Consider the following 42,792-nt stretch of genomic DNA (forward strand, 5'->3'; position numbering starts at 1 on the left):
CTATGATTTACATTGCTTGCATGTTTATTTGATGTAAAGCCAAATGAGGACACGCCCTAGGATGTGGGATTTTAAATTCAACTAAAAAACCTTTATGGCTTTGAGCATAATGAGACCACATAAGCATATTTAATAGATCTCTTGCGAAAGTATCGTTTTACCTAATTTTTGAATTGGCTAAAACCTTATAAAATGTAGCTTTGGGCTGTTTAAATTTTGACTAACGCAAGAAGTCTAATGGATTATTATTAAAACAAGTTACACTCAGTTTTACTTTTATAACTGTAGAGAAATGTTGATGTAGAATTTCTTTAACATCATTCGGCGCATTATTGAATTCAATAGATGCCATACAATCATATGGATCATTAAAATTATCAGGATGGGTAAACTTTAATTGAAGTTTTTTAAATAAATTTAACACTTGAAGCTTTGGATAAAAGCTTAAATGCTTATAGAGATAATAATACTGATCATCACATTTAATATTTTCAAATTGCCTTAAATAATCTGGTCTTGAGACTTCTTGCATAAGTACATGTAAAATTTTTTCTAAGTTCATAATAAAATCATTTTTTTAGTCTTGATAAATTAACACTAAAGATTAAATTATATAACTCAAATATACTTTGAAAAAAATCCCTCTTTTGAGAGGGATTTTAGAAGCAATTAAAACAAAAAGTACCGCTGCGCCATCGGCAACACTTCTGCTGGCTCACAGGTCAGATGCACACCATCGGCACGAACTTCATAAGTTTCTGGATGCACCTCCATTACAGGGCAATAACTATTATGTTTCATATCCTGTTTGGTGACCTGGCGTGTCGCCTTACATGGTGAAATCAACTTTTTCAGACCTAATTTTTCATGTACGCCATCATCAATTGCAACTTGTGAGAGGAATGTAATACAGGTGTTATGTACCCCGCGCGGATAAGCCCCAAACATTGGACGATAATGCACAGGCTGTGGCGTTGGAATAGAAGCATTAATATCACCCATTGGCGCTGCTGCAATCATCCCGCCTTTAATAATCATGGATGGTTTTACTCCAAAAAATGCAGGCTTCCACAATACCAGATCAGCTAACTTACCTTCTTCAACAGAGCCGATTTCATGGCTTAAACCGTGAGTAATTGCAGGATTAATCGTATATTTGGCGATATAACGTTTAACCCGGTTATTGTCTTTATAGGCAGTATCACCTTCCAAAGGCCCACATTGCACTTTCATTTTGTGCGCCGTTTGCCAAGTTCGTAAAATTACTTCACCCACACGGCCCATCGCCTGAGAGTCAGAAGACATCATGGCAATTGCGCCCATGTCCTGCAATATATCTTCTGCAGCAATGGTTTCGCGACGAATACGGCTTTCTGCAAAGGCCACATCTTCTGCAATCGCTGGATCTAGATGATGACAAACCATCAACATGTCCAGATGTTCATCAATGGTATTTACCGTATATGGACGGGTTGGATTGGTTGAAGATGGCAATACATTCGGTTGACCAATGGCTTTTAGAATATCAGGAGCATGTCCGCCACCTGCACCTTCAGTATGATAGGTATGAATGGTTCGGTTTTTAAAAGCTGCCAAAGTTTCTTCCAGAAAGCCACTTTCGTTTAGTGTGTCAGTATGAATAGCAACCTGCACATCGTACTGATCGGCCACAGTCAGACAGTTATCAATCGCTGCTGGTGTCGAGCCCCAATCTTCATGCAGTTTTAATCCAACTACACCAGCTTTAATTTGTTCTGCAATTGGCTCTGGCTGGCTTAAGTTGCCTTTGCCTAATAAACCAATATTCATCGGTAAATCATCAATCGCTTGCAACATAGTGGCAATATGCCAAGGTCCTGGAGTTACAGTGGTCGCAGAAGTTCCAGCTGCCGGACCCGTACCGCCACCGACCATCGTGGTTGTGCCAGACATCAGTGCCGTTTCAACTTGCTGCGGGCAGATCCAGTGAATATGGGTATCAATTCCGCCAGCTGTTAATATTTGTCCTTCACCAGCAATGACTTCAGTTGCAGCACCCAATGGAATGGTAATATTTGGCTGGATATCCGGGTTACCGGCTTTACCGATTTTCCAGATTCGGCCATTTTTTAAGCCCACATCGGCCTTTACAATACCCCACCAGTCAACAATCAGTGCATTTGTAATGACAGTGTCAGCTACTTCGGATGACAAAAGTTGTGATTGACCCATACCATCACGAATGACCTTGCCGCCACCAAATTTAACTTCTTCACCATAAGTGGTGAAATCCTGTTCGACTTCAATGAATAATTCAGTATCAGCTAGACGAACACGATCTCCTACAGTCGGTCCAAACATTTCGGCATAAGCACGACGTGACATTTTCATGATTTATAAACCTTTATAATTCTGCTGCAATTTTTATGAATCGAGCTTGCCCATGATTCGCCCGGCGAAACCGTAAACCTCACGTTTACCTGCTAATGCAACCAATTCCACATCGCGTTTTTGCCCAGGTTCAAAACGAATCGCCGTTCCCGCTGCAATATTTAAGCGAAAGCCTTTGGCTAGTTCACGATCAAACTGCAAGGCATCATTCGCTTCGGCAAAATGGAAATGTGATCCGACCTGAATCGGTCGATCACCAATATTAGCAACAGTTACCTTCAAAACTTCCCGACCGACATTCATTTCAATATCGCTCTCAGGCGTAAAAATTTCTCCTGGAATCATGTACTGCTCCTATACGATCGGTTGATGGACAGTGACTAGCTTTGATCCATCTGGAAAGGTTGCTTCAACCTGCACTTCTGCAATCATTTCCGGAATGCCTTCCATGACATCATCACGTGTCAATAAGGTCGTACCGTAATGCATTAATTCACTGACCGTCATGCCATCACGCGCACCTTCAAGCAGTGCCGCAGAAATATAGGCAATGGCTTCCGGATAGTTCAACTTTAAACCTCGGGCTTTACGACGCTCTGCCACCAGACCCGCAGTAAAAATCAGCAGTTTATCTTTTTCTGTAGGGTTGAGTTCCATAACTGGTTCCTCATTGATATATATGTATTTCTAAGCAAAATATGTGCAAGATTCGATATTTGGTGTTCTCTCCCTTTGGGAGGGAGTTAGAGGGAGGGTTTTAATAAATGTTTAATCACCTCTCCCTAACCCTCTCCTATAATGAGAGAGAATTAAAGGATTACGTCCGCCAAATTCTCGGAAATGCTTCATCCAGATCGAACCAATATCGTCTTAAACGAGCGCGAATCGCGGCAAAGCCATCATGGCATTGACGAACATCATCTCCCAGAAAACGTGCGCTAACTACATCGCCAAGCAAGGTCAAGGTAATCGGAACATCCATCCGCATAATGAGCTCACGAATCAAATCGAGATGCTGTTCCAGATAAAAATTCACGCGATATTTTTCAGGCGGTACAGCCCAGAAGCTGCCCATCACCGCATGTCCATTCATGCCTAGACACGAACTGAGCCAGCGGTCATTGCCTTTAAAATTCAAGGTATCTGCAACCAGCAATTTGTCTTTGCGCCAAAGTTGAAAACGGTTTTGATAAGCCCCCTGTGCAAACTGTTCATCTCGTGCCTGACGGCCGATCACCAGCATATCCCAACCGATAAAACTGGCTGCCGCATCTAAATGGAAGATTGTTTCGGAACTGGCATTAGCCCCATCAAATAGCATGGTTTCTTGAGGTAGCCATTCAAAAATCGCATTGTCATTTAAACGGATGTGAATATGCTGAAAAGCCTGCTTGCCATTGGTTCTGTACCATTTACCTGCGCCTGGTGTGGTCACCAAGGCATGAGCATTGGCATCTACCTGCATATCAAAAGTGAGATGATCTCCACCGGCAATCCCTGCTGGCGGATGCACGATAATGGCATGACAGATTCCGTTAGATTCAGGCCATAACATTTTCTGGATGCGTACCGGACCATGATGCTTGCGGTGCTGCAAAATGGTTCGCGTAGTCTGTTGCTGCGCCTGAAATCCCATTTCCAGACGTGCATACCATAAGTTCTGCTGTGTGCTTTTTTCTGCCAGTTCATGCATCAACAAATCAACTCAATTTCATCTGAAAATGATTTTCCAGGCATTAAGCCAGGCCAATGACAGCAACAACTGCAGCTAGACCACCAACGATCTGCTTGCCATAAGGCACATATTTTTTTACGAATGCACCCAGAGCCAAGCCTGCGCCATAAATCAAAGCCATTGCTGAAACCATGCCAACAATTAATAGGGATACATGTCCGCCTTGTCCCAATTCACTTCCATGCGCCACGCCGTGGAAGCTGGCCAATAAGATTGCAGCGACAGGCAAAACCTTATTCGATTTAGTCCACAGCGCAACAGCTAAAATGACCAATGAAGCGATGATGCCTGACTCAGCCAGTGAAGTTGAAAGCAGACCCTTGCTACCGAGTACAAAGCCTGCAACCATCGCTACTGCCAGACCGATGAGACCCGAAATTTTCCAGCGTTGATTTGCAGTCCACATCAGTACACCAAAGGCAATCGCCATCATCAGGTGATCTAAACCGGTAAAAGGATGGACAAAGCCAGACCAGAATCCACTGTGATGGTCATGTCCCGCGTGAGCCATTGCCAACATAGGTAAAGCAGCAATACCTGCAACCAGTAACTGTTTGAATAGACGCATGATGAATTTCCCCTTAAGACTTAAATAAACCTTGTTTTTCAATAAAGCTGATAATCTCGTTCAAGCCATCTTGTGTTTTCATATTAGAAAATAAAAATGGTTTATCGCCACGCATCCGCTTCGTATCCTGATCCATCACCTCCAGGCTGGCACCGACCATTGGCGCCAAATCCGTTTTATTGATAATCAGCAGATCCGACTTGGTAATACCGGGACCGCCTTTACGTGGAATTTTCTCGCCACCGGCAACATCGATCACGTATAAAGTGAGATCAGATAATTCCGGGCTAAAGGTTGCCGCAAGGTTATCGCCACCACTTTCAATAATGATCAGCTCCAGCCCATCAAACTTTTCACACAAATCATCAATCGCAGCCAAGTTAATGGACGCATCTTCACGAATCGCAGTATGTGGGCAGCCGCCTGTTTCTACACCGACAATGCGGTCAGGCGACATCGCTTCATGCCGGGTTAAAAAGTTCGAGTCTTCTTTGGTGTAGATGTCATTGGTCACCACTGCCATATTGTATTTTTCACGCAGTGCAAGACATAAATTCAGGGTTAAAGCAGTTTTACCTGATCCAACCGGACCACCAATTCCAACGCGTAATGGACTACGTTCTGACATGTTGATTTCCTTTATTACATTTTCTGGGCATCAGTTTTAATGATGCTTTTCAAATTTTTTACTGCTGTTCTAATCTGAAAACTAAGACCGGAATAAGCGTGAATACTGGGTTTCGTGCGACATACTCAACATGGCATATTGCGGTAATGCGCTGCTGATTTCATGATCGTCCAAAGCTAGTGCTGCCTGTACAGCTTCAGGAATTTCCTGATGTAATTGCCAAATAATCCGCTGCCCACTCATTTGCCCGAGTGGGATGGTTTTTACTGCTGCCAGCACCTGATTTTCCAAAACTGTAAAGCTATAAGCAGTTAATACATCTGCAAGATCTAAACCCAGTTCACCACATAAATGTGCATATACCGGCACAAACCCTAATTGCTTTTTTACGCTCGGGGACTGTTTTAAAACATCTCTAATCCATGCATTCAAGGAAAATGCCAACTGCTGAGATTCAGCCAGTAATTCTTTGGATTCTCGGCTGGCTCGATACAGTTCTGCCCAATACTGAAACTGTTCTGCATCATCAAAAGTCTCTACCAGACGCTTGAGTACTGGAAGCTCAAAACGCACCAGCAGCATTTCCAATACTTCCTGGAAGTAGCTCACACAAGAGGCTTCATCATGTACCATGCCTTTTTCAATCGCACTTTCCACCCCTTGCGAATAACAGTACGCTCCAATTGGCAATGCCGTTGAAGATAGAGTCAGCAAGCTGAGTAGCTGAGATGCATTAGTGATGGACATGATGTAAAGCCTTGATTGGGCTTAAACGGTGGTCATGCTGATGCTGTGCATAAGCACCGCTTTCTGGTTCAAATGGGTACATGACTTCCTGAACTTCAAGGCCTAAACCCTGCACCATTTCAGCCAGTACATGATCCGGTTCAAAGTACAATGCAGTAGGTGTTAACATGAGAGGAACATGACGGTTCCCTAGGTGATAGGCTGCTTTTAATAAATCAAAGCTATTGTTTGTAGTCACCTGCATCAATTTTTCAGGTTTCGCATCGACCCGAAGAATGTCACCCTGTTCAGTTGCTATAAAAGAACCACTACGCAAGATTCCAGTACGTGGTAAATCTGCACCAATATCGACACCATTTTTTAAAGTTGCACGAAAACGGCTCTTTTGTCGTGTATCGAATGTGAGTTCAAGAGACTCAAAATCACTTTCTGGTGCAATGTTTTCCAAACGTTGCGTATAAATTTTCATAACTACCCTACTGATGCTGATAAATCCTGTATTTGTTCCAAATTGAAACCAAATATTTTTTAGCATTTAAAATTTGCATCAAAATAAAGCAGTTATCGTGCCAACTTGGATTTTAGTTATTTATTCATCTCTGTTAATTTCGTTTTGTGATACCCATTGCATAAAATAAATGTTATCTCAAGGATTGAGATCAGCTTTAACAGGATTAGTTTGAAAAATTTAAATAAGGCTTTAAATTCCGTTATAGTTCAAAAATCACAAACATAAATATGACCAATAAAATGATTAAAAATTTTTCTGTTTTAGCACTTTTAATTTTTTTACTACCATTGGGACATGCCGATTTTTCAATTGAACAAGAAATTCGAGGTGGCTGTAATAAAGTCAAAGCTTATGGCTTGTTAGGCAAAAAATATTATGATCAAAAACAATATAAAAAAGCTCTTGATCAATTTCAAGATCAAGCCTCTTGGACATCTTTCTGTTTATTAAATCAAGAAGATAGTAGGATGAAACTATCTGAACAGGATGTTGTTATAGCCAATAATAATGTGGGTTTGACTTATGCCAAGTTAGGAAAACCACTTTGGGCTCGTGCCTGGTTCTTACTTAATCCAGAAGCAACATCGAGCCAGTTTAACTTAAGTAAATCACCTACGCCCAAAGCATCTCATAGTTTAAGTGGTCAGTATATTCGCAGTAATCGTTTTGGCTTCTGGGATACCATTACAGTAACGAAAAACCAAAGTTACTATGAAATTAGTTATGAAGGATTATACTTTCGTTATCGAGGATTGATTTCTGGTCCAAATATGGGCGAATTTATCACTTACATGGCTCTGGATCAGAAAAAAACAACATATAAAACTGAAGATTGTAAAATTGATTTAGCTTTTAATTTTGATAAAAAATATGGACAACAGATTCTTGTAAAACAGTCAGGCATAAGTCCTGATTGTGGTTTTGGCTAAAATGTCTCATCTGAAGGGACTTATTTAAAAGTAGAAAAATAATCATGAATAGACAATCCCTCTCCTGATCAAATCTAAAATATAAATGTTTAAATTTTTGCAAGAGAGGATTTGAGCTAGAAAAAATTAAATCGCCACCAGATCCCGAATCCCTCTTTCTGGCATTTCACTTCCAACACCCTGAGCAATCACTTGTCCACGTGCCATAACCGTATAACCATCTGCCAGTTCTTCAGCAAAGTCATAGAACTGTTCTACCAGAACAATCGCCATTTCACCGCCATCAGCCAGTTTACGAATTACCCGACCAATATCTTTAATGATAGATGGCTGAATCCCCTCAGTCGGTTCATCCAAAATGAGCACACGCGGTTCAGATGCCAATGCGCGGGCAATCGCCAGTTGTTGTTGCTGGCCACCGGATAAGTCACCACCGCGTCGATATTTCATTTCCTCTAATACCGGAAAAATCTCATAGAGATGTTCCGGTACTTTACGAGTTTTGGTTCCTTTAAATTTCGCCATGCCAATCAGAATATTTTCTTCAACAGTTAAAGTCGAAAAGATATCCCGACCTTGTGGCACATAGGCCAAACCTGCCCGAACCCGCTGTTCAGGACTCAGTTTGGCAATATCTTTGCCATCTAAAAGAATCTGACCTGATTTGATGGGCAAAATTCCCATCAGACATTTAAGTAGTGTCGTTTTACCAACGCCGTTACGACCTAGTACCACTGAGCACTCACCAACAGGCGCATTGAAAGACACATTACGTAAAATGTGACTACCGCCATAAAACTGATTTACCTCTTTAACTTCTAGCATCAGTCAGCCCCTTAACGTCCAAGATACTTTTCAATAACATCTTCATTGGCCTGTACTTCTGCCAATGTACCTTCAGCCAGAATCGCCCCTTGTGCCAGCACCGTGACTTTCTCACTAATAGTATCGATGAAGCTCATATCGTGTTCGACGACTACCAGGGTATGATTCTTTTTCAGTTCCAGACACAGTTCAGCAGTCCGTTCAGTTTCAGCATCAGTCATCCCTGCCACTGGTTCATCCAGTAAAATCAGTTTTGGACGTTGCATCAGCAGCATGCCAATTTCCAACCATTGTTTCTGGCCGTGAGATAAAAGCCCTGCAGGTTTGTGAATAAATTCCTGCAAGCGGATCTGCTGTAAGGATTCATCCAAGGCATTTTGTGCATCCGGATCGAGCTTGCTGAAAAAACTTTTTTTCACCCGTTTATCTTTAGGTGCAGCCAAGAGCAGATTTTCCATCACGGTAAAATTTTCAAACACCGTTGGTTTCTGGAATTTACGCCCGATGCCAGCTTCGGCAATTTCTTCAGTACTCATTTTCGCCAGATTATAGGTTTGGCCAAAAAATGCAGAACCTTCAGTAGGACGGGTTTTCCCAGTAATGACATCCATCAACGTAGTTTTACCCGCGCCGTTTGGTCCAATGATGCAGCGCAATTCACCTTCTTCGATATACAGCGATAAATCATTTAAGGCACGGAAAGCATCAAACCAGACACTGACTTTTTCCAGATAAAGTGCGATCCCATGGCTAAAATCTGGCCCTTGCTCTTTTGGCCGACCATAGCCTTCAGAAGCATGGCCGCCATGAGGTTGTAAAATTTCACTCATTCGCTACGCTCCTTTTTAAAACGGTCGAATAAACCAATCACACCTTTAGGCAGGAAGATGGTGACCACAATAAATAATGTCCCCAGAATTAATAACCATGCTTCTGGATACGCCACAGTAAAGTAAGTTTTAACCGCATTAATTAAACCTGCACCCAGGATCGGCCCAATCAAGGTACCGCGACCGCCAGCCGCCACCCAGACTGCCATTTCAATCGAGTTTACTGGATTCATTTCGCTTGGATTAATAATCCCGGCTTGTGGTACATACAATGCGCCAGCGATACCTGCAATCACAGCAGATAATACCCAGGCTGACAGCTTGTACCAAAGCGTACGGTAACCCAAATATTGCAGACGATTTTCACTATCACGAATTGCGCCAAGCACACGACCATAAGGTTTATTCATTAAATGGCGTAGACCAACAAAGCACAGCAATAACACCAGAGCCGTGATAAAACATAGGCTGGCACGCATCGGTGCTGAGGTAATGTCCATGCCTAAAATGGTTTTGAAACCGGTAAATCCGTTATTCCCGCCAAAGCCTGTTTCATTACGGAAGAATAAAAGCGCTGCCGCAAAGGTCATTGCCTGAGTAATAATCGAAAAGTAAACGCCTTTGATTTTGGAGCGGAAAGCAAAGAAGCCGAAAATAAAAGCAATCAGTCCTGGTATCAGAACCACAAGTATCATGGCCCACCAGAAATGATTAGTTCCCACCCAAAACCAGGGTAACTCAGTCCAGCTCAGAAAACGCATAAAGTCAGGCAAACCATCACCTGCTGATTGACGCATTAGATACATCCCAAAGGCATAACCACCCAAGGCAAAGTACAGGCCATGACCTAAACTTAAAATACCGGCATAGCCCCAGACCAGATCAAGTGCTAAAGCCACCAATGCCAAGCACATGATCTTGCCGATCAAAGTGACCCAATAAGCAGACAGATGCAGGCTTGAATCTGCTGGCAATAAATGCAGCCATGGCAAGGCCAGTAAAATAACAAAACAGATCGCAATTGCGAGTGTGCTATAAGGTTTATCTGAAAGTAATGATGTGATTTTCATAGGCTTACTCCACAAAGCGTCCTTTAATGGCAAACAAACCTTGTGGACGTTTCTGAATAAACAAAATCACAAGAACCAAGAGAATAATTTTCGCCAATACTGCACCCATACCAATTTCCAGTACGGTACCACTGACACCTAGTCCCAAAGCGGCAAGAACTGCACCCCAGACTTGACCAACCCCACCAACAACAACCACAAGGAAAGCATCAATAATATAGTTCTGGCCCAAATCTGGCCCCACATTACCCACTTGCGCCAAGGCACAACCGGCAAGACCGGCAAGACCTGAACCTAGACCAAATGCCATCATGTCAATTCGGCTGGATCGTATACCGACAGCACGAGCCATTTGACGATTTTGCGTTACGGCACGGACAAATAAACCAAAACGGGTTTTATTGAGTAGATAAACCAGCAACAGTAAGACAGCAATAGTAAAGACAATAATTGCGATACGGTTATAAGGTAGCATCAGGCTTGGAGTAATCGAGATCCCGCCTGAAAGCCATGAAATATTGGACACTTCGACATTTTGTGCCCCAAAGATCATCCGCACCACTTGCATCAGGATCAGGCTCACGCCAAAGGTGGCCAATAAGGTTTCCAGTTGACGGCCATATAAAGGACGAATCACGGTACGTTCGATCAGCATGCCAATCACTGCACTGACAATGAATGCCGCAGGAATCGCTGCGATCAGATACCAATCTACCAAACCACTAAAATGGGATTTAAAGAAACTTTGCACTACATAAGTGGTATACGCCCCGATCATGATCAGCTCGCCATGTGCCATATTAATGACGCCAAGCAAACCATATGTAATGGCTAATCCTAAAGCCGCAAGCAATAAAATACTGGCAGTACTTAAACCGGAAAATACATGTCCAGTCCATTCACTGGCCTGAATTCGGGTTTTGATACTACTTCTGGCATCGACCAGCGCTGCTTTTAAATCCGGATGCAGATTTGGCTGAGTCAGTTCATTTTCAACCAGTACAAGAACATCTGGTCTATTGGAGTCTTTTAAAACTTTTGCCGCTTCTATTTTGGTTAGCACATCTTCAGACTGATAATCCAGACGTGCTTTTAACTGGGCAAAACGTGATTTAACCGTATTATTTTTTTCATTTAAATACATCTGATTGATGGCTTGAGCATCAAGTTCAGACAAGTTGTTTTCCAGAATATCAATCGCCTCAAGTCGCTGAGAGGCTTCGTCTGAATTTAATTTCTTTTTTGCTAAACCGAAGGTCAGTGCTTTATGTAAGGTATTTACCAACGTAATTTGCGTTACATCAGATGGCCAGGTTTCAACGGCTTTTTTATCCGGATAGCTGACCAATTTGTCTTCTGCTTCCAGAATATAAGTATTGCCTGCACTGTCAGTATAAAGCTGATCTTTTTCAACAAATTCTGCCAGCTGATCAAGTTGTTCAACACTGGCTGGCCACTGATTTAATAATGCACGACGAGTGGCAAAGTCCCCACGAACAAACTGCTGAATGGCATCAAGTGACTGTTGAGATGATTGCGATACGGTTGTTTCGCTAGATTGAGTTTCCGCATGCACAATATTTAGACAAAAACACTGACTCAAAATTAAAAAAATGGCCGCGAGATTTAGGCGAGTGGACATGAGTGCCCTCCCTATTTATATATTTAACGCTATCCCTTCTGGGAAATGAAAAACAAGAAAGGCCTACTGCCGAAGCAGCAGGCTTCGGAGAAAATTATTTAGGAATGTATGGGCTCCATGGCTCAGCAGCAATGGTTTTCGGTGTCTTATAAACCACATCAAACTGACCATCGCCACGAATCTGACCAATCATCACCGGTTTATGTAAATGATGGTTGTTAGCATCCATTTGTAACTGATAACCAGATGGTGCATCAAAGGTCTGACCTGCCATTGCTTCACGAACTTTATCTACCTCAGTAGAACCGGCTTTTTCTACCGCCTGTTTCCACATATTGATACCGACATAAGTCGCTTCCATCGGGTCATTGGTCACAAACTTGTCTGCATTTGGCAGTTTGTATTCCACGGCATACTGTTTCATCTTACCGCTGAATTCGGTATTTTTAGGATTTTTCACGGACATGAAGTAGTTCCATGCCGCTAAATGACCGACCAATGGCTTGGTATCAATACCGCGAAGCTCTTCTTCACCTACAGAGAATGCCATAACCGGAATATCAGAAGCTTTAATGCCCTGGTTACCCAATTCACGATAGAACGGTACGTTTGAATCGCCGTTGATGGTTGAGATCACCGCAGTCTTTTTACCTGCAGCAAATTTTTTCACATTGCCCACAATGGTTTGATAGTTACTATGACCAAATGGTGTGTACTCTTCCATGATGTCAGCATCAGCAACGCCTTTAGATTTCAGGAAAGCACGGAGAATTTTGTTGGTGGTACGTGGGTAAACATAGTCGGTACCTAGTAAGACAAAGCGTTCTGCTTTACCACCTTCTTCACTCATCAAATACTCAACAGCTGGAATTGCTTGCTGGTTAGGTGCAGCACCAGTGTAGAAAATATTTTTAGACTGTTCCTGACCTTCGTATTGGACTGGATAGAACAGTAAGCCGTTTAACTCTTCAACCACTGGCAATACCGATTTACGCGATACTGAAGTCCAGCAACCAAAGATAACAGCAACTTTATCCTGAGTGATGAGCTGACGTGCTTTTTCAGCAAATAGTGGCCAGTCAGATGCTGGATCAACGATAACCGGTTCAAGCTTTTTACCTAAGACACCCCCATTGGCATTGATTTCATTAATCGCCATCATTGCTGTATCTTTTAATGAAGTTTCAGAAATGGCCATCGTGCCAGATAAAGAATGCAAAATACCAACTTTAATCGTTTCCCCACTAGTTGCAGCTGCTTCCGGCTCAGAGGTAGCAGCCGTTTTATCTTCAGGCGACTTCGAACAACCTGTTAAAGTCAGTGTCCCCAACATCGCAGCAACAATTAAATTTTTAGAAAACTTTTTTTGTTCGACTTTCATTTACTTCTCTCCAACCCTAGTTAGGCTTTTTTAGAAAATTTGAGAGAAGCTATTCAAATACTGTGCCACTTTTAATTTATAATTTTAAACCACTGAATTTCATTATGATTATCTACTTCGAATAAAAATAGAGATTAAATTTTGCACCAATAAATACATGTTGCCCTAAAATAGAAAATAAAGTCTGAGGCTGAAAATCAATTAATTAGACTATAAAACCTCAAAAAAGTGCAGACTTTTCAAACTTAAATTTCAATAATGCTTATTAATGATGCGTTTTCTAACCTTGAGTTCATTTCTAAATTTTAAAACTCCATATTGTTTCTTTTTTAAGCATAACTTTTTGGGTTACTCTAAAAATCCGTTCATATTTTTAAATTTTTTGACTACTCACTCTCCTTATTAAAGCACCTCAAACTCAATTCTGCGATTTTTTTTACGCCCTTCGGAAGTTGTGTTATCAGCAACTGGTTTATTCGAACCAAGGCCTTCAGTGCTTAAAGATTCAGCCGGAATATTCTTATGAATTAGATAAGTTTTAACCGCATCTGCACGTTGCTGACTCAAGATGATATTTTTATCAGCATCTCCAGAACTGTCTGTATGCCCTAAAATCTTGACCTTTTTTCCACGCACACGTTTCAATACAACTGCCATCTCATCTAAAATCTGCACCCCTGATGTCGCTAAAATTGCACTACCAGATTCAAATTCAATAATACGATTTTTTAATGCAGCATCAATAATCTGCTGTTCTGCCTGATTCAGTGAAAACTGGGTATTTAAGCGAAAATTTACTGGTATCAAACCTTGAAGTTTAACTTGAGTTGTTTGTAAATCTTCAGAGTTGGACAATTTTCCTGTCAGCTTAATCTCTGTTCCTTTTACCGTTAAATTGCCCTGTTTCACCTTTTTAAGATCATCATTAATCACTTTCGTTACTGTATTTATCCAGTCACTCGGTGTTGTAACCTGGCGAACCTGAATCTGATCCACCACATTTTGCTGTCCATAGATGCTATAAGCTTTAGCCAAAATCTCAGCCTTTATTTTTTCATTTGGCACTGCCCCTTCAATCACAATCGGTTGAGCAAAAATCATAAAGCTTGTACTTAGCCCTAAGACACTTATTAGTATTTTTATTGGGTCGATATAGTTCTTTTTTTTCATCTTATTCTTCAATAAATGTTTGTTTAAAAATTTGAATAATATTAGTCAGGCTCATCCGTTGCTGATTCAGTATTTGTTCTAGCACTGCCAGTCCCGCATTTTGTTCTAAATAAGGATCAATCCAATCCGCGTGCACCAAGGACACCCAATGCTGACTCTGCATATTTTGATTAAAAATATCACCTAAAGCTATACTATCAGTACCTTGGAAGCCACATAATAAAACCGGTTGATCTGCATGCAACAATCCAATAAATAAATGACTAGACTGTTTCTGTATAAACAGGCTAATCAGATTGATCCAGAATGCAGCGATTTCATAGCAATAGGGCACGTTATGAATAGGTAAAATCAGAATTTTATTTAACCGGTCTGTACCCTGCTGAATAATGGGTTGCAGTAATAATCCGAGTGCAATCAGTGTTTGTACCAGTTCATATACTGTACCCCCCATGAGCCTAGCCAGCGAATTCAATGTCTGCGTATCATAAAAATGCTGAACATCTTCAGCACTATATACCGAACTTTGATCTGATAATTTACTTAATTTATCCAATAAAATATCTGGACTCTGAATCGAGCGTATCACCAGATTACGCTGATAAAGCTCGATCAGCATCGGTTTAAACCGGTAATGTAAATACATCAGGTTTTCATGAGGCTGATCCGTTTCAATAACTTGTCCTAAAACCATTGGAAAATGACGGCCTGAATAATCTTCACTGCTGATCAGGTTTGCCACCAAAAACTGACCTACCTGAAGATTGACTAGGAAAAAATCTAAAGATGGCAATTTGATATAATACTGCTTGAAATTGTTAGACTGCATCGCATATTCAAGCGCTTTACTGATCCAACGGTCTATAGATTGAATCAGCCCATGCTGGCCTTGGGATTTTAAGAAGTCACCATGAGCTGGGCATTTTCCATAATAAAAAGGCTGGGTCGATAGTTTATACATCGCCACTCACCTCAAAATTCTGCTCCCATAAATTGATCCACATCATGGTGCAGTTGCCTCTAACTTTTGCTGGCTAGTTGCCATCGTTAAAGATGACGTTAACTGACCATTGTTAGTTGCCGACTGTGCAGCAACCACTCGAACCGCCTTGTTTGACATGACCTGATCAACCAGCTGTAAATTGTGATACCCCGCACCTCCTGCAATCGAACTAGAAGTATCTCCACTGACCAGACGGAAATTAACTTTTACTGCTAGGTTCGGCTGCGCTTTGCTCTGCCAAACCATTTCAAAAATATTCCCTTTTTGCTGCCGCTGCGCTGAATCAATTAACCGATTAATCCCATATTCACCTGGCTCATCAAAAATGGTATGGGTCTTCCCTTCAAGATCGACTACGCTAATCCGTGCACCTGGAATTGTTCCGGGATTTGGCCAGATAAAATTCACCCATTGTTGAATGCCGTTTTCAAACTGCATACGCTGTCCATCAATCTCAATGTTATAGGACAATACATTCGGATTTTCCAAAGGATAGAACTGGAAATTTGACTGATTTGAAGAGATTGCTCTATTCGAACTTTGGTTTAATTCACCTGTAGCGACCCCATGTACAGGTGCAACATAATTTTGAAAATTTGACACAAAAGCAGGATTCAAACCGACACCTAAATCCTGCCAGGTTTTAGAAGTCAGCTGATAGCCACGACGAATTACTAAAGGATCCAGATATTCTTTTACAAAGCGGGCAATACTGCCATTTTCACCAAAAATCTGGTTAATCTCGGCCGTTGTTGCTTGCAAGCTGGCTTGGCTGCTAAAAGGGTATTTATGTGCAAGACTACTGCTAAATGGCTGATAAGCGTGAATCTGCCATAACTTATTGATTTCAGCCTGTGCTGGTGGAATCAGACTCGAAAAGGCCTGTGTCAGTGGTGCGACTAAAATCTTTTGTAGGATTTGCTGATCGAGTTCCTGGCTTCCTGCCGACATTTTTTCAGTGACAAATTTCTGGCTTAAATTAAAGGTAGAATTCTGCTCATGAATCGTTTGTCGTAGTATAGCCATACTTGCTGGACCAATATCACCAGAACTTTTCAGGTCATTGAACTGGCTACGCATCTTGCCCAGTAACGCAAGATATTCATCTAGTAATGATTTATTTTGCAGGTCATCTCGCTGGCGGACAATTTGGTATAGCACCTGAAAATCTTGGGCAATTATGCCTTGAGACAAATGAGTAGCTGCATTTTGTGCCAGATTTTTCTCATCATGTCTTAAAATTTTTCGTTTAAACCAGGCCATGAAACCTTTTTGTGGCGTCGCTAATTCCGCTTGAACCATTGGATTATCCCAACTGGTTTCTTTGGCAACACGTTGCAATAAGATTCGGATTAGAGAATGTTCTGTTTCTCCCAGAATATCCATTTGGCGGATTTGCTGGTTCATGTCTGCTGCTTTAGCATAATGAATACCATTCAGGAACTTACGCCATTCGGCAATATATTCTTTTTTATACATCTCTGTGAGCTGTTTACGGATTTGATCCGGACTGCCACTAAAACTGAGATCATCAGATTTTGAGACATTCAGTACCCAGTCTTTACTCTCGGTCGGATTTTGTGCCGCCTTTTCAATTGCAGGTTGTACATACTCGTTCCAGGCTTGATAGCTAAAAAAACCGGGTATGGCATAACTACCTAACATCGTGGATTGAGTATCTTGTTCTAGGATCTGTTTCAATGTCAAAGTGGGGTAACGCACAGAAGCACGCATTTTTATCTCGTTATAGACGCGATCTCGTGCCGAAACGCCTGTTGTAATCGCGGTTAAAATCTGACGGCTTTGCTCGACCAACACCACATCAGAATCTAATTGAGGGAAATGCTGGCGATTGGTTAAGGTCATGACATAACTTAATAGCTCTTCAGCTTTCTGAATCATCTCGGCACGAGACATCTCACCACGATGAGTGTCCAACCAGGAACGCCAGAAACGGGTGACCTGATCACTCAGATGTCCCGCTTCGATATACTGCCGATTACTCAGCATCAAGTAAGTTTTCAAGGCATTATAAGCATCTTGCGGATTCTGCTCAGACGGTTCTGATATCACTTGTTGCACTTGAACATTCTGCTGTACAGGTACATTGATATAATTGGCTTTCAGATGAGCTTCATTTAATTTGAGCTGTTGTAAGTATTGAGCAATATTTTGTTGTGTGGGTTGCAATACCAACAGCTCTATTCCTTTTAAATATTCAGTTTCGAGCTGTTCCCGAATTTGATCACCTTGATAGAGTCCAAAACTGTATTTGAATGGAAGCTGCTGTTCATATTGATCCAATTGTTGTAAATGATCTTGCAAAATCAATAAAGCATCCAATTGGGTCGAGAGTTCATGACCAGATTGCTGTTGCAGCTGCACAACTTTATTTAAATCATTCTGGATTTCGCTCATTAGTTGCTGGTTATTACGATATGACCAGATCCATAAACTGAGTACAATCGCAACTGTCAGCAGAGTGCCTATAAACCCGATAAAACGCTGACGTTTACGCAGCGGGTTAATCTGTTGTTTAACCAGATTTTTATCTTTTAAAATCACTTCTGAAAACAGATTTTTTAGAAAATATCCATGATCTTGAGATATCGATCGTGTAGGTAGACCAAATTCAGCATCTTCACTTCGAATCAGGTGAAAATCTTCAGCAATCTGTTCGGTTTTTGGGCTTTCAATTGTTCCTTCCTGCAGGGCACTAGTAAAGTAAAAGCCACGAAATACTGGTTTAAACTGGTAAGGATTTTCCTGAAATAGGGCTGAAATAAAGGTTCTTAATACCGGTTTTAAACTTTTAAACTCAAGCGGAAAAGTCATCACACTTGGTGAAATATATTGAGAATGACGACGAGACAAATGGGTATGACTGACATTTTTTAGACCGTCATATAAAATATTATAATGCTTTTCAAAGAGCTGAACCGCATTCTCACTGGACTGAGGATCGTAGGCTAAGGTAGCACCCCAGGTCTGATTGAACTCATGCTCGCTATAACAATCAAAAAATTCAGTAAAGCCAGCAATCAGATCCATTTTAGAAAAGATCAGATACACGGGTGTCACAACTTCTAAACGTTCAGTCAAGTCCTGAATCCGGGCACGCAATTTTTTTGCTAGTTGAATTGATTTATCTGGGCTCTGGCTCACCAGCTCAGCAATACTGACAATGACAATTAGCCCATTAATTGGTGCTTTGGAACGACTCTTTTTTAGAATATTGAGAAAACCTAGCCATTCGGAATGATCTTCGCTATATACTGAATAACGTCCGGCTGTATCCAGTAAAACACCGTCTGTAGAGAGAAACCAGTCACAGTTTCGTGTACCACTTAAACCAGCAGACACCGTTTTACGATGGGTTTCTTCAAACGGGAAATTTAATCCAGAATGATAAATCGCTGAACTTTTTCCTGCTGCCGGATTGCCAATGACCATATACCAAGGCAATTCATAAAGGGCTGCATTGCCTTTACGATCCCCCAATTTAGATTTTCGGAGAAGTTGGATTGACTGCTTCATTTGCTGATTAATCAGTTGCAGTTCTTCCTTATTTTTATATTTATTTTCTGCTTCAGCATTTTTAGACATGGCCTCAGCTAGCGCCTTACCCTTTTTGCCATGGCGATAACGTTGAATCAGCTCATAAATTCCCCAGCCAACCAGAACAGCAATATAAATAGCTGCCAGACTCCAGAAGATCCGATCAGATACCGTATTCTTCATTGAAATCAGAACAACTAAGAAAGATAGGGCCATGATCACTTTAGGATGAGTGACATATTGCCAGACATAACCTAGGATCGTATAAATTAATGTATTCACTATAATCTCTAATTATTCTATATTTTTAGTTATTTATGCGACTAAAGCTGTTGCTTCAATTTTTTCTAAATCTTTATTTTCACAACAAATATATATGTTTTCTTGTTCCAAGCTATAGGTTATCGTTATGATATTGTCCCGCATTTGTGTCACTAGCATCATCCCAAAAATATGTCCTAAACATTGCGTATTTCCTATAAAAGATTGAATATAAATAAAAAATTCAGGATGAACTCCAATTGGAATAAAAGTTTGCTGCAATTGATGAAGGTTTTTGGATTTTTTTGTTTCATCTAAGAGCAATACAAAGGCCTGTTCTTTTTCGATCTGGCCAGTTAAATCTAGCTGCTGCTCAATAAAATAAATTTTTAATTCTTTGATCTGAGTGCTTATTTTTATTTTTTGTAATACAGGAACTACCTCAAGAACGACCTGTTCAGCAGTTAAGCACCAACTGGCTGCATATTCTGAAGCAATATATTGCTCATTTTGCCAAAGTTGTTCATCTAGCCAGTCCTGATCGATTTCAGAATCCACCATAATAATTAGGTTTGCTTGTTCAGGCTGCTGCGCGATCTCTTGTAAAAGTTCAATATAAGAAGCATAAGCCTTTGGTTGGCTGAAATAATAGAATTCAATATGCAGATGATCTGCCCGGAATGAGTAATCATCTTCTAACTGCTGTAAAAGTTGAGTTTGAAAAACCTGATCATCCCAAGTGTGAATCAGATTTTCTGCTAATAAGATATAAACATTGAGACGATTTAAACGTACTACAGTTTCTATCTCTTTCTGAGTAATCTCCTCTTCCTCTTCCTCTTCGACATTTTCAGGAAGATTTTCTGGATCCCATCCGCGATGCATACGGTATTGGTAGGCAAAGTCACTCTCATAAAAAAGTGCAGAACGTTTTAACTGCTGGGAAATCCCTTGCAAGCTATGTTCATGCTGCTGTAGTTGCTGCCAAATTAACTGCTGTATTCGCCGTTCACGTGTAGTCAAAATTAAAGATTGATCTTCATCATCATTTTGAGTTTTTTTCAGCCACTGATCGAGTGCTGTAATACGATAAGATAAAAGTGGCAAGCCATAATTATTGCTCAGTTGGAAATCCAGTTCAGGGCTTCTAAACTGCTGCATAAACTGTATGATTTCTTCATTTTCTCCAAAACAATGCCAAGCAGCGCTGGATAAAATGTTCAAAGTGTAATGCTGGGCTGTTTGCTTAGCTAAATTCACAGCTTGTTTTTCTTTTTGCTGTATTAAAATAAATAATTCCTGATCTTTTTGTTGCTGCAGTTTTTTGTTGCGGAAATATTGAATAGTTTTATAAATAAAATAAGGGCTTAGAATTAGTAGACAAAGTGAAATTGGTAACAAGATAAAAGACCAGATCAGATCCATTTGGGATGGATCATAGTTGCTATCTCGCCAGTAATAGATCACTAAAGTGCCAATTAAAATAGTAAGGACCAGAAAAGCAGAAATGATAAATTTGATCATGCCATGCTCCCCTTTAAGCAATAACACGTTTCATTATTATGTTCATCCTGTTTAGGCAGGATGAAGGCCCCTTGACCCAATGTCATTGAACTGTCTTTACCAAGCTCTATAGATAAAAGATCTTGTTTATCCAGAATCAGTCGAATATCGACTTGCATAGTCGGACTGCACCAAGTATTGATAATTTTTTGTAATTTAAGGCTATATTTCCCTTGGGCTAAGAAATTTAGATAATCCTTCCGGCGTAAAGGACCAATTATAATTTCAATTTTTTCATCTATTTGAGTAATATTTTCACCACAAAAGCTATTTATGCCGAGTACAACTGGTCGAGCTTCACTCAAAGGACTTTTCTGCTGATCATCTAAATGGAATTGCTCTGGCATCAGCTGCTTGATTTCAAAATCAAATTGAAAAATACAGGACAGAATGGTTTTCAAAGCATATTCACTATTATTTTGTCCCTGCATCAAGCCTGCAAATTCAGCAAAATAATCATCTATGTACTGTTGGTCTTGTTGCTCTTCCACATAACCATTCAAGGCATGTAAAATTTTTAAGTAGTGATTATCCTGTTCAATTTCATACCGCACAGGCAGGTTGTAGTTCAGGCAGGCATCTATATATTGCACAGTGAGTTTGTTATTAAACAGCCCTAAAAAATACAGACTTTGTTCATGCTGTTGGCGTGCTGCATGTCTGACTTTATGGGTGTAGGTATAAGGTAATACCCCTTGAATCCCTGTCAGCCCCACCATTAGATTAGTGATTTGTACCCGTTCATCGTCGAGCTGAAGTGATTCAATTTCAGATACTGGAAAATTCAAATTCAATGAACTTAAGAAATAAAAAGTATTATTCCATTTTTGTTGATTTTGCTGCTGAGGATCATGTCGTAGTAACCGCGTTGCCTGAACCAGTTCAAATGCAGTCGGTCGCTGATAGAGCTGATCAATTACAGAAGTCTCTTGCCACCAACGTTCTGCACGCATTGGTATAACTCCTGTTTTGATTCTGAGTCCAGCACAGTCATCTCCACATAACTATTCATCTGAACTTTTAAATTAAAAATATGATTTAGAATCTGGGCAAAAATATAAATACTTGTACCCCGAAAAACTTGGGTATCTAGCTGGATCTCGACTTTAACCCCTCGAACAAACAGTGGAAATGGATGATGATCAATCAGCTGTTGTCCCAAGGAAAACTCAATCGCCTGAATTGAATTAATAATGTGCTGATTTTCTTTCGTTTGCGGTAAGTTATAAAGCTCAAACAGCTCTTTCATATGACTAACTGAATCCCCTTTCATCAGAGACAAATTATTCAAAGACAGATGAGAAATGATTCGCCATTGTTCTAGCTGTTTTTGCTGAAAACGATAAGGTAAGTTCGGCCGTTTTAATAATTTACCTTTCCGTACCAGATGATTTTCATTGAGAGATAAACTGTTTTGATCCTGATGATAACTTTGATAAGGCAGATCCCTATTAGTACATAGTAAACGTACACTAATAAAATCAGAAGTTGTCGTTCCCGGTTTTAAATTCTTGGAAATAATCGAGTATTTAAAATCAATACTGTTATTTTTATTCGCTGCTGGTAAAAGCTGATAGAAAAACTGTTGGTTCTCCTGATGAGAATGACTCATGGCAAAAAATGGCAATACTTTATAAATCAGTTGATTTTTGTCACTTTTTCTCTTAAGAGATTCATCTCAGTAATGCCGTAAACCTGAAAATATTCAGGATGATGAGCATCACTGATTAAAGGATATTCGAGTTGTTGATGATCAATTTTTTGAGGTTCAGCCTGTTTTTCAAACAAATTGACGATTGGTGTGCTAAACAGCTTGAAGTTTGCACTATTTAACTCTGCATAATTTCGGATGACCGCTTGATCATTCAGGTCTATCTTAAAATGAATCTGCAATTCGAAATCTGTAATATCTTCCATCACAGATTTTAAAAAATTTAAATTGAGATTTAAAAAATTAAATTTTTCTGGAAAACAGAAATATTCAGTCAGCAGACGATAAGCTTGATGTGTATGTTGATCAATCGGAAGAATACTTTCCTTCTCAGTAAAACCCATCACTTCAAATGGACGAGCAATATCAACTTCGTGATTCTGATATTTTAAAGAAAAATGGGTGTCAGACTTAAAAATCGTATCGAGAACCTGTAAGGGAAAATTAGAAATCGCATCCAGATATAAAGACAATTTTTGTCGGGCTAATAGTTCAAGTTGCTGATTAAATATTTCAAATTTTATAATAAGTGTGGCATTACGATTCAAATGAATATAGGCAGAAGGATGCGTTTTAAAGCTCACTTCTTTCAACTGAATTGGTAATAAAGTGACATCATTCACGGTATGGTATTCACACTGGACACCACGAATACTGCGCGCCTTTAAGACTGTATTTTTCGGAATTATATAGTCTTCTTTTAAGTTCTTTGTCTTATTGCTATCTTCGAAGCTGACGAGTGAACAGGCAGGAAAAGTTTTTAGATATTGTGGAAACATCACCTCAAAAATTGAGCGTGTAAAGATTTCATAACTGTCAGTCAGCTTTTTATCAATACGTGCGGAAATCAGCGAAAATGCCTGTATCAGCCGTTCAATATGTGGATCATCAATATGTTCTTGATTTAAAGATAAGCGTTGCGCAATTTTAGGATATTTAGTAGCAAACTCTCGTGATTGCTGGCTAAACTCCTGTAACTGCTTTTCATAATATGGTAGTAAATCTTCAATCACATGCAGCCTGCTTATTTCCGAGCCAAGATAACGTATTGCTGTGTTGTTGGTTTAAGTAATGCATCAAACATCACCACCTCATATAAAGGTGAAATATTTAAGTAGGCTGAAATACTTAAATACAGGCTACTCATGTTGTTTTCATTAATGAGCATCTCTACTTTTACCTGTTTTAAACGCGGTTCATGTGCACTGATAGACTGCTCAATTGAACGGCAAATTTTGTCACGATCTGTAGGATTCGCAGTCGACAAGCCAACAAAATCAATAATTCCAAATTGCAGAATTGAATTTTTTATCCCAGGATAATGCTCTTCCGTTTGGTTCAGGCGAGTCATCCGATTATTTAAAAGATCTTCGAGATCATGGGCAAGGGATTGTCTTAATTCTTGTATAGACAAACCTTGTCCATTGTATTGATCATCTACAGGTAATAAACGTTCGAATAACGTACTTCTAAATCCATAAGGATAAAGTTGATCCAGATTCATATTCTTTTCATTAGATATTTTCTAAAAGAGAAAGATAAAGGCTAGGGATATCAGCCTTTATCCAGGCTATGTAAATTAAGCTGCGTAAGAAGCAGTATTATTTGATAATGACCATTTCTTGGTAACTGCACCTTTTTGTGAACCGTTAATATCCTGCTGATTATAAGTCCACTCAACTGCAGCATATTTCAAACCAAATGTTTCAGTTGGAACGCCTTCCTGATTCACATTTGGTGTCACTTGAGAAACCAAGACATGCTTGAGTTTGATCTGCAAATACTTGATACGTTTGTCACCGTTGGCACGATAAAAATCAATTTGTACTTCATCAAAGGTATACCCTGCAGAGCAAGCCTCCCAAAGCTTTGGACTCGTTGCATCCAGATCCTTTACAAAGACCATATCAGAATGCTCAACTCGTTCTGCAGTATGGCCGCCCACACTTGAAGAGGTCGCGGATTTAGGCTGACGGATATGGTGTGCCCATGAATTTACTTCTAACCAGCTTTTATGTTCAGAATCGCGTGATTCGCCATCGACTTTATATTTGCCACGAAATTGGACGTAAATGTCTTTCATTTTAATAATTATCCTATTGTTATAAATACTTATAGTTCTTTAATCGCAGTAGTCCTATTGACTTGACTGCGGCAATTCAGTGACCAGCCTGAGTGATACAGAGAGCTCATCTAACTGAAAATGTGGTCTTAAAAAAACCACAGACTTGTAGTGACCAGGTTCAGCTGGATTTTCTACAACTTTGATCGAAGCTTCACGAAGCGGATATTGAGCTTTTGCTTCTTGTGAAGCACCGTCGTCTAGTAAAATGTACTGAGACAGCCAGTCATTAAGAAAGGCTTCAACATTTCCAGCCGAGGCAAAACTGCCCACTTTATCCCGCATCATGGCTTTTAAATAATGAGCGATACGTGAAACTGCCATAATGTATTGAATTTGACCTGATAATGCAGAATTGGCATTAGCAATATCATTGTCATATTTTTTGGCTTTTTGCACAGACTGTGCACCAAAGAACGCAGCATAGTTCGTATTTTTGCAATGAACTAAAGGAATAAAACCAAGATCACTCAGCTCTTTTTCACGCCGATCGGTAATGGCAATTTCTGTTGGACATTTAAAAATTACTTCACCGTCATTGGTCTTGAAGCTATGTACTGGAAGGCCCTCAACCAGACCACCACCTTCCACACCACGAATGGCTGCACACCAGCCATGCAGATCAAAGGCATTGGTCAAACGGGTGCCAAACGCATAAGCTGCATTCATCCAGAGGTATTCATTATGATGTTCACCAGAAACTTCCTCGATATAATTGAAGCCCTCAGTCACTGTACCTTCACGTGGATGATAAGGTAAGCGTCCCAGTACTCGAGGAATAGTCAGTGCCACATAGCGAGCATCTTCGCTTTCACGGAAAGAACGCCACTGTACATACTCTGCTGTTTCAAAAATTTTAGAAACATCACGTGGACGATCAATATCAGTAAATGATTCTAGTCCAAACATTGATGGGCTTGCAGCAGAAATAAATGGCGCATGTGCTGCCGCAGCGACATGAGAAATCTGTTCCAGAAGGTACGTATCTTCAGGTGTGCGGTCAAATTCATAGTCACCAATCAGCGTTGCATAAGGTGCACCACCGAATGAACCATATTCTTCTTCATAGATTTTCTTGAATAACGTACTTTGATCAAAATCGGTCGCACTTTGGAAATCTTTAATTAGTTCCCTTTTTGTAGTATTCATCATCCGGATCTTGATTAAAGAATGTGCTGGTGTTTCCTGGCAGAAATAATATAAACCACGCCAAGTAGACTCAACTTTTTGAAAAGCTTCATGATGCATAATCTTGCTAAGCTGACTTGAAATCATGGCATCAATTTCAGCAATACGCTTATCAAGTGCCAGCGTCATATTCTCAGAAACAGTAATGGTCCCTGCCATAACCTCTTTAGCAAGTTCACCAATCAAACTTTTAGCACGATCATGTTCTTTTTCAGTACGAGCAATACGGCTACGCTCGACAATTGAATCCAAAAGTGAATGTTCTTCAAGTGCAGTATCTATGGCAGTTGCAGCATTATAATTATTCATCACCAGCCTCCACACTGATCTTTTGTACTTGATCCGTGTTTTTCAGCACTTCATCCAATAAATCTTCCAGACGTTCACTATTGGAAATTTTATTACGCAGATCAGTCAAACGTCCACGTGCTTCAATCAGCTTACGTAACGGTTCCACCTGTTGCACAATTTGCTCTGGGCGAAAATCATTCATCCCATTGAATACCAGGTCAATCGCCATAGTGCCGCCGGCTTGGGTTAAAGTATTTTCAACCTGAAAATTTGCTCGTGGAGCAAGTGATTCCATCACTTCATCAATATTTTCTAAATCGACATTGATAAATTTTTTATCTTTTAATTTGGTTCTTTCCAGCTCAGAGGAAGCAGAAAAATCGCCTAAAACACCTACAACAAATGGTAGTTCCTTGATTTCCTTTCCATCACCTACTTCCACATCATAGGTTAGCTGCACACGTGGTGGTCGGATCCGCTGTAATTTTTTCTGTACGCTTTCACGTTTGGCCATTGTGTGTTTCCTTATTAATTATTCTTTAATGAACCAAATGGATTAGAACTGGCTGTATTGGTGCGAGTACTGATATTTTCAGTCTTTTTAATAGAGGCAGATTTGACTACATTTTTTGTTTTAGTGCTGGACGTAGTAGATCGCTTCATACTTACAGCAGTCTGTTTCTTGATATTCTTAATATTTGAAGCAGTATATGATTTAGGCTCAACCGATGCTGGTACAGGTTTTGCAAACTGAATATTCTCAGCCAACAGTTTAGCTTGAGGATAGGTCGTTTCATTTAAGGCACGAACTTCTGTACTACGCATTTGTTGCAAAGCATTCGATGAAATAGCGACTCCTGCCATAAAACCCAAGTCTGTTAAAGTCTGGTTATGCTGTTGTTGACGATGCAATTGATCAATCAAATTGAGTGCTTTGAGATGAGAACCTAACTCCACATAACGTTTAGCAATTTGTGTATTTAGTTCATGTTGTAAAGAAATATTTTTCTTCGCCGATTTATCACAAAGCTGTTGATATAAGCCAATTAATATTGGGTCTGTTTCACCCGCGGCATAAGGATTGGCCTTAATACATGATTTTTTTAATTCAGCAGCATGTACTTGTGGAAGGTAAAGACAGGCTGTACCAAATATAAATAATGATATGAAACTTATATACTTTTTCAAAATGAGCCTCAGTTGTTTTTGTTTGTTTTTATATTTTTTAATGTCTAAATATTATTTTTATTTGACAATCGTTTGGCGGATTTAACATAAAACATTAAGGAGAAGTCAAGCTAAAAGAGATTAACGGACTTAGTGACAAAAAATTTTAAGAATTGACAAAATTCTGATGAAAGATACAGACTTTTATTTTTGTTTGAGTAAAATGAGCCAAAATTGTTCGGTCAATTTTCATAAAAAGTATAAATATGGGCCGGATAAAAATAGAGAAATATTCATTTTAATAAATATAAAAAAACACAGCTATCCATTTAAAAATTATAAAGTTGTGTATGCTAACAATAATGAGAAACTCATGAATAATTTAAAAATTTTGATTTTGAAACTTTCTGAACATGCACGCCTATGTCTTGAGAAATCTGCCAATACCTGTATCCATCAAAAAAATTATGAAATTGAGATCGAGCATTTTTTTCTAGAATTACTCCAGCATCCAGAATTGAATGATTTAAAAATATTATTAGCAAAACATTGTATGGATAAAGACCATCTGATTAATCAGCTTGAACGAAGTATCCAGCAGCTTAGCAAGGGAAATTCCCGTACCCCTATTTTTGCCAAATCAATTATTCAACTCTTGGAACAGGCCTGGTTGCTGGCATCCGCAGATCAAAACCCAGTGATTCGTAGTGGCCACTTGTTAGTCGCTTTACTGATTTCGCCAGAGCTTTATCAAATTGCTCTTCGGGCATCTTCACTGTTTTCACATTTTCCAGTGGGCAGTATGAAGCATCAATTTCTGGAACAATGCCAGAAAAGTATTGAACAACTTAAAGTGCCTCAACCCTCTATTCCTTCTCCAGATTTATCTAATGTTCCCAAAAAGACACCCGCACTTGACCAATACACGATTAATCTGACTGAAAAGGCTCGTCGTGGTGATATTGATCCGGTGATTGGGCGTGAATTTGAAATCAGGTTAATGCTGGATATTCTATTGCGCCGCCGTCAGAACAACCCTATTCTCACTGGTGAACCAGGCGTAGGAAAAACTGCTGTAGTTGAAGGTTTAGCATTGAAAATTGTAAATGGCCAAGTTCCGGATGCCCTTAAAACAGTTGAGTTGCACGTATTGGATATGGGTTTATTACAGGCAGGTGCCAGTGTCAAAGGTGAATTTGAAAATCGCCTCAAGCAGGTCATTGCAGAAGTACAATCCTCTACCCAACCTTTTATTCTTTTTATTGATGAAGCACATACGCTGATTGGTGCTGGTGGTCAAGCTGGCCAGAATGATGCGGCAAATCTATTAAAACCGGCGCTAGCACGTGGTGAATTAAGAACTATTGCAGCGACGACTTGGGCTGAATATAAACATTATTTTGAAAAAGATGCTGCACTGAGCCGCCGCTTTCAGGTAATCAAAATTGAAGAACCAACTGAGCAGGTCGCCATCGATATGCTTCGTGCTATGGTTCCTGTGATGAGCCAGCATTTTCAAATCCAGATTGATGATGAAGCCATTCGTACCGCTGTGCATGCATCACATCGTTATATCAGTGGCCGTCAGTTACCGGACAAAGCAATTAGTGTATTAGATACTGCGGCTGCACGGGTGGCCTTGAGCCAAAATGCTCAACCAGCCAAATTAGATCAGTTACAGGCTCAACTGCATAATCTCAAGCTAGAATATCACCTTCTTGATCAAGAACAGACAACTTCATCTCGAACCGATCGGTTACAAGAGTTGTCAGATATGATTCATTCCATTGAAAAAGAGATTAACCAGACTCATGATCAATGGCAACAAGAGCTGCAGCTTATTCATGAGATTCATGGCTTAACTAAATCTGAAGCATCGATTGATCAATACCAGATTCATCAATTACGTCAAACATTAGCTAAGATTCAGGCGCAAAGTCCGTTGGTTTATGAACGTGTAGATGCCGACATTATTAATGAGATTATCTCGGACTGGACTGGAATTCCAGTCGGTAAAATGATGAGTGATGATATTTCGCAGATTCTTGATCTAAAAAACAAACTCTCACAGCGAGTCATGGGTCAGGATTATGCTTTAGAACAACTGGTTCAAGGCATTAAAACGTCAAAGGCTGGATTGGAAGATCCAAATAAACCTCAAGGAGTATTTTTACTCACCGGTCCAAGTGGAGTTGGAAAAACCGAAACAGCCCTCACTCTTGCTCAGGAACTCTATGGTGGTGAATCGCATCTAATCACGATTAATATGTCCGAGTATCAAGAGGCACATACAATTTCTTCTTTGAAAGGTGCACCCCCGGGCTATGTTGGGTATGGTCAAGGTGGTGTATTAACAGAAGCCGTTCGCCGCAATCCTTATAGTGTGGTACTTCTGGATGAAATCGAAAAAGCCCACCCAGATGTACAAGAATTATTTTATCAGGTCTTCGATAAAGGTGTGCTCGAAGACAGCGAAGGTCGCCTGATTAACTTTAAAAATACCACCATATTGCTGACTTCGAATGTCGGTTCACATGTCATTATGCAAGCCTGTATAAATCAAGAAGTTGATCAATGGCCAGATGCAGATACATTAATTGAGCAGCTAAAACCGAGTCTTTATAAACAGTTTAAACCAGCATTTTTAGGACGCATGCGAATTGTTCCTTATTATCCGCTTTCAGATGAACTGTTAATCCAGATAATTCAGCATAAATTAGGGAGAATTACCAAGAGGATTCAGCAGCAGTATGTGACTCAAGTGAGCTATAGCGATGAGGTACTAGAATTATTACTCAGTCGATGTACAGAAATAGATAGTGGTGCACGAAATATTGATCACATTTTAAATGCATCCATATTGCCAGATCTGGCGACAAAATTACTGGTGGCTATGAGTGAAAACCAACTGCCAAAACTGATTCATATCGATGTTCAGAAAGATACTTTCTATTATCATCTGGATACAGAATTATCAGTGCTTAAAAAAAGGCATTCCAAGAAAAATAAGACAAATGTTGCTTAAACAGCAAAGATTAAAATAAGAATAATTAGGATTCATAATGACATTGAAATTTGAATATTTATTTGAAGAAATTTCTATAGAGCATCCTTGCGGTATAGATTGCTCATTTTCGAACGAATTTCTAAGTATTAAAAGTGCCAGAATGCAGGATGATCCTTTACTGGATCAGGGAGAATGGGTTGCCGAACCCAAGCAAGCAGATTGGGCTTTAGTAGAAATAAAGTCGATAGAACTACTGACCGAAAAAACCAAAGATATCCGTTTATATACCTGGCTGATTGAAGCTTGGAGTCATCTATATGGTTTTGAAGGTGTTGCCTGTGGTTTGGAACTTTGTCATCGTAGCTTGGAGCAATACTGGTTGCAACTGCATCCTAAAATTGAAGAGAATGATCTGGATCAACGCTTGGGATTATTGGAAGGTTTTATTAATCAACTTCCGAGATTAATTAAACAGGTTCCTCTTATTCAGCAATCTCCTTTTTATAGTCTGAAAGACTATGACAATTTTCTATATTTACAGAATCAAAAACGTAAACAACAAGTAGATGATTTGGAAGCACAAGAAGGCTCCGAGCAAAAGTTAGAGCATTTTGAGCAGTTATTGCTTAATATTCCTAAAGAAGTTCAACAGCAAAATTATCAGTATATATTAGATATTCAACATCAATGGCAACAGTTCAAGTCTGCGCTTGATGAACTTCTTGGAATAGATGGGCCAAGTTTTGCTGCAGCTGATGCTCAATTAGAATCTATTTTTGCCAATACTCAGCGGATATATAAAAAAGACATAAGTTCAGCGAAATCTGCATCTCCGGCTCCAGACGATCATCAACTGGCTCAGATACTTGCTCAAAATGAAATAAACCTTTCTTCAGGTCAGGTGCTGCCAACTTTCCAGCAATCTGTTCAATTCCATAATCAAAATCATATTTTTAATCGTGAACAGGCTATCCAGATTCTGAAAGAAATTGCCGATTATTTTCAGATGAATGAGCCACATAGCCCGGTAAGCTATATGCTGCAAAAGACTATTACATGGAGCCAAATGCCTTTACATGAGTGGTTAGCCAAAGTGATTAAAAATGAAAATCCTTTAGAACATCTACATGAATTATTAGGCATCCCTGCCCAAAATGAATCAAGCTGCGAGTGGTGAAATCTCAATGTTTAAAGCAGAAAAAATACTTTGGGGTGAAGGTCTGTTTTTAAGACCTCAACATTTTCAATTACAGGATGCCTATCACGAACAGCGACTGAATCACACCATTCGTGCGACCCTCCCTTTTGCTCATGGCATTCAGTCGATTGAGTTTGATGAAGCTCAACTTGGAATGCAAATTCTGGCATTAAATAAAGTTGAAATGATCTGGCAAGATGGGGAAATTTATCAGGCACCTGCAAAGGATTTATTACCTGAACCGGTTCAGCTAGATACCCTAAATTTACAAAGTGAAATGCAAATTTATTTGGCCTTACCGATGGTACAGCCAAATAAACAGAATGTCAGTCATGCTGATCAAGCCCGACCTAGCCGTTATCATTCCCATTTAAGTTCAACTCATGACTTATTTACCGATGCAAGTACTGCGCAGATTACATTATTGCGCCGTCGTGCTGAATTAAAAATATTTGAAGTTAGCCAAGAACCTCAGCATCAGATGGATGGGTATCTATATCTTCCAGTAGGTCGAATTAAACGGCAAAGTTCGGGGAATTTTATTTTTGATCATAAATTTATTCCACCAATTTTACATATACAGGCCAATGTAAATCTTTTGGTTAATTTACAACGCACCTTGAATATCATTCAGGCAAAGATTAAGACCATCCAGAGTAATAATCGGGAAAATGAACAGAAACTGATTGAATTCCGCTCTGGGGATATTGTGTCTTTCTGGCTGGTCAATGCCTTAAATACTGCATATGCGAGCCTAAACCATATTTTGCAGTATCCGATTATTCATCCTGAACGTCTCTATAGTGAACTATTACGCCTAACTGGCTCATTGCTAACTTTTTCGACTGCTTATGATGTCGATCAACTGCCTAAATATCAGCACTATCATCTATACGAAAGCTTCAATCAGTTAGACATTATTTTAAGAAATCTACTGGATATCATTATCTCGAATCGTTATATCAGCATCTCCTTAAAAGAAACCCGACCATCCTATTGGCTTGGCAGTCTGGAAACCGACAAGATTACCCGAGATACGCGTCTATATCTGGCTGTTTCAACCAGTGCGATGCCTGTCCAAGATTTAATTGCTTATGTGCCGATCCGTTTTAAAGTTGGCAGTACAGTTGATGTTGAACAGCGAGTCATTGCTGCACTCCCTGCCATTCCAATTCAACATTTGATTCAGGTACCAACAGCGATCCCGGTTCGTTCTGGAGTCAGCTATTTCGAAATTGAACCGCATAACGATTTGTATCAACGCATGCTCGATTCAGAATCGATTTGCATTTATATCCCGAATGGATTTCAGGATATCAGGATCGAACTTATTGCTGTCATGAAAGGATAAGTATCATTATGAATACAATTACAAATTCTGCACCATCGCTATTTGATGATGGCCAGATCGGATCTGGACAGATTTTTACTCAAATGACTGATCAGAAATCTCATATGATGACCAATCTGATTGATCTTCTTTATGACGGATTTTATATTGTCTTTTTGCTAAAAAATCATTATATCCCTTCGCACCCAGCATCGTTTCGTGAAAAGATTCTGGAAATGCTAAACTATTTTGAGCATCAAGCACGTAAACAGCAATTTTCTTTTGAAGACATTCAGGATGCTAAATATGCTTATTGTGCCTTATTAGATGAAACCATTGTCACTCAGCAGGATGCCCGTTTCTTTGATCTGCAAAATTACTGGGTGATGGATCCATTACAGTTAAGCTTATTTGGTTCTCAACTCGCAGGTTATCGTTTCTTTGAGCATCTAGAGGAAATTCGTTATAAAGATAATGAACGTTTAGCAGTACTGGAAGTCTATCACTACTGCCTGTTATTAGGTTTTCATGGAAAATATCGGCTTGAGTCTGTGCATAGTTTGAATCAGCTGATTACCCAAGTGAGTGAACAGATTGATTACCTAAAAGGTAAGAAAACGCCGTTTTCCCCTTTTGCAGCACTACCTGACAAGATCAAACATATTATTCATCGTGAATTACCATTTTTATGGATTTTGGTATTTTTGCTTTTGTTCACTCTAATGAGTTTCGCAGGTCTAAAATATATGCTCTCGAGTGAAAGTACAGAAATTTTTACTCAATATCAGAATGTGATTAGTGCACCAACAGAACAGGCCTTCATCACGATTCATTTACCTTAATGAAACCTATAATAAATAATCCATAAAAACTTATAAAAAATAATAACTTAAAATCAAAATGAAGATAAAGCAAAGCAACTTATATCAAATAATGTGTCATTTCTTCCTGGAAAAAAATGCTTTAATTTATGAATATTTTAATATCAGGCTAATATTAAACTGCTCGAATGGGATGACCGCTAGATGATTTTTATCATTATTAGCAGCTTTATTCTTCTCAGCTGTATTTTGATTTTGATGCAATTCTATGAGCTTAGGCAGCATATACAGAACTCTTTAATTGCATGGCTGCCACAAACTAAAAAACAGTTCATCACAATTAAGCAATTTATACATCAATTTAAACTGGCTGGATCTCCAGACTATCTACAATCACATTGGTATTTACAACAATGGTGGATCTTGATTGCCGGGTCTATATTGTTTATCAGTATCCTGATTTTTTCTTTGACTCGGCCTGTTTCTGCCAGTATGTCTGAGGCACGTTATTTACAAAAAGTCGACCCGCAAATATATGCACTTTTAGAAGGTCAAATTTTGACTCCACCTGAAAAAGTCGATGAGGCTCTTATTCTGGAAGCTTTGCAGGAAGATCAATATGCCCATCAACCGGTAATTTCAGCGCAACGATTTAATTCCAATATTCAGGATATACATTTAAACCACTATCAAGATCTGAATCAAGCTGATCGCAAATGGCATAAGATGAATCCGCGTTTTAAGCAGCGTTTATTGATGGTATTTAAAATCATGCAGGAACAGCATGGTTATGAACTGGTATTGCTTGAAGGCTATCGGAGTCCTGAAAGACAGAATTCGCTGGCAGTGAATAGTAATATTACTCGTGCCAAAGGCTTTCAGAGTTATCATCAGTTTGGTTTGGCTGCAGATATTGCTTTTAAGCGTCATGGCAAAGTGGTGATTAGTGAACGTGATCCATGGGCTATGCGCGGTTATCAACTGTATGGACAAATCGCAGAGTCAGTTGGACTCACTTGGGGGGGACGATGGAAAACCATTCAAGATTATGGGCATACGGAATATCGTATGCCTGGTCTGAAGAAAACTCCTGAAATGGCTTATCAATTAATAAATGAAAGTCAGCTGCAAACTCATGCAATAACCTCCCAACCATAAAGAATGAGCAGAAGATACATCTGCTCATTTCTATTATTTATTTTTCATCAATAAAATTCTGCATATGCTGCAAAACTTCCGCCGTCTTTTCACCATGTAGCCAGTGCCCTGCATTTTCAATCACTTCAATCCGTGCATGAAAAAATTGCTGATTAATGGCTTCAAAATGTTCAGGTTTAGAGATATATAATGAATTTCCACCTCTTAAGAATAACGCTGGAAGTTCATTTTTTTCTATCTTCTCCCAAGTAGTAATATCTTCATAATGATCAAACAGTGCTTGCACATTAAACAACCACTGCCCTTTATTGAATGATTTTAAAAGAAACTGGATGACCATTTCCTCTTGGATATATTCACGCATAATTTTTGCTGCTTCATTCCGTGAAGCAACTTGCGCCTGCTGGACTGCAAACAAGGCTTTAAATATTTCAGAATGATGGTTTTCTTGATATTGAATTGGCGTGATATCTAATACAACCAGTTTTTCAATCTGATCAGGCGCCAGGTCTGCCAGCTTCATGGCAATTTTTCCACCCATCGAATGTCCGACTGCAATAAATTTTTTAATATTTAAACTGGCTAAAGTTTCTAAAATATCTTCAGCCATGATTTGATAATTCACTTCATAAGAATGGCCAGATAAACCATGATTTCTGACATCAATTTGAATTGTAGTTGTCTGCTCTGAAAAATGTCGGGCTAACATACCTAAATTACTTAAACTACCAAATAAACCGTGAATAAATACCATTGGTGCTAAAGTTGATGTTTCATGGGTTTGTATTTGATAATTCAGGATCATTTGAGAATTCCGTGATTTCCTATGTTAGGTGTTAATAGTGGATTTATATTGGAAGTTAATCAATTGCCAATGACATAATTTAAAATTTTGCTTAGGCTATTTTTATGGAAATAAAATATGCTTAGGCTAAATTGCAATATCTGCTCATAATTGAGTGTCACACTAGATCATTAATAAAAAAAATATTTTAAAATTTTTAGGAAATATACGAGTTTTAGAGGTTTATTTGGTATTAAGTTTTAATTATGAGATATGGATTTTGCGAGAATAAATATAAAGTAGAAAATTGCTTAGGCTATTTTAGCGTGCAATGATTTTAGCACCCTTCGTTTGAGTAAAAAAGAAACACATAAATATTTAATATTTCTTAATAAATTTCAAAAGTAGCTGATATATACCCGGTAAAATTTGTATATAAATAGATTTTTATAAAGTTTATTTAATGAGTAATTTAAAAAGCACTGAAATCCTTATGCTACGTATCAGAGTATTTATGCATTTTATAAGCAAGCTGAGAGTCGAAAAAACGAGCTAATTTTTTGACCCTACCCTTTTGATTCATATACCTTCATTCAGGCCAACATCCCTAAATAAGATATGAATATTTAATTTCATTAGCTTCTATATGCTTCATATCTGATAGTTTAAAGTAGTGTATAAAATGTATTCTAAGGCTATCTTATGAACAATTTAGTTAAAAAAACATTGAATTCTTAGTGGAACAAGACGTTGTTGAATCAGCAGAATGTGTAATAGCAGAAGCGGGTTTAACTCCAGCAGAATTGATCACGATAGTTTATGGTGAAATTGTTCGAACAGGTCAAATACCTATTATCCCTCAAGTAGGAACTAAGGATTTCAATATAGCTCGATTAACAGCAGCGAGTTACTCTATTCCAACTGTCAAAGTTTCCATTCCAGAACAGAAGGATGCATTTTTAAATGATGATGGTGGCTATTAAAACTCAAGACAATGCTCTTGCTTTTATGGATTAATTACACTTCCCTACTTTTACAAAATATTGCGGTGGTCATACCTGAATTATTCATACTTTGTGCTTGTCGATCCAAAAAGTTTTTAGCAATCATCGCCATTGTGGGCGCCATATTGAGCTCTTGATTTTCTTCAGAGACTTTTTGAATCTCTTCATAAGCCGTTAAACGCTGACAGAATGCCTGACGTTGACTTTGTGCATCAGCATTCTGATCTGGCTCATCTAAAATATGTTTGGTTTCATTGACTTTTTTTGTTTGCGCAGCAATAAACTGATCATAATCCACTTGTGAAAGCTTTTCGGCAAAAGCCATATTGTTCAATTGCATGCAAATAAAGAAAGTACATATTAAAGATGAGGATTTGATCATTTCGAAGGTCTTCTTTTAGTTTTCTTCTTTCCAGACATCTTCATAATCATCTGCATCAATCATGAAGCGGTAGCCCTGCTCTAAAGCCAGGTAAGGTAAAACTTCAGGGGCGATATCCTGTAACTCACGCACAGTCATGGTTTCAAAAGCATCTTCATTTGAAGCCAGTTCACCACCATAAATATACCAGCTAATATTTTCGTCTGTTTCAGGCTTTCTACGGATTCCGACAATTGGATCCTGCTTCAATGTATGTACAGCCACTGCAACGACATCATCACCACTTACTTCTACATAGGCAGAACCGACCTCTTCACACAGCAATTTCTGCTCTGCAATCAGTTCCTGTAATGGTGATAATTTCTGCGTGTTTTTCGACATTCGGTTTGACTCATTAAATTCTTTAAATACCGCTTTAGTTTAGCCTAGTTTTAAAAAATCTAATGCGTATTTTTATAAACAACCTGAAGATCTGTCCTTAAAAAGGATTAAAGACAGATCGGAAATTAAACTTATTGGAAAACTTTGAAGCGTTGATCATCTTCCAGATAATTTTTCGCACGCGCTTCACCTTCAACTGAACCAAATACCAGTTGAGCACGAAGTTTCCAGTTTTCTGGAATATCCCATTCTGCATGAACCTGCTCATCTACTATTGGATTATAGTGTTGTAAAGATGCACCCAGGCCTTCAGTATGCAATGCTGTCCAGGTAGAGAACTGAGCAATAGCAGTTGAATGTTCTGCCCAGATTGGGAAATTCTCGGCATAAGATGGGAATTGCTCTTGCAAGCCTTTTACTACATTTTGATCTTCAAAGAATAAAACTGTACCCGTACCTGCAGCAAAGGTTGCCATTTTTGCAGTTGTTTTTGCAGCACTTTCTTCATCTTTGGCATAGCTTTTTAATTTATCAGCAACAAAGCCCCAGAATTTTTCATGTTCGCCATTGAATAAAATAACGGCGCGAGATGATTGTGAGTTAAAAGATGACGGACTTTGCTTGATCGCATTTTGAATCAAATCAGTTAAATATTCAGGAGACTGTTCTACATTTTTACCAATGGCATAAATAGTACGGCGTTTTGTAATTAAATCTAAAAACTGATTCGACATTCGGTTAAATCCTTGGATATATCTTCGGGAAAACTGGAACCTTCACTTATTTTTATGAAGGAATTCTAATGAATAAGAATTCTGTGATTCATTTACTCATTAGTACTGATAGCTTAAAAAAATATGACTGGAATAGCTATATTATTAAAGTAATATCTTTATATATTCTTTTGATAAAAAATAGTTTTTTAATTTATTGTTTATCAAACGATAAAATAAATGCCCTTTTCTGAGCCACTTTCTGTTTTAAAATAAGTCACCATGTTTAATCATGTAGCAGAAAGTTGTTTTGATGATAAATATAGAAATTTGCTTAGGCTATTTATTATAAGGGAAATGTCAATCCTAAGAAATCGCTATATAAAATCATCCCCCAATTTGGAGGATGAAATTGAATGAATCAGCTTAAATTTACTTAGAATTTGGCATTAAGCACTTGAGCAGAGACTTTATTTTTCCAAAGATCACGTAAGGTTGGTAAATAGAATTTTTCACCTAGTTCTACCAGTTCAGCATCAATCAAGCCATGCACATCATGCATAAATAGGTAATCTAGATCCACACTAGAAAGCTTAAGATGTTTCTTCTGATATTCTCTGCGTTTTTGCTGTGCCTCTTTCACCAACTGATCTGCAAATGTCTTATCTTTATACTGGGTGATCGCATTTAAACGCAATTCAATAATACCCCACCCTGTTAATAACATCTGAAACGTTTCAAAGTCCTGAGTGGTTGATTCCCAGGTCATTTCATCAAGATTTTCATTTTCCGGGAGAACAGGTAAAAGAAGTTCCATTACGCTTGGAAAAATCTTTTTAAAATTCAGAATAAATTTAACAGGATGCTCACCTGGATAATCCTTGAATTGAACCTTTTTTTGAACATCTGTTAAATAAATATCAAGCATTAAATTTTCCTTAAACAACCTGCCATTTTATGGATGTTTATTCATAAGTCATAGAAACTCATGCTGAATAAACGACAAACAGCAGTAAAAACGAACTGCATTTTAGCAGCTATATACGCTTATTCAATGTTAATTCGGTATGAGAAGCCATGAGGATAGGCTTTAGCACTAAAAAACTTCAATAGTTATCTCTAAACATCCTTCTAATACGATTTCACCCGTAATTTTAAATTCTTTCTTTTATTTACTCATGAATCTATAAACTTAAGAACTCCTGATGAGGAGAATAAAAAAGCCCACTCACAGAGCAGGCTTAATAAACAATTATAATTTGAGTTAATCTATCTCACCAGTTTTTCCGGTTCCCATACATTCGATACACTGTTTGGCTTCCACAACGTTATAGCCGCTACCGCTACAGCCACTACACTTCTTTTTTGTATAATCTGGATATAGATCCTCATCTGGATAGGGCTCTTCCAGATCAAAATCATCATCAAAGTCAGTCATCACCCTTACCTCATTTTTCTAGTTATCAGGGAATTTCTATTAGTAATCCTTCGTTGTATATCTGTCAAAACCTGAACGATAGATGGTTCATAGCATTTAATAAACAAGCTCAGTTGAATATGAATTTTCTAGCAAAAACATGTGCTTGTTATTTTATTAAAATTTGTATGAATAATCCTTAGATATAATAAAGCCCACATTTAGAGGGCTTTATTATTTAACCATAATTAGAAGACTTATTTTACGTTTGGAGCCACCATATTCTCAGGACGCACCACTTGATCAAACTGTTCTGCAGTCACCAATCCGAGTTCGACTGCGACCTGTTTTAAGGTTTTACCTTCTTTATAGGCGGTCTTGGCCACTTTAGCTGCATTCTCATAACCAATGACTGGATTTAATGCAGTGACCAGCATTAATGAATCATGCAGGAAGTGTTCAATCTTGTCACGATTAGGTTCGATTCCGACTGCACAGTTATCGTTAAAGCTGTTACATGCATCGCCAAGCAGTTGAATAGACTGCAACAGGTTATAAGCAATCACTGGCATAAAGACATTCAGCTCAAAATTCCCTGATGCACCGGCCACATTAATCGTCGTGTCATTTCCTAGAACTTGGGCAACTACCATGGTCATGGCTTCACTTTGAGTTGGGTTCACCTTACCCGGCATGATACTTGAACCCGGTTCATTTTCAGGAATACGTAATTCACCAAAACCACAACGTGGTCCACTTGCCAACCAGCGAATATCATTGGCAATTTTATTCAGGCTAACCGCTAAAGTCTTTAAAGCACCTGAAGCAAAAACTGCTGCATCACGGCCGGCTAAAGCTTCGAACTTATTAGGAGCGGTGACAAAAGGAAAACCCGTTAATTCAGCTAGAGTATCGGCGGCTTTAACGGCGTAATCTGGATGGGCATTGAGGCCTGTACCGACGGCGGTTCCACCCAGTGGCAATTCATATAATCCTTGCAAAGCTTGATACAGACGAATCAAGGCATGATCCAGTTGAGAGACATATCCACTGAATTCCTGACCTAAAGTTAAAGGTGTGGCATCTTGAAGATGGGTACGACCAATTTTTACAATCTCGGCAAATTCCTGAGATTTGGCATGCAAGGTATCACGTAAACGTGTCACTGCCGGAATTAACAGTTCGTTGATCTGTAAGCTAGCTGCCACATGAATCGCGGTCGGAAAAGAATCATTGGTCGATTGAGCGCGGTTGACATGATCATTTGGATGCACAGGCTTTTGTGCACCTAAAGGATTGCCCAGTTTCTGGTTAGCAATATTGGCAATCACTTCATTACAGTTCATGTTACTTTGCGTGCCCGAACCGGTTTGCCATACAACTAAGGGGAACTGGCTATCCCATTGACCGCTAATCACTTCATCCGCAGCACCGATGATATAGGTCGATAACTCATGAGGAATCTGGTTTAACTCGGCATTGGTGATTGCAGCTGCTTTCTTGACCAAGCCCATGGCACGAATCATGGCGCGCGGCAGATGCTCATTGCCAATCTTGAAGTTCTGTAGACTACGCTGAGTTTGTGCGCCCCAAAGTGCTTCACTCGGTACAGCGACTTCTCCCATCGTGTCATGTTCAATACGTGTTTGCATGCTCAACCTCAATTGTTATTTCATGTTTTACTCATTTAGAAAGCAGGTTCAATACTGTACTTCATTCATTCATCTTAATGGGTTTGATTAATTTTGCAAATGATAATTATTATCAATAATTAGCTTATAGGATTCTAAATCACTGCCCTCTTAATGTATTCTGATAGAACAGCCATTCGTCCTCTAACATTTTCCTCAAGGTATAACGTGGTTGCCAATGTAATAACTGCTGGGCCTTATCCGTATTAGCACCCAGCTGATCCATTTCAGCATGCGGATATGGCAAGGTCTCTACTGTAGGAACAGCGGATTGAGTGACTTCTGCAACCTGATCCAGCAAAGTCTGCATTGAGATTAGCTCTCCAGCAATATTAAAGGCTTCGCAAGTCCATTGTTGCTGTTGCGAGAGCCAATGTAGTGATTTGAATACCGCATCACAGACATCCATTACATGTAGAAAGCTGCGTTCTACCGTATAGTCTTCGGTCTTTGCCTGACGGCGCAATTCCAAATATTCACGCTGCTTCGCACCCACCTGCATAGCCAGAGGCACAATATTCTTTGGTAAAGGCGGCACCCATTCACCTAAAATGCCATTTTCAAAAGCGCCCGCGACATTGGAAAGACGTAACATCGCAATACGCCATTCATTGTCCGTCTTGGCAGTATCCCGGATGATTTCTTCCACCATCTGTTGGGATTTAATATAAGGGTTTGGGTAAGTGTAATTGAAAGCCTGATCTTCTTTTAAATCCGTTCCAGAATGCCCATATATAGTCAATGAAGACAAATGCACAAGATTGCGTACTCCGGTACGTTGCATGGCACGCATCAGGCTCATGATACAGCTGACATTATCATTATAATATTCAAGTGGTTTTAAAACTGATTCTTCTAATGATTTAAAGCTTGCAGTATGAATGACAGCCTGCACGGAATTCTGTTCAAAAACTTTATTTAATGCTGGAGTGTTACGGATATCAATTTTGACAAAAGGCACATAGCGATCGGAAATAAATTCAAGGCGTTCTAGGGTCTGCAGACTGGCATTGGCCAGATTATCAACCACAATGACCTCTAGTCCTTGTGCCATCAGACTTAAAGCAATATGTGAGCCTAAAAAGCCTAAACCACCCGTCACTAAAATCATTGTTTATTAACTCCGCTTTAGAATCAGTATCTTACATTGATATGGTGTTTATTTGGTGCTTTCTCCGACTTATCCACAGGATCAAAAACGCAAAAACCGACCCAAATTTCTTCTGAGCCGGCTAATCTGCTCAATAAGTATATTTTATTTTACAGGTCGAACAAAAGTTGATTGTTATGTAATGTATGGAATTCATGACAATGAATTAAGCCCTCACTTCGAGGGCTTTTGACTAACATCACTATGTATTTTTAAAATCAATATAAATGTGACTCATGCTAAATTAATTATTTTGATATTAAGAAAATTCACATTATGAAAAGACCTCTTTCATAAATCATTTTTTGCTCAGTTCCAAGTTGTAGATTCCAGCGATTAAATTGAATCTCAAACCAAGCCTTTTACCTCTATTTCGATAACGCTCAGCAAGGATTTTGAAGGTTTTCAGGCTGCCAAATACATGCTCAATTCCAATTCTTCTTTTATTGATTTCTTGATTATAGATTTTCAATTCAGGATCCAATT

General features: G+C 39.1%; 40 protein-coding genes and 1 pseudogene. 7 read left to right on the forward strand and 34 right to left on the reverse strand.

Going from position 1 to position 42,792, the window contains the following annotated elements:
• Nucleotides 1-220 precede the first annotated feature (220 nt).
• From RJ01_RS15655 to ureE, 9 genes are all read right to left on the reverse strand, one after another.
• Entirely contained in the window at nt 221-562 is a 342-nt protein-coding gene (locus tag RJ01_RS15655) for a hypothetical protein (RefSeq protein WP_052209102.1), read from the reverse strand.
• A gap of 107 nt (nt 563-669) precedes the next feature.
• Nucleotides 670-2,370 (reverse strand): urease subunit alpha, encoded by a 1,701-nt coding sequence (ureC, locus tag RJ01_RS13315; RefSeq protein ID WP_034171441.1) that lies wholly within the window; start codon nt 2,368-2,370, stop codon nt 670-672.
• A 33-nt stretch (nt 2,371-2,403) separates the two neighbouring features.
• Nucleotides 2,404-2,715: an urease subunit beta gene (locus RJ01_RS13320; RefSeq protein WP_005235571.1), complete on the reverse strand. Its 312-nt coding sequence runs from the start codon at nt 2,713-2,715 to the stop codon at nt 2,404-2,406.
• Between the two features lie 9 nt (nt 2,716-2,724).
• Nucleotides 2,725-3,027, reverse strand: coding sequence for an urease subunit gamma (gene ureA / locus RJ01_RS13325; RefSeq protein ID WP_004785859.1), 303 nt, complete (start codon nt 3,025-3,027; stop codon nt 2,725-2,727).
• Nucleotides 3,028-3,187: 160 nt separating this feature from the next.
• Nucleotides 3,188-4,063, reverse strand: a complete 876-nt coding sequence (locus tag RJ01_RS13330; protein ID WP_034171442.1) for an urease accessory protein UreD — start codon at nt 4,061-4,063, stop codon at nt 3,188-3,190.
• Nucleotides 4,064-4,106: 43 nt separating this feature from the next.
• Nucleotides 4,107-4,673: a HupE/UreJ family protein gene (locus tag RJ01_RS13335; RefSeq protein ID WP_034171443.1), complete on the reverse strand. Its 567-nt coding sequence runs from the start codon at nt 4,671-4,673 to the stop codon at nt 4,107-4,109.
• A 13-nt stretch (nt 4,674-4,686) separates the two neighbouring features.
• Nucleotides 4,687-5,301: an urease accessory protein UreG gene (gene ureG, locus RJ01_RS13340; protein ID WP_034171444.1), complete on the reverse strand. Its 615-nt coding sequence runs from the start codon at nt 5,299-5,301 to the stop codon at nt 4,687-4,689.
• A gap of 81 nt (nt 5,302-5,382) precedes the next feature.
• Nucleotides 5,383-6,048, reverse strand: coding sequence for an urease accessory protein UreF (locus tag RJ01_RS13345; RefSeq protein ID WP_004785865.1), 666 nt, complete (start codon nt 6,046-6,048; stop codon nt 5,383-5,385).
• Nucleotides 6,035-6,517: an urease accessory protein UreE gene (gene ureE, locus RJ01_RS13350; RefSeq protein WP_034171445.1), complete on the reverse strand. Its 483-nt coding sequence runs from the start codon at nt 6,515-6,517 to the stop codon at nt 6,035-6,037. The genes RJ01_RS13345 and ureE overlap by 14 nt, the downstream gene beginning before the upstream one ends.
• Before the next feature lie 269 nt (nt 6,518-6,786).
• Between ureE and RJ01_RS13355 the strand changes: the two genes are divergently transcribed.
• Nucleotides 6,787-7,488 (forward strand): hypothetical protein, encoded by a 702-nt coding sequence (locus RJ01_RS13355; protein WP_052209103.1) that lies wholly within the window; start codon nt 6,787-6,789, stop codon nt 7,486-7,488.
• Nucleotides 7,489-7,614: 126 nt separating this feature from the next.
• Here the strand turns inward: RJ01_RS13355 and urtE are convergent, their stop codons facing one another.
• The 16 genes and pseudogenes from urtE to RJ01_RS13435 form a co-directional block, all read right to left on the reverse strand.
• Nucleotides 7,615-8,313, reverse strand: coding sequence for an urea ABC transporter ATP-binding subunit UrtE (urtE, locus tag RJ01_RS13360; RefSeq protein ID WP_034171446.1), 699 nt, complete (start codon nt 8,311-8,313; stop codon nt 7,615-7,617).
• An 11-nt stretch (nt 8,314-8,324) separates the two neighbouring features.
• Nucleotides 8,325-9,143 carry an urea ABC transporter ATP-binding protein UrtD gene (gene urtD, locus RJ01_RS13365; protein WP_034171447.1) on the reverse strand — a complete coding sequence of 273 codons (819 nt, stop codon included), beginning with the start codon at nt 9,141-9,143 and terminating at the stop codon, nt 8,325-8,327.
• On the reverse strand, nt 9,140-10,213 hold the full coding sequence (urtC, locus tag RJ01_RS13370; protein ID WP_034171448.1) for an urea ABC transporter permease subunit UrtC: 1,074 nt from the start codon (nt 10,211-10,213) through the stop codon (nt 9,140-9,142). The genes urtD and urtC overlap by 4 nt, the downstream gene beginning before the upstream one ends.
• Nucleotides 10,214-10,217: 4 nt before the next feature.
• Entirely contained in the window at nt 10,218-11,855 is a 1,638-nt protein-coding gene (gene urtB / locus RJ01_RS13375) for an urea ABC transporter permease subunit UrtB (RefSeq protein WP_034171449.1), read from the reverse strand.
• A 94-nt stretch (nt 11,856-11,949) separates the two neighbouring features.
• The gene (gene urtA / locus RJ01_RS13380; RefSeq protein WP_376738170.1) at nt 11,950-13,188 is read right to left on the reverse strand and encodes an urea ABC transporter substrate-binding protein; all 1,239 of its coding nucleotides are present in this window, start codon (nt 13,186-13,188) and stop codon (nt 11,950-11,952) included.
• A 450-nt stretch (nt 13,189-13,638) separates the two neighbouring features.
• Nucleotides 13,639-14,406, reverse strand: a complete 768-nt coding sequence (locus tag RJ01_RS13385; protein ID WP_034171451.1) for an OmpA family protein — start codon at nt 14,404-14,406, stop codon at nt 13,639-13,641.
• A 1-nt stretch (nt 14,407) separates the two neighbouring features.
• Nucleotides 14,408-15,367, reverse strand: a complete 960-nt coding sequence (gene tagF, locus RJ01_RS13390) for a type VI secretion system-associated protein TagF (RefSeq protein WP_034171452.1) — start codon at nt 15,365-15,367, stop codon at nt 14,408-14,410.
• A 42-nt stretch (nt 15,368-15,409) separates the two neighbouring features.
• A complete protein-coding gene (gene tssM, locus RJ01_RS13395) occupies nt 15,410-19,249 on the reverse strand; it encodes a type VI secretion system membrane subunit TssM (protein WP_034171453.1) in 3,840 nt (1,279 codons plus the stop codon).
• Nucleotides 19,250-19,282: 33 nt separating this feature from the next.
• On the reverse strand, nt 19,283-20,752 hold the full coding sequence (locus tag RJ01_RS13400; RefSeq protein ID WP_034171454.1) for a hypothetical protein: 1,470 nt from the start codon (nt 20,750-20,752) through the stop codon (nt 19,283-19,285).
• Nucleotides 20,749-21,744 carry a type VI secretion system baseplate subunit TssG gene (tssG, locus tag RJ01_RS13405; protein WP_034171455.1) on the reverse strand — a complete coding sequence of 332 codons (996 nt, stop codon included), beginning with the start codon at nt 21,742-21,744 and terminating at the stop codon, nt 20,749-20,751. Before tssG ends, RJ01_RS13400 begins: the two co-directional genes overlap by 4 nt.
• Nucleotides 21,708-23,515 (reverse strand): annotated as a pseudogene (gene tssF / locus RJ01_RS13410) (type VI secretion system baseplate subunit TssF). The gene tssG and the pseudogene tssF overlap by 37 nt, the downstream one beginning before the upstream one ends.
• Before the next feature lie 11 nt (nt 23,516-23,526).
• On the reverse strand, nt 23,527-24,006 hold the full coding sequence (gene tssE / locus RJ01_RS13415; RefSeq protein WP_034171456.1) for a type VI secretion system baseplate subunit TssE: 480 nt from the start codon (nt 24,004-24,006) through the stop codon (nt 23,527-23,529).
• A gap of 75 nt (nt 24,007-24,081) precedes the next feature.
• Nucleotides 24,082-24,585 (reverse strand): type VI secretion system tube protein Hcp, encoded by a 504-nt coding sequence (locus RJ01_RS13420; RefSeq protein WP_004785894.1) that lies wholly within the window; start codon nt 24,583-24,585, stop codon nt 24,082-24,084.
• 54 nt (nt 24,586-24,639) lie between these two features.
• A complete protein-coding gene (gene tssC / locus RJ01_RS13425) occupies nt 24,640-26,121 on the reverse strand; it encodes a type VI secretion system contractile sheath large subunit (protein WP_034171457.1) in 1,482 nt (493 codons plus the stop codon).
• Nucleotides 26,114-26,617, reverse strand: coding sequence for a type VI secretion system contractile sheath small subunit (gene tssB, locus RJ01_RS13430; protein ID WP_034171458.1), 504 nt, complete (start codon nt 26,615-26,617; stop codon nt 26,114-26,116). The genes tssC and tssB overlap by 8 nt, the downstream gene beginning before the upstream one ends.
• A gap of 14 nt (nt 26,618-26,631) precedes the next feature.
• Nucleotides 26,632-27,291 (reverse strand): hypothetical protein, encoded by a 660-nt coding sequence (locus tag RJ01_RS13435; protein ID WP_034171459.1) that lies wholly within the window; start codon nt 27,289-27,291, stop codon nt 26,632-26,634.
• A gap of 352 nt (nt 27,292-27,643) precedes the next feature.
• Between RJ01_RS13435 and tssH the strand changes: the two genes are divergently transcribed.
• The 5 genes from tssH (at nt 27,644) to RJ01_RS13460 (ending at nt 34,784) form a co-directional block, all read left to right on the forward strand.
• Complete coding sequence (gene tssH / locus RJ01_RS13440; RefSeq protein WP_034171460.1) at nt 27,644-30,295, forward strand: type VI secretion system ATPase TssH; 2,652 nt, start codon at nt 27,644-27,646, stop codon at nt 30,293-30,295.
• 37 nt (nt 30,296-30,332) lie between these two features.
• A complete protein-coding gene (gene tssA / locus RJ01_RS13445) occupies nt 30,333-31,454 on the forward strand; it encodes a type VI secretion system protein TssA (protein WP_034171461.1) in 1,122 nt (373 codons plus the stop codon).
• Between the two features lie 7 nt (nt 31,455-31,461).
• Nucleotides 31,462-32,826 (forward strand): type VI secretion system baseplate subunit TssK, encoded by a 1,365-nt coding sequence (gene tssK, locus RJ01_RS13450; RefSeq protein ID WP_034171472.1) that lies wholly within the window; start codon nt 31,462-31,464, stop codon nt 32,824-32,826.
• 8 nt (nt 32,827-32,834) lie between these two features.
• Nucleotides 32,835-33,647: a type IVB secretion system protein IcmH/DotU gene (gene icmH, locus RJ01_RS13455; RefSeq protein WP_034171462.1), complete on the forward strand. Its 813-nt coding sequence runs from the start codon at nt 32,835-32,837 to the stop codon at nt 33,645-33,647.
• Between the two features lie 183 nt (nt 33,648-33,830).
• Nucleotides 33,831-34,784, forward strand: a complete 954-nt coding sequence (locus tag RJ01_RS13460; protein WP_034171463.1) for a M15 family metallopeptidase — start codon at nt 33,831-33,833, stop codon at nt 34,782-34,784.
• A gap of 37 nt (nt 34,785-34,821) precedes the next feature.
• Here the strand turns inward: RJ01_RS13460 and RJ01_RS13465 are convergent, their stop codons facing one another.
• A complete protein-coding gene (locus RJ01_RS13465) occupies nt 34,822-35,589 on the reverse strand; it encodes an alpha/beta fold hydrolase (protein WP_034171464.1) in 768 nt (255 codons plus the stop codon).
• Between the two features lie 716 nt (nt 35,590-36,305).
• Between RJ01_RS13465 and RJ01_RS13470 the strand changes: the two genes are divergently transcribed.
• Complete coding sequence (locus tag RJ01_RS13470) at nt 36,306-36,551, forward strand: damage-inducible protein J (RefSeq protein WP_227504439.1); 246 nt, start codon at nt 36,306-36,308, stop codon at nt 36,549-36,551.
• Nucleotides 36,552-36,585: 34 nt separating this feature from the next.
• Here RJ01_RS13470 and RJ01_RS13475 read toward each other — a convergent pair whose 3' ends face one another.
• The 8 genes from RJ01_RS13475 to RJ01_RS13505 all read right to left on the reverse strand — a co-directional run.
• Nucleotides 36,586-36,954: a hypothetical protein gene (locus RJ01_RS13475; RefSeq protein ID WP_034171466.1), complete on the reverse strand. Its 369-nt coding sequence runs from the start codon at nt 36,952-36,954 to the stop codon at nt 36,586-36,588.
• Between the two features lie 15 nt (nt 36,955-36,969).
• On the reverse strand, nt 36,970-37,335 hold the full coding sequence (locus RJ01_RS13480) for a hypothetical protein (RefSeq protein ID WP_034171467.1): 366 nt from the start codon (nt 37,333-37,335) through the stop codon (nt 36,970-36,972).
• 131 nt (nt 37,336-37,466) lie between these two features.
• Nucleotides 37,467-38,069, reverse strand: a complete 603-nt coding sequence (locus RJ01_RS13485; RefSeq protein WP_034171468.1) for a nitroreductase family protein — start codon at nt 38,067-38,069, stop codon at nt 37,467-37,469.
• A 415-nt stretch (nt 38,070-38,484) separates the two neighbouring features.
• On the reverse strand, nt 38,485-38,976 hold the full coding sequence (locus tag RJ01_RS13490) for a hypothetical protein (protein WP_005235543.1): 492 nt from the start codon (nt 38,974-38,976) through the stop codon (nt 38,485-38,487).
• 336 nt (nt 38,977-39,312) lie between these two features.
• Nucleotides 39,313-39,486: a hypothetical protein gene (locus tag RJ01_RS16435; protein ID WP_162835343.1), complete on the reverse strand. Its 174-nt coding sequence runs from the start codon at nt 39,484-39,486 to the stop codon at nt 39,313-39,315.
• A gap of 236 nt (nt 39,487-39,722) precedes the next feature.
• Nucleotides 39,723-41,117, reverse strand: coding sequence for a class II fumarate hydratase (gene fumC, locus RJ01_RS13495; protein ID WP_034171469.1), 1,395 nt, complete (start codon nt 41,115-41,117; stop codon nt 39,723-39,725).
• Between the two features lie 139 nt (nt 41,118-41,256).
• Nucleotides 41,257-42,267: an NAD-dependent epimerase/dehydratase family protein gene (locus RJ01_RS13500; RefSeq protein ID WP_034171470.1), complete on the reverse strand. Its 1,011-nt coding sequence runs from the start codon at nt 42,265-42,267 to the stop codon at nt 41,257-41,259.
• Between the two features lie 337 nt (nt 42,268-42,604).
• On the reverse strand, nt 42,605-42,792 hold a 188-nt coding region (locus tag RJ01_RS13505), incomplete at its 5' end, for a transposase (RefSeq protein WP_034171471.1).

The sequence above is a fragment of the Acinetobacter sp. YZS-X1-1 genome (genome assembly GCF_000804305.1).
GTDB lineage: Bacteria > Pseudomonadota > Gammaproteobacteria > Pseudomonadales > Moraxellaceae > Acinetobacter > Acinetobacter variabilis.

Bases quoted from the DNA above. Each gene is read 5' to 3' on its own strand.
- RJ01_RS15655 (WP_052209102.1), bottom strand. From the start codon at position 562: ATGAACTTAGAAAAAATTTTACATGTACTTATGCAAGAAGTCTCAAGA.
- ureC (WP_034171441.1), bottom strand. From the start codon at position 2,370: ATGAAAATGTCACGTCGTGCTTATGCCGAAATGTTTGGACCGACTGTA.
- RJ01_RS13320 (WP_005235571.1), bottom strand. From the start codon at position 2,715: ATGATTCCAGGAGAAATTTTTACGCCTGAGAGCGATATTGAAATGAAT.
- ureA (WP_004785859.1), bottom strand. From the start codon at position 3,027: ATGGAACTCAACCCTACAGAAAAAGATAAACTGCTGATTTTTACTGCG.
- RJ01_RS13330 (WP_034171442.1), bottom strand. From the start codon at position 4,063: ATGCATGAACTGGCAGAAAAAAGCACACAGCAGAACTTATGGTATGCA.
- RJ01_RS13335 (WP_034171443.1), bottom strand. From the start codon at position 4,673: ATGCGTCTATTCAAACAGTTACTGGTTGCAGGTATTGCTGCTTTACCT.
- ureG (WP_034171444.1), bottom strand. From the start codon at position 5,301: ATGTCAGAACGTAGTCCATTACGCGTTGGAATTGGTGGTCCGGTTGGA.
- RJ01_RS13345 (WP_004785865.1), bottom strand. From the start codon at position 6,048: ATGTCCATCACTAATGCATCTCAGCTACTCAGCTTGCTGACTCTATCT.
- ureE (WP_034171445.1), bottom strand. From the start codon at position 6,517: ATGAAAATTTATACGCAACGTTTGGAAAACATTGCACCAGAAAGTGAT.
- RJ01_RS13355 (WP_052209103.1), top strand. From the start codon at position 6,787: ATGACCAATAAAATGATTAAAAATTTTTCTGTTTTAGCACTTTTAATT.
- urtE (WP_034171446.1), bottom strand. From the start codon at position 8,313: ATGCTAGAAGTTAAAGAGGTAAATCAGTTTTATGGCGGTAGTCACATT.
- urtD (WP_034171447.1), bottom strand. From the start codon at position 9,143: ATGAGTGAAATTTTACAACCTCATGGCGGCCATGCTTCTGAAGGCTAT.
- urtC (WP_034171448.1), bottom strand. From the start codon at position 10,213: ATGAAAATCACATCATTACTTTCAGATAAACCTTATAGCACACTCGCA.
- urtB (WP_034171449.1), bottom strand. From the start codon at position 11,855: ATGTCCACTCGCCTAAATCTCGCGGCCATTTTTTTAATTTTGAGTCAG.
- urtA (WP_376738170.1), bottom strand. From the start codon at position 13,188: ATGTTGGGGACACTGACTTTAACAGGTTGTTCGAAGTCGCCTGAAGAT.
- RJ01_RS13385 (WP_034171451.1), bottom strand. From the start codon at position 14,406: ATGAAAAAAAAGAACTATATCGACCCAATAAAAATACTAATAAGTGTC.
- tagF (WP_034171452.1), bottom strand. From the start codon at position 15,367: ATGTATAAACTATCGACCCAGCCTTTTTATTATGGAAAATGCCCAGCT.
- RJ01_RS13400 (WP_034171454.1), bottom strand. From the start codon at position 20,752: ATGATCAAATTTATCATTTCTGCTTTTCTGGTCCTTACTATTTTAATT.
- tssG (WP_034171455.1), bottom strand. From the start codon at position 21,744: ATGCGTGCAGAACGTTGGTGGCAAGAGACTTCTGTAATTGATCAGCTC.
- tssE (WP_034171456.1), bottom strand. From the start codon at position 24,006: ATGAATCTGGATCAACTTTATCCTTATGGATTTAGAAGTACGTTATTC.
- RJ01_RS13420 (WP_004785894.1), bottom strand. From the start codon at position 24,585: ATGAAAGACATTTACGTCCAATTTCGTGGCAAATATAAAGTCGATGGC.
- tssC (WP_034171457.1), bottom strand. From the start codon at position 26,121: ATGAATAATTATAATGCTGCAACTGCCATAGATACTGCACTTGAAGAA.
- tssB (WP_034171458.1), bottom strand. From the start codon at position 26,617: ATGGCCAAACGTGAAAGCGTACAGAAAAAATTACAGCGGATCCGACCA.
- tssH (WP_034171460.1), top strand. From the start codon at position 27,644: ATGAATAATTTAAAAATTTTGATTTTGAAACTTTCTGAACATGCACGC.
- tssA (WP_034171461.1), top strand. From the start codon at position 30,333: ATGACATTGAAATTTGAATATTTATTTGAAGAAATTTCTATAGAGCAT.
- tssK (WP_034171472.1), top strand. From the start codon at position 31,462: ATGTTTAAAGCAGAAAAAATACTTTGGGGTGAAGGTCTGTTTTTAAGA.
- icmH (WP_034171462.1), top strand. From the start codon at position 32,835: ATGAATACAATTACAAATTCTGCACCATCGCTATTTGATGATGGCCAG.
- RJ01_RS13460 (WP_034171463.1), top strand. From the start codon at position 33,831: ATGATTTTTATCATTATTAGCAGCTTTATTCTTCTCAGCTGTATTTTG.
- RJ01_RS13465 (WP_034171464.1), bottom strand. From the start codon at position 35,589: ATGATCCTGAATTATCAAATACAAACCCATGAAACATCAACTTTAGCA.
- RJ01_RS13475 (WP_034171466.1), bottom strand. From the start codon at position 36,954: ATGATCAAATCCTCATCTTTAATATGTACTTTCTTTATTTGCATGCAA.
- RJ01_RS13480 (WP_034171467.1), bottom strand. From the start codon at position 37,335: ATGTCGAAAAACACGCAGAAATTATCACCATTACAGGAACTGATTGCA.
- RJ01_RS13485 (WP_034171468.1), bottom strand. From the start codon at position 38,069: ATGTCGAATCAGTTTTTAGATTTAATTACAAAACGCCGTACTATTTAT.
- RJ01_RS13490 (WP_005235543.1), bottom strand. From the start codon at position 38,976: ATGCTTGATATTTATTTAACAGATGTTCAAAAAAAGGTTCAATTCAAG.
- RJ01_RS16435 (WP_162835343.1), bottom strand. From the start codon at position 39,486: ATGACTGACTTTGATGATGATTTTGATCTGGAAGAGCCCTATCCAGAT.
- fumC (WP_034171469.1), bottom strand. From the start codon at position 41,117: ATGCAAACACGTATTGAACATGACACGATGGGAGAAGTCGCTGTACCG.
- RJ01_RS13500 (WP_034171470.1), bottom strand. From the start codon at position 42,267: ATGATTTTAGTGACGGGTGGTTTAGGCTTTTTAGGCTCACATATTGCT.